The following is a 57,671-nucleotide window of genomic DNA, read 5'->3' on the forward strand; positions in this document are numbered from 1 at the left end:
AACTACATTGCAGCGTGCGTGCTTGTAGTCTCATCGGTTGTTCCTCATCGTGGACTGACACATACCTTGTATGGAGTTGCGGGCTGGAGCGCCTTATTGTATTTTGCCTCAGCGGGTATAAATGACGGTGGCAGTCTATGGATAGCTGGGGGCATGTCGTATGCGCTTCACCTACTAGCTGACTCTCTTACCCAACGGGGAATTACACCCCTGCCGCCAATACCCTTTAAGCTGCGTCTAAAGCTAATGAGTACAGGCACGAAAAAAGGTGGAGCCGTAGAGAACATCTGCATCATGCTGACTCTAGCGTTCGTTGTCTATGTATTTATACTTTCTACTTGAACTAAAATGAATATGAAAAAGGGGCTTGTCTATTCTTTACGCAAATTTGCGCATAGGATAAGCAGGCCCCTTTATTTTTGTGTAACTATTCTTCTAGGAAAACCAGTCCGATAAAGTCCTCCGGCTCAATACGTCCAAAATAATGCTTCAAATCCAGATCAGCTAATGCTTCTCTAACCTCTGCCTCATTATAACGTTTGCCACGAAGTGCATTTTCAACATCTACTACGTCACCAACCCCAAAGAAGTCACCATAGATTTTGATGTCCTTAATGAGGGAATCCTCAATATCCATACGAATATCAATAATTCCAGCAGGAAATTTACGTGTGTGTTTGACGTTGCTTTTTGGTGACAGACCGTAGTTCCAGTCCCAGTTCTGGTAGTGCTCTTTGGAAATTTCGTGGATTTTGTCCCAGTCTGCTTCCTGAAGCTTATACTGAGGGACCTCGGATGGCTCCATGCCAAAGATCGAACGTAGGAGACCGGAGCGGAACTCTTCAATGGTCATGTCTGTACCTAGCAGCTCTTTGATGTTGGCTACGCGACTACGTACGGATTTGGTGCTCTTCGATTTGAACTTCTCTGGATTTACTTTTAGAGAGGCTTGTACATTGTCCAAATTGAGGTCAAACATCAGTGTGCCATGGCTGAACATGCGTCCACGTGTGGAGAATTGAGCGTTGCCGGAAATTTTTTGTTCGCCGACTTGAAGATCATTCCGTCCGCTAAGCTCAGCGTTAACACCCATGCTTTGCAAGTAGTCGATCACCGGCTGGGTGAATTTCAGGAAGTTATGGAAGGATTGGCCGTCGTCCTTAGTAATGAAGCTGAAGTTAAGATTTCCTAGATCGTGATAGACAGCTCCACCGCCGGACAAACGCCGCACAACCTTAATATCATTCTCTTTAACATATTCCTGATTGATTTCTTCAATCGTATTTTGATGTTTACCGATGATGATAGATGGGCTGTTAATATAAAAAAGCAGGTAACTCTCGTCCATCGGCAAGTGTTTCAGCGCATATTCCTCAATCGCCAAATTGATGGAAGCGTCAGTAATCCCTGTGTTATCAATAAAAATCATAGTGAGTTCCTCCGTTGCAGCAAAATTGATTACAGTTCTCATTTTAAACCAAAAGCAGTTTTTTAACAAAAGAGATCGCTTCGTGATTCGGTGGAAATAAAGTATTAGGCTGGATTCGTTGAATTAATGCGATTTTTAAATTGAAGAATTTCCAGCGCCCAGTCTTATTGTTCAGTACTTCATTTTATCGAAAATCAACAAATCTTTTGCATTTCTTCAGCCCATGGGTTACTATTTTTATATCGACAAATTTGCAGGTCTAAATAAGGAGGTTACACGTTATGTGCCCCCGTACCAAAGAACAAAATGAGCTCATACGCATACAGCGCAAAGAACAGATCCTGGACGTCGCCGCGCGCTCCTACTTTCGCACGGGCGGCAGCTTTGATATTCGCGACGTCGCCCGCGAGGCAGGTCTTGGTTACGGCACAGTATACCATTATTATCCCAACCGGCATTTATTAATAGAAGATGTGTTAGAAAGCGGCTTTGAGCGATGTGAGCAAGTTATCGCAAAATGGGCGGACATCAGCGGCAGCCCACCGGATGACAGGCAGTTGTTGATGTATTGTAAAGCACTGCTCCAGCTGTGGCAGTCGGACGCCCGCGCATATCTCGTCTACAAAATGGCGGCGGAACATTATGTAGGCTTGTCTGAAAGGGATCGACACCACGCCAAGAGACGGTTTATGGAACGCCTGTACGTTCCACTCCAATCGATCGCCCAGTGCGAAGACGACAGCGTCGACCATATGCTTGCTGTGCTGGTCGGTTGCTGTGGGCTGCACTACTATGCGGGCAATTCCGATCTGAACGTCGATCGAATCGCCCGACTCGCTATCCAAGCTATTACGAAGGGGTCCTGATACGAACATGGTCATTTTAAAAAGCAAGCATGAAATTGAGGCTATCCGCAAGGCATGCCAAGTGGTGGCTGAATGTCATCGTACAATCGCCCCGCTTATCAAACCGGGTATTACCACCAACGAGATTGAGCGCATATTCGAGGACATTATGTTGAAGCACGGCGCAAAGCCATACCAGAAAGGCTATAGGGGCTATCAATATGCGACCTGTGCCTCCGCCAACGATGTAATCGCGCATGGCTTCCCTAGCAATAAGCCACTTGAGGAAGGGGATATCGTGACGATTGACACGGTCGCTGAGCTCGATGGCTGGCTCGGCGATTCGGCCTGGAGTTATGCGGTAGGGCAGATCTCGCCGATGGCCGAGAAGTTGATGCGTGTCACGAAGGAATGTCTTGATCTGGGCATCGAGCAGGCTCAGCCTGGCAATCGACTCGGCGATGTGACGAGCGCGATTCAGCGGCATGCGGAATCACACGGTTTCGGCGTCGTGCGCGACCTTCTCGCTCATGGCATCGGCCGCGACCTGCACGAGGAGCCGACTTATATGCATGTTGGCAAGCCTGGAAAAGGCCCACGTATCAAGGAAGGTATGGTGTTCACGATTGAGCCCATGATCACCGAAGGTACCTACTTGATGACAATCGATCCGGACGGCTGGACCGCACGGACGATGGACAACAAGCTCGCCGCCCAATACGAGCATACGATTGCCATTACGGCTGAAGGTCCACAAATTTTGACCGCGCAATAGAAAAAAAAGAAGTCGACCAACGAAATGGTCGACTTCTTTTTTTCGTATTCGGGGACAGCGTGTCCATAGATCTGATGAGGCTGCCAGTCTAGAACTTTATTATCTTTTGACATCTCGTAGATTTTAATGTCGATTTGAGGCAAGCGGTTATTCAGGTGATTCCTTTAGTGAGCATTGACGTAATCCCGGTAAAGACGCAATAATGGTGGCAATGAGATACATATCGAACAAACGAAAGTGGATAGAGGGAGTGTAAATATGCTTGAAAAATACGGCCACGGCGGTGATTTGCTAACAGCTGCGGAACTTTATGAGGAGGCTGGTGGCACATTTCTTGATTTCAGTGCAAACATCAATCCTATTGGGCCTCCGCCAGCCGTCTTAGAGCTACTTAGAACAGCATTGTCTACGGTGGTTGCCTACCCTGACCCTGGACATCGACGCTTCAAAAGTCTGCTAGCAGAGGACCTTGGTGTACATAGTAGTTGGTTGACGGTAGGCAACGGAGCCGCAGAAGCTATGGCATTGTTGCTGCTTGCGATTGCTCCGCAAAAGGTAGGTATCGTAGAACCTTGTTTCTCTGAGTACCGGCAGCTATCTGTGCAATTCGGCGCAGAAGTATTATCTGTTCAGGGGACATGGGAACAGCACTTCCGAGCTGGAGTGAACGAGATTGCCGGGCTGCTGGAGAAGGTTGATCTGCTGTTCCTTGGCCAGCCGAACAACCCTAATGGCGTTCAGTATAGTGTGGATGAGCTGCGCTGGTTAGCGCAGAAAGCTGAAAGCTACGGGACGTATTTGGCTGTGGATGAAGCCTTTATTGATTTTATTCCAGAAGCAGAACGAAATACGCTTTTGCCGGATCTGGATCAGTTTCCGCATACGATTTTGGTACGGTCGATGACGAAATTTTATGCGATTCCCGGACTGCGTCTCGGGTTTGCCATTTCGCATCCGGAGCTGGCAAAGGCGATGACCGGAAAGCAGGTTACCTGGAGCGTGAATGGTTTGGCGCTGCTGGCAGGCGAAGCCTGCCTTGAGTGTGGGCACGAGTATGGACGTCGCACACGCGAACTGATCGCCACGGAACGGGAGCTGCTGCGGCAAGGCCTTATGCAGCTAGGCTGCGAAGTGCCGCCAGGCGAAGCCAACTTTCTGCTCTGTGGCCTGCCTTCGCCGTGGAGTGCGGCTGAGATGCAGACCCGTCTTGGGCGTGTCGGTATACTGGTGCGCAGCTGTGCCATGTACCCCGGTCTAGGAGGCGAGCATATCCGGGTAGCCGTTAAGGGACATGAGGATAATGTCCGGCTGCTAAAACAGATGAAGGAAATTCTGGCGGATAAGTGAACTGTGTAGCTTAGAGGGCAGCGGGTTTGCTGTTAAAGTGTCTGGTGTAGCTCAGGGGATGGGAGTCTACTGTAAGTGACACTCGCGGCGTAGAGAAGGCAGGGATTCTAATGAATAAGTGACTCAAGTACCGCAGAAGTTGCGATTTGATACCGGATGGCGGGCTTCAGCTCGCATGCTTAGGGTTGTAACAAAGTTTGGTGAGATAGCTTCTGATGGACATCCTCCAAAGTGCATTCGTTGTATTTCGTACAACAGAACTCGCTTTGCTGGCGTAGCAATTCGATTCTATAGCACTGTGTACAATAGAAATTTGGAAAATGATGCGAATTAGGTTTTTACGTGACATTCTATTGCAAGAAATACAGCAGAATGGCTTTTGCCAGTGAATAAAGCTGAATCTATTGTATAAAGTGCAATAGATGGGTGAGGGACGGATTTTTAGGTGGATATTGGAGTATGTTGTAGTAGAAATCGAGTATCTGTGGAGTGGATATTGAATATGTGTTCAGAGCTGAAATTAGGGGCATGTGTTGGAGTAGATTTTAGAGCAGATAGTCATTTACTGTAGTTTCTAAGTGAGACGGTTGGGGAAGTACAGGCGCGACCGCGAAGCTGGTTGGATGAATGGATAAAAGTAATGTGCTGTGGAAGGAGCAAGATCGATATATGGTGCAAGTAAAGATTCCATTTAACCTCGCAGGAGGCGTAAAAGAGTACCATTCGGCCATCTGGCCAGGGCTTGCTTTACAGTGGAAGGGAAACCATCTGCTACTAGAGCTACCTGCTGAAGCAGATGGTTTATCGAGTGCGTTCTATGGTGGAGGAATGAATCGGCTAGAGAGGGCCGTCAATTTATATGTTGACCGCAATTATGAATGTAGTGATCCTGTTCAGGATATGGAGAATAAGCTCCGCGAGTGGGGTTATTCAATGTCTGGCTGTACCGGTCTGATGACGGCTGTACCACTTGAGCATGCAGCGGTAGCTGAGGAAGACACCGGCTCAGCGGGTATTTTTGTTTGCGTTACTGCCGCCGCAGGAAATGCTGCGCGCGCGGGTGTGGAACGCAATGTGCTGGCTGTTTATCGCCCGGGTACGATTAACATAATGCTAGGTATTGATGGCTGCCTGACACCGGCGGCCATGGTCAATGCTGTGCAGACAGCTGTCGAAGCCAAAGCTGCTGCTCTGGCCGATCTCGGGATTACCGATCCCGAGAATGGGCTGATCGCTACCGGAACAACTACGGATGCGATAGTGCTCGCTGTGAGCCAAAGTGGGCGGTACAAGGCAGAGCATGTTTACGCCGGAACCGCTACCGATCTTGGGGGCGCAATCGGGCGTCTTGTATATAGCGCTGTGACAGGGAGTTTGCTATCGGTTCAGGCAAGGAAGGACAGCTAATGAGAATAGGTAGCTGGAATTGCTGGAGAATGTACAGAGGTGATCGCCTGTGACAATCGCTTTAGTACTGCTTGCGGCTTATGTAATTGATCGGATCGTAGGTGATCCGCGTAGCTTGCCCCATCCCGTAATCGGTATGGGCAAAGCAATCACGGCTCTGGAGCGGGCGATCCGTCGTTTATGGTCCCACCCGCAAAGCCTGCGCAGAGCAGGGGTGTTACTTCCGCTATGTGTGGTGGGTGGTGCTTGGGCACTGACAGCCATTCTGCTATGGCTGCTGTCATATATCTCACCGTGGCTCGTCTGGATAGCCGAGGCTTGGTTGATTTCAACCACGATTGCCTCCAAGGGACTAAAGGATGCAGGGATGGCGGTGTATGTGGAATTGCAGAAGGGCGATATCCCTGCTGCCCGCAAGGCGTTGGGGATGATCGTGGGGCGTGATACGACTTCGCTAGATTCCCCGGAAATTGTGCGCGGCACGGTAGAGACTGTAGCAGAGAATATCGTCGATGCGATTATTTCTCCATTGTTCTATGCGCTCATCGGTGGCGCGCCGCTTGCTATGGCTTATCGAGCAGTAAACACACTCGATTCCATGGTGGGATATAAGAATGATAAATACCGAGATCTCGGCTGGGCATCCGCTCGGCTTGATGATGTTGCCAACTTCATTCCAGCACGGATTACGGCATTGCTCTTAGCACTGTGTGCATGGCTGCTTCGTCTGGATTGGCGCAATTGTCTGCAAATGGTGAAGAGGGATGCGCGTCTCCATCCAAGCCCAAATAGCGGCTATCCAGAATCCGCTGTTGCGGGCGCACTTGGTATCCGTCTCGGAGGAGAGAACGTCTATCATGGTGTCGCTTCTTTCCGAGCCTATATGGGTGATCCGGTACGAGCGATGGAGCCGGACGATATTATTCAGACCTCGCGGATGATGATGCTCTCCTCTTCAATTTTTGTAGGCTTATGCGCGGTTGTGGCATGGATATGGATCGGGGGCTAATGCTAGACATGGCGTTTCCTTCTATAGAGCTAGAATTAGTACTTGTTCGCCACGGGCAAACTCAGTGGAATGCTGAGCATCGTTACTTAGGACATTCGGATCTCCCGTTGCTATCTAGTGCAGTAGAGCAGCTATCTCAGCTTAAGCAGCAGTCTGAAGTATCGAATGATTTTTGGTGTGTATTTTGCAGCGATTTGCTTAGATGTCGGGAGACTCTAGCTTACATTTCTCCTTCTTTAGAGAAGGTGGCTGTCTACGATCCGCGTCTGCGCGAAATGAATTTTGGAGCTTTCGAAGGCTGCACTTATGAGGAATTGAAGGATAACTCACTGTATAGAAGCTGGATTGATAATCCTTCCACAGTTACACCACCGGATGGTGAAACATGGGCGCAGTTTGACGAACGGTTGCGTAGCTTCCTGTCAGATCTGGGGCGAGGGGCTGAGGATACATTTGTGCAGGCTGCAATTAGTGAAAAAAAGGCTGAGGTAATAACAAACAGGGTGTTGGTAGTCACACATGGTGGTGTTATTCGGAATTTCCTTGCACAGTTAATTCCTGGTGTCACATTCTACAGCGCAGTTGCACCTTCTCCGGGAACAGCAATGGTACTCAGGCTATTTTGGCAGAACGGGCAATGGTCGGCAGATATTTCGGGAGATTGATGAGAAAATCAAATGAAAAAAAGGGTTCCACATATTAGCCATACCTAATATGTGGAACCCTTTATGTTTAAACTATCGTTCGCCCTCAGCAGAATAAAGTGGATAATTAGATGTTAGGTAACCATTCCTTATAGGTATCTGCACGTGATTGCAATTCATTATACAGCATGCTGGCATGGTAACCGTCGCACACGGCATGGTGGAATTGCCCCGATATTGGTAATAGTATTTTTTTGTCTTGATGAAAATATTTTCCTATAGTAAAGATGGGAAGCAGGAAGGTTCCCTCGTTATACACGTTCAGGTTAAAGCTCGTGAAGCTGACCCACGGAATACTAGAAATAGGGAAGGTGTTCGGTGGTTCGTTTGCTTTAGCGATAAATTGTTTCACGCTTCCGTACATTTTCATATCATCCAGATAACGGTTATAGAAATCATTAAACTTTTCACCGTACGAAGTCCAGATGCTTGAAAAAGTCTTATCATCATCATGGAAAATTGTAAAACTAGGTGACATGCTATCCCAATAACCTAATCTACCTTCAGAATCAAAGCAAGTGCGGAATTCACTGTGACGGTTTACCACCGTAGTTATCATGTGGATTAGCGCTGGGTACAGCTTAATTCCCTTATGCTTAAGCTCTGATAGTAGAAGGGTGATATCAATATTTGCGGTCATGCTATAGGTGCATCTGACATTGTTTAAATAATGTTCAAAATAGGGTTTTCTACTCCAGTTATCAATGACAATCGGGTTAAAAATCATTTATTATGACCTCCTAAAATTATTTCATTTTTCATTTTAGGAGGTCTGCTGGACTGATTTCACCATATCCTTATCACAATCCTTTGAGAAAGTATTTTGTAACGATGAGTATACCATCATCATCGCCGTAATTAAACTAGATCAAGTGGAAGGAAGATGCATTTATAATGCTGAGTGAAAAGTTGGTTATTGAAAAATTGCTTCAGCAAAAGCGTACGAGTGTTGCTTCCATCGTAGTGATGATGTGCGGTGTAGCGGGGTCGGGTAAAACAACCTTTGCTAAAAAGCTGGAGAAAGAGGGATTCGCCAGGCTTTCGATAGATGAAGATATTTGGGCCACGCACGGACGTTTCGGGGTGGATTATCCAGAGCAGAATTATGAGTCCTATAAAGAAGAGTCGGAGATAAAGCTGCGGGGGGAGCTGGTGAATCTGCTTCAGGCAAAACATCATGTTGTCATCGATTTCAGCTTCTGGCAACGTCAGAGACGGAACGATTACAAGCAACTTATTGAGAGTTATGGTGGCGTGTGGGAACTGATTCACTTAAAAATTCAGCCAGATGAATTGCGTCAGCGACTGCTTATCCGGAGTGAACGTTTTGACGCCAATGCCGCATTTCCGATTACTGAGGACATACTAACCCGGTTTTTAAATGGTTTTGAGATCCCTGCTGGAGAAGGGGAGCTTGTGATCGAAGCATAGATCTATAACTTGATTTTTTGGGCATTTGTCCTCTTATAGAACCACAGCCGGATTAAAATCCCATGGCTGTGGTTCTTTTTTTAAGCGAGTGATTGTGCCATGATAGTCATGGGGGCGATTGAGAGATGTTTAAGGATTTTAAGCTCATAGCCGGACGGCCGGTGTATATACAAATTAAAGACTATATGAAGCACTTAATCATAAAAGGCGGTCTGCAAGGCAATCAAAAGCTGCCCTCTACACGAGAACTCAGCACATTGCTTAAGGTTAGCCGCAACTCCGTAATCTCTGCTTATGCAGAGCTTGAGGATGATGGATTTGCGTATGCCGTGCAGGGTCAGGGAAGTTATGTGGCACCTACACCTCCCGGCAGTGAAACAATCTCTTCCTGGACGATGGACTGGAAGACGCGTATCAATGATCATGCGCGGCTGGCGGAGGATCTGGATATCATGAAGCGCGGCATACGAGCGGAGAAGGGGACGATCTCCTTCACGAGCATCGCGCCTGATGAGAGTCTTTTTGATCTAGATAATGTGAAACGCTCCTTTATGGATCGTATGTCGGTGGAAGGCAACGTCTTACTAAATTATGGATATGCCAAAGGGTATAAGCCTTTAATAGACTATTTGAAGCAGTACATGGAGCACAAAGGCGTTGAAATGAAAGGCAAGGATATATTGATCACCAATGGCTTTACAGAGGGATTCGATATTGTATTGTCAGCACTTAGCAAAAAGAATGGTTCGGTCATCTGTGAGAATCCAACGCATCATACGGCGATCAAAAATCTGAAGCTGAATGGCTTTGAGATCACCGGGATTCCTATGGAGCGTGATGGGATTGATCTGGTTGAGCTGGAGAAGGCATTGCAGGAGCAAGCTTTTGACTGTGCCTACTTTGTCCCCTCTTATCATAATCCGACCGGCATTGTAATGTCTCCCGAGAAAAGACAGAGGCTAATGAAGCTGATGAACCGGTACCAAATACCAGTGATCGAGGATGGTTTTAACGAGGAGTTACGCTATTCGGGCTCACATGTGGCTCCACTTATCGCAGCAGCAGGGAGCGGCAACAGCGTGATCTATCTAGGTAGCTTCTCAAAGGTATTATTTCCGGGACTACGCGTAGGCTGGGTGCTGGCAGATCAGGAGCTGATCTATTCTCTCGAAAGCGTCAAGCGCGCACGCACCATTCATACCTCGACGCTGGATCAATCCATTTTGTATCAGTACTTATTAGGTGGCCATTTAGAGAAGTATTTGAAAAAAGCCAGAGCGGAATATAAACGAAAATATGAATTAACCCTGCAATGCTGTAAGGAGTTTATTCCTTATACGGCGTTATCAGGGGATGGCGGATTGCATCTTTTTGTAACATTTGCGGAGGGCTTTAATACAAGGACGCTGCTAGCGGCCTGTCATGAACAAGGGGTTATTTTTACAGCAGGAGATATATTCTTCACTGACGGTAAAGGTCAAAATACGATACGGATCGGTTTCTCCAGAGTGACGGATGAGGATATCCGCAAGGGGATCGAGATTATTGGCAGAACAGCACGACAACTAATGGGATAAAGAGGTGCTTGAGATGAAGATGAAGGTAGGCGTAATTATGGGCGGGGTGTCCTCAGAGTATGAGGTATCCATGAATAGCGGTAGAGAGATTTTGAAGAATCTAGATCCCAATAAATATGAGGTTGCTCCAATAGTGATTACCAAGCGTGAAGAGCTTATTGAGCAGGCAAAAGGAATCGATATCGCGCTGCTTGCGCTCCACGGAGCTTACGGAGAGGACGGTACGGTTCAGGGGACGCTGGAGACAATGGGGATTCCTTATACGGGTAGTGGCGTTTTGTCTAGCAGCATTTGTATGGATAAAGATCTTTCCAAAAAGCTTATGCGCTGCTCAGGCGTCAATACGGCGGATTGGCTGTGCTGGGATAGTATGAAGGATTATTCTCAAGAAGCCGTAGAGCGGATTGGATATCCTGTTATGGTGAAGCCATGTGCAGGCGGTTCGAGTATCGGTATGGAAAAGGTGAGCAGTAGCGAGGAGCTGTTGAGCGCAGTACAGAAGGCTTTTGCTTGTGATCAGTCGATTCTGATCGAGAGCTACATTCAAGGCCAGGAAATTACTTGCTCTATTCTAAATGGAGAGATGCTGCCCGTTTTGGGAATCACCTCGGCGCATGCGGAGTGGTTCGATTACAGTGCGAAATACGAAGATGGCGGGGCAGACGAACGGGTCATTGATCTACCAGCTGAGGTGTATGAGCGAGTACGTGATGCAGCCTTAACTTGCTACAAAGCACTAAAATGCAGCGTGTACGCAAGGGTGGATATGCTCATTAAGGATGGTATTCCATATGTGCTGGAGGTGAACACATTACCGGGCATGACGAAGGCGAGTCTTTTACCAAAAAGCGCGCAAGCGGCAGGTTACACCTTCAGCGGACTGCTGGACGAGATCATTTCCCTTTCCCTAACAGAAAAGAGTCCGAAAGAAGAGGTGCTCAGTCATGCATAATGAATGGATTACTCCGCGTGTACGGGAGATTGCTCCCTCGGGGATTCGGGCTTTTTTTGACCTAAGTACAGGGAATCAGGATATTATATCGCTTGGTGTAGGCGAGCCTGATTTCGTTACACCGGAGCATGTAAGAGCTGCCTGTATTCGTGCTTTGAATAATGGGGAGACGATGTATACACCAAATTCCGGCTTGTTGGAGCTTAGAGAAGAGATCGCCTCTTATCTGCACACAAGCTTCAATCTCCGCTATGAGCCAACTAACGAGATTATGGTTACAGTGGGGAGCAGTGAAGCCGTGGATTTGGCTCTGCGGGCCTTTATTACACCCGGGGATGAGATTATCGTCCCTTCTCCGAGCTATATTGCGTATTCGCCGATTACTCATTTGAACGGTGGGATTACGGTAGAGGTTGAATCTTCAGCCGAGCAGGGTTTTAAACTTACTCCTGAAGCGTTGCGGCAGGTGATTACCCCGCGTTCCAAGATTCTTATGGTTAATTTTCCGACTAATCCTACAGGAGCAGTAATGACTTACGAGGATTGGCTACCCATTGCACAGATTGTAAAAGAGAGTAACTTACTTGTCATTTCAGATGAAATCTATGCCGAGCTAACCTATGATAGTCAGCATGTCAGTATTGCCTCCCTTCCTGGGATGTTGGAACGAACGATTGTCATTAGTGGCTTCTCCAAAGCCTTTGCGATGACTGGCTGGAGAGTAGGCTATGCTTGTGGTGATCAGGAATTAATTGCTGCGATGCTCAAAATCCATCAGTACACTGCGATGTGTGCTCCAATACTAGGTCAAATCGCTGCCATTGAATCACTGCGGAACGGTATGGAGCATAAGGACCACATGAAACGATGCTTTGATGAGCGAAGAAAGCTGCTGGTTAGTGGATTTCGATCTATTGGTTTACCGTGCCACGAGCCGGAGGGTGCATTTTATGTCTTTCCTTCCATCGCTAATACCGGAATGAAGTCAGAAGTTTTCGCTTTGCAGCTGCTCAAGGAGGTTGGTGTTGCTGCGGTTCCGGGGCATGTGTTTGGAGCGGGTGGAGAAGGGTATATTCGCTGCTCTTATGCAGCATCCCTACAAAAATTGACGGAAGCGCTGGAGAGAATCGAAGGATTTATGAAAGTGAAGTTGTAATTCTAGTGGTCCCCATCTATCATAGATGGGGGCTTTTATGTGTAGATAAGATAGAATAGGTTATACGGATATCTTTAATTGGAGGTTAAAATATGATTTCATCTATTCAAGAAGTAATTAAACGAATCACACCAGCGGATGAACAGTCTTTCCTAAAGGCGGAGCACCGCTTGAACATTCTAACTAAACCACCGGGCAGCCTGGGACAATTGGAGACGCTGGCCGTTAAGCTCGCCGGAATTTCGGGTACGGAGCAGCCTAGTTTCACCAAACGAACGGTAGTTGTGATGGCTGCCGATCACGGTGTATGCTGCGAGGGAGTTAGCGCGTTTCCACAGGAAGTCACAATGCAGATGGCCTATAATTTTCTCAGCGGAGGAGCGGCTGTGAATGTACTGGCACGTCAAGCTGGGGCTGAGGTAAAGTTCGTAGATATCGGTGTTAACGGCGACCTTAGTCATGAGGATCTGATTGATTGTAAAGTGCGCCGAGGAACGGATAATATAGCCGTGGGACCTGCGATGAGTCGTGAAGAAGCGATGAATGCTGTGCTTGTAGGTATAAGAATCGCACAAGAAGCGATTGAGAACGGGACAGAGATTTTTATTACAGGTGAAATGGGCATAGGGAATACAACGGCTAGCGCAGCTATTCTGTGTGCTCTAAAAGGAATACCACCTGAAGTAGCCGTTGGAAGAGGAACGGGAATTGATGATGAACGTTTACTACATAAGATTGCAGTTGTGGAACGCGCTTTAAAGGTGAATCAGCCGAATCCGGCAGATCCGCTGGATGTATTGTCCAAAGTAGGGGGACTGGAAATCGCCGGTTTGACGGGTCTGATTCTTGGCGCAGCTGCTGCCAGGGTACCTGTCATTTTGGATGGTTTTATTTCGGGTGCGGCAGCTCTTGTGGCGAAGGCGCTTGCGCCAGAATCCATTGCTTATATGATAGGCTCCCATCTATCAGGAGAACAAGGACATAAGCTGATGCTGGAGCGGCTTGGGCTTGAACCGTTGTTTAACCTGGGTCTTCGTTTGGGTGAAGGAACTGGAGGCGTATTGTCCCTTCATTTAATTGAGGCGATATGCCGCATTTTGAGCGAAATGGCCACCTTTGAAAGTGCAGGCATCTCTGGAGCTGGGAAACAATGAGTATTCTTGTAACGGGAGGGGCGCGTAGCGGGAAAAGTGGTTTTGCAGAAAAACTGATGTCGTCACTGGCAGATCAGGCCTTCTATGTTGCAACCGGACAAGCGTTTGATGATGAAATGAATGAACGGATTGCACTACATCAGCAACAGCGCTCGCAAAGCGGATATGCTTGGGAGACGTTAGAGGAGCCTTATGATTTGCCAGATCTTCTTAAGCGTTTATCTGGTGAAAAGGCGGTTCTCGTAGATTGTCTAACGTTGTGGTTATCGAATGTACTGCTAGCCATGGAAGGATTTACGGATAGGCAAGAGTTGATTGAGAGCGAAATTACAAGACTTGAAGACAGTGTGCGCACATTTCAAGGAAACCTCATTTTGGTCACTAATGAGGTTGGAGACGGTATTGTTCCGGAGTATGCGCTTGGCCGATTGTACCGTGATCTGGCAGGACGTATGAACGCGCTGCTTGCTCGGCAATGCGAGCAGGTTTTTTTAGTGACTGCGGGCATTCCAATTGAACTCAAGAGCAGGGAGTATCGTTTATGAGGGAGCGCAGGGATGCTGCCGCGGCTGCCTTTCAGTTTTTGTCCCGGTTTCCTGTAAAGAGTGACCCTGGATTTTCTCCTGAGCTGCTGCGCCGAAGTGTGCTGTTCTATCCTGTGGTGGGTGCAGCTATCGGACTGTGCGTAGCTGCTGGGGCAGCTTTGACGGGTTGGATTTTACCGGCTTGGCCAGCAGCTGTTATTACCCTCATCTTATGGGTAGGACTTACTGGCGGCATGCATCTCGATGGTTGGATGGACAGCGCCGATGGTCTGCTAAGCTACCGACCAAGGGAACGGATCCTGGAGATTATGAAGGACAGCCGTGTGGGTGCGATGGGTGTGCTCGCCTGCGTGCTGCTCTTGCTGTTAAAGGCCTCTTTAGTGGCAGCATTAATCGAAGGCTACGCCTATTACGAGCTGCCACTGCTCTTGCTGCCAGCGATCTGGAGCCGCTGGTATATGGTGCGGGCAATGGTGCGTTATCCCATTGCCCGCGGGAACGAGGGGCTGGCCGCGAGCTTCGCCGGCCTCGCTCCCTCGCATGAGCGGCGCGCGCTGGCGATAGCCGCGCTGCTCTCGCTAGCCGCAGCCGGTGCGCCTCTGGCGCTCGGCGCTGGCTTAGCCGCGTGGCCGCTGCATCTGGCGGCAGCGTTACTGCTGCCAGCTGCGGCCTTGGCCAGCGGCACCGTTGCTGCGCGGCGGATTAGCAGCCGGCTCGGCGGGCTCACCGGCGATGTGTATGGCGCGCTGAATGAGCTGCTAGAGGCTATGCTCCTACTAGTATTAGTGCTGCTCCAGCACAATTTCATGTGAGTGGCTCCTGCGGGTGACGCATAGTAGCCAGCTGGCTCAATCTGGTTTTATCCTCTTTTGATGCCTGTGGTTCCAGTTGTTTGGTGGCCCGGATGCTTGCAGGTCCACATAGTGATATTTTTAGAGTTTAATAGGAAAGAGGGATGACATGGTTGCTGCCATTCTACTATTTGTAATTGCCGGCCTTGCTGAGATCGGAGGCGGATACTTAGTATGGTTATGGCTAAGAGAATCAAGACCTCTCTGGTACGGTTTGGTAGGTTCTTTGATTCTGATAAGCTATGGCATCATCCCTACGTTGCAGAAGTTTCCGTCCTTCGGAAGAGTGTACGCAGCCTACGGCGGGGTGTTTATCGTGCTCGCTGTGTTATGGGGCTGGCTAGTAGACAAGAAAACACCCGATGTATATGACTGGGTTGGTGCTGTTATTTGTGTGATCGGCGTTTCGGTCATTCTTTGGGCGCCGAGACACTAACAAAACAACCCGTTCAACACTTTCGTGTGAACGGGTTGTTTTTATTTAAGCCTAAGCTTTAGATCTTAAATTGTTGCACAGCTTCCTGAAGCTTCTTAGCCTGCTCATATAGATGCTGCACGGTTACTGCATGTCCTTCAAGCTCTATACGTTGGCGCTCGGAGTTCTCGGATAGTGTGTCCGCACTTTCTTGGGATCTTGAAGTGATTTGTGCGGTTTCCTCAACGGAAGCACTAACTTCTTCTGTACTTGCTGAGATTTGCTGCGTCGCCGCAGATACGGATTGAATATTCTGATTGATGCTTTGGATCAGAATCAGAAGGTGATTGAAGGCATCGCCCGCTTCTGCCACCTTGCCTACCCCGGAGGCTACCTCAGAATTCACATGGTTCATCTCAGTAACGGAGCGATTCATATCTTCCTGAAGTCCGAGTAGGAAATCACGAATCTGCTCATTCGCATTACGGGATTGTTCGGAAAGCTTGCGTACTTCTCCGGCAACCACGGCAAAGCCGCGTCCATGTTCTCCTGCACGTGCTGCTTCGATCGAAGCATTGAGCGACAGCATTTGGATTTGCTTCGTAATTTCAGTAATACTATGAACGACTTCTCCGATCATTACTGAACGTTCATTCATAACTTGTAATTGCTCCAGCGACTGCAGGGAGGCACGTTCAACATGGCGCATTTGCAGAACGGCACTTTGGGCAATCTCATTACCGCCAATCGCTTCAGCGGAAGCTTCGCTGATCTGCTCAGTGACTTCGGTGGCTGCTGAAGCAATATGCTGAATGCCGAAATTGATTTCTTCCATAGCTTTTGAATTATCTAGAGCGCTGCTCGCGATGGTCGTACTACCTTTGCCAATTTCTACAACAGATGTACTAGAGTGGTCTGCCATTTCATTTAGGACCTCAACACGTTCCCTTAAAGAATTGGAATCGGTGACCACAGTATTTGAGGTGACGAGTACATGTCCAATCATTTCTTTTAGGCGCAGGGTCATTGCTTGGAAACTTCTGGACAGTTGAGCTACCTCATCACTGCCTTTAACCGTTAATTCCTCTGTGAAATCTCCCTCTGCAAGACGGGCACTGTAAGCTGCAAGCTTTGAGATAGGACGAGTAATCCGCATGCTCATAAACCAGGCACCAGTTGAGCCTATGATCAGCGTTAGCAGAGTGATCCCGGCACTAGTCCACAGAATACTGTCTGTTTTTTCTTGAATAAAGCTTACATCACTGCTTATTCCGATAACCATCGTACTTCCGGGAATTCCGATATAAGCTGACTTATGTACACCATGCGAGTCCTTGTATGTATCGCTTAGTCCACTCTTTCCTTTAAGAGCTTGCTGCATTGCAGAGGATACTTTAACAATTTCCTCCGGCTTTAATTTTGCATCATGATCTACAGACAGAACCTCAGCTTCCTTGCCTTTTAGATTGAGTAGAAAAATAGTCTCAACCCCATGCTGCTTTCTCTTATCCTGGAAATAGAATTCAAGATTGGTGGCTGCTTGTTCGTTCTTCTTTAGTGCTTGCTGAGCATGCATTGTATTTATATTCTTATATACGTCCTGAGCAGCTGCAGTTAGAATTTGATTGATTTGTGGCATGACATAGCTGTTGAAAATACTGGTGGATATAAAGTAGAAGCTGGTACTTAACAAAAGAGACGTGAGTAATAGAACTACAAATAATAAACGCGTAAATCTGCGACTGATCGACTGCTTGAAACGAAACATATTGTTCTCCCCCTTTTTATGGGCAGCGAAGCCCCATTTCTTTATATCCCTACCGACTGCTATTGACTGGCAACCTGCAATATATTCCATAGTTATGTAATATATCAACTAAATGGATCGGGAATGAAGTGTTTGATACTATTCTATAGAATTAACCTCTGGATGAATAGTGAAAGTTTTAGTTTATATAGCATATTTTTCTGAAAAAGATGAATTATTACTGACACTTTTATTTTTAGTTAATAAAAATGGGTATAAATACCCATTTCATAAATTGTTTATTTTTATGGATTGTTTGACGACAGTGTGATAGAGTATTAATGTTTTGTTCCAAAACTTAATGTAAGCCGCGGTTCGTAACCATCCCGCGTAAACAAAACTAGGAGGAGTTTAAGCAATATGTTTAATTTGATGTGGGGAGTTTTATTTGTTATTGTCAATTTTGCTTTTTTTCTACTCTGTTACCGCCTGTTCGGCAAAAGTGGAATGTATGCCTGGGTAGGTATCGCTACTGTAATTGCAAACATTCAGGTAGCTAAGACGATTGCTATGCCATTTGATATCGTGATGACACTCGGAAATACGATGTATGTCACTTTGTATATGACCAGCGATTTGCTTAATGAGAAGTATGGAAGAGCAGAAGCACGTAAAGCGGTTTGGTTTGGCTTCTTCACCTTGCTTATGACGACAGTCATTATGCAAATGGTACTAGTATTTAAGCCGCAAGAGACCGATATTGCTCAGTCTTCTTTGGAGACGATCTTTGGTCTGATGCCTCGACTAGCGTTGGGTAGTCTAACTGCTTACTTCATTAGTCAGTTCCTAGACGTTCGGTTGTACTCCTGGATTCGCAAATATTACAGCACCTCAAGTCAGTTGTGGATTCGTTCCAACGGCAGTACGATGGTTAGCTCCTTTGTGGATACACTAATCTTCTGTACCATTGCATTTGCTGGGTTGTATAACTGGAGTGTGTGGTTTGAAATTTTGCTTACAACGTATCTAGCGAAATTCTTACTAACCGCAGTAAGCACACCTATCTTATATATCGCCCGAACTTTTACTTTTGCTGAAGATGGAATACCATCATCCGCTCATAAGAAGGAATAAACAACAATACAGCCAGCGCGTACCGATCATAATCGATGCGCGCTGTTTGATTTTTTTAGTCGTAAGAGGGCTCAATCTCGTTCCATATAAATATGTACATAAAATTAATATAAAGCTAAAATAAGCTATCGTAGCCATTCTAATTGTATCCCGAGCGAAGAGAGTGTACATAATCGGTAGTCACAGAAATTACGAATAGGTGTGGTGAAGGATGAATCTAGTAGTTCCTATACTGCGTCATGCAGCAGACCAGCCCGACAGCATTGCCTTAACCCATGACCAAGCAACTCATACCTATGCAACATTAGTGCAAGCGCTGCGGAGAATTGCCAATGGTCTACAGAAAAAGGGCCTTAAGCATGACAAAATCGCTATTTTATCTACGAATCGCATTGAATTTGTCGAGGTTTTCTTGGGGGCTATTTATGCAGGTTGTGTTCCCATTCCTTTAGATCCCAAGTGGAGTGCAAATGAACTGCGGGTTATTATAGAGCAGTGCCAGCCGACAATGATTTTTGCCGAGCCGGAAGCTGCAAAGAATTTGGTCTTCAAGGACCAAGCCATCCCAACGCTGACTTTTTCAAATGAACGAACAGGTTCCTATGATCAGTGGTTGAAGGCTCTGAAGCCAGAAGCTGAATTGGATGAGACGAATGAGTTATTATTTATCGGCTTTACTTCAGGCACAACGGGGCTCCCCAAAGGATATATGCGTACCCATTTATCGTGGTTAAAGAGCTTTGAGGTATCGAGTGCTGCCTTTGAATTGAACTCTATGAGTGATGTTTTAGCACCGGGTCCGTTTGTGCATTCGCTGTCCTTGTTCGCTGTAATGCAGAGTCTGTATGGTGGAGCAAACTTTCATATTACGCAAAAATTTAGCTCCACACAGGTGTTAGAGCTGTGCAGGCAGATTCCGGGTGTGGTGTTGTTTGTTGTACCGACAATGCTTGAATCCATGATGCAGCAGGCTGTTCCTGGGCAGACGCAGATTGATGCGATTATTAGCTCAGGTGCAAAGTGGTCGGAGTTGTCCAAAAAAAGGGGCATAGAAGTGTTCGCTGGAGCGCGTCTCTATGAATCCTATGGTTCCTCAGAAGCGAGTTATATTAGTTATTTGGATGTTCTGGAAGAGCATAATCCGAACTCTGTAGGCAAGCCCTATCCCGGAGTGCAAATTTCCATTCGTGATGAAGAGTTCCGTGAAGTCCCTACGGGGGAGATTGGGCAGTTATATGTGCGAAGTGATATGATATTTCTAGGCTACCATCAATTGCCGAAGGAGACCGCAGCAGCTTTTCGAGAGGGATGGCTTGTGTTGGAGGATTATGTTTATCAGGATGAAGCTGGTTATTTATATCTGGCGGGTCGCTTGAAAAATAGAATCATCTCAGGTGGGCTGAACGTTTATCCAGAGGAAATAGAGCGAGTACTGGAGCATCTTCCGGAAATACAAGAAGTAATGGTGCTTGGCGTCCCTGACGATTATTGGGGAGAACAGCTGGCAGTCCTCGTGAAATGGAATGGTGAAAAGCATTTATCTATAGACGAAATAAAGAATTATTGTCGCCAGTATTTAGCAAGTTACAAAGCGCCGAAGCAGCTGCTGACAGTTGATGAGTTTATCTATACAAGCAGTGGCAAAATTGCCCGGCAAGCGATGAAAGACTATGTGAAAAGAGCGATGGTATGATAGAAGCAGTAATTGTTATGGCAAAACGTACACCAATTGGCAGGATGGGCGGCTTATTAAGTACATTTGAGCCGGAAGCATTACTGGCGCCGCTTATTCAGCATATTGTGGCAGAGACGAACCTGCCCGTCGATATGATCGATGATGTGATTATTGGAAATGTGGTCGGTCCGGGTGGAAATATTGCCCGGGTAGCTGCGCTTGAAGCGGGACTGCCTGTTTCGGTTCCGGGCGTTACTGTGGATCGGCAGTGCGGTTCTGGGCTAGAGGCCATTAACATAGCAGCACGGCTTATTCAAAGTGGCGCAGGTGAGATTTATTTAGCGGGCGGTGTTGAGAGCACGAGTCGTGCCCCTTGGAAAATGGCTAAGCCCCAAACCTTGATGGGGGTTCCGCAGCTATATACCCGTGCTCATTTTACACCTAGCGCTTACGGTGATCCGGATATGGGAATTGCTGCGGAAAATGTAGCGCGGAAGTATGGGATTTCGCGAGAAGAGCAGGATCAATATGCCTTTAAAAGCCATCAGAAGGCCGTTCATGCTCAGCAAACTGGTAGGTTTCAGCAGGAGATTGTACCTCTTCTGGTTGAGGGGGAGTGGGTGAACACCGACGAATGTCCAAGGGCTAATACGAGCCTGGACAAGCTGCGAAAGCTGCCTTCAATCTTTGAAGAAAAAGGTACCGTCACCGCTGGAAATGCCTGTCCTATTAATGATGGTGCGGCGCTTCTATTAATGATGTCCCGTGAGAAATGTCGGCAACTCAAGCTTAAGCCTATCCTGCGTGTAGTGGATGCGCAAGCGGCAGGTGTGGATCCAAATTATTTAGGTATGGGGCCAGTTCCAGCTGTACAAAAGGTGTTACAGCGTCAACAGCTGACCATAGCCGATTTAGATATCGTAGAGTTTAATGAAGCCTTTGCTTCACAAGTTCTAGCCTCACTGAATGAGCTTCAGATCCCACAAGAAAAGGTCAATCTTGGGGGAGGCGCATTAGCTATCGGTCATCCATATGGGGCGTCCGGAGCTATTTTAATGACGCGTTTATGTGCTGAAATGCAGCATACGCCTTATAAAAGGGGACTTGCCACTTTGGGCATTGGCGGCGGGTTAGGGCTGGCTACGCTTGTGGAGGTTACGGAATGAACAGCGTCCGACATCAGATTCTTATGACTGCTGAGTGGATAACGGATTACGCACAGAGTATTGAGGCACCCGTGCAGACGACTAATGGCAATCTGATTGCTCCTTCTACGATGCCTATTATTTTTTGGCAGGCCTTCGATATTCCTTGGCTTAGCAAGGGAGAGCCCTTGCTTCACGGCACTCAGAAATTCTCATATCAAGCTCCGATTACGGCAGGGATGACATTAGATTGTGAATTAGCATTAACGAGCAAGGTGCAAAAAGATGGCCGGCAGGGCAAGCTGACCTTTTACACACATACGCTGGTTTGTAAATGTGAAGGCGAGCTTATAGTCACTGCCGAAACGGTGTTAATTCGGGTAGGTGATGATCATGATGAGAAAATGCATAACTGCTGAGGCTATCCGGCAATATGCAGCAGCTTCCCAAGATCTGGCCGCTATTCATCTAGATGAGGATGCTGCAACTGAGGCTGGATTTAAGCGGCCCATTGCGCATGGGATGTATCTAATGGGATTAGCCCAATCCTTATATATCGAGGAGCATCAGGCACAGTGGATCACTCAATATGATATGAAATTTCATAAGCCTATAGAGGTCGATAATGTCGTGATTTTTGATTTTTCGGAGGATGACTGCCTGGTTAAAGTGACCCTTACAACAGAAGCAGGCGATGTTATTGCTTCGGGAGCTTTTTCAGTGAAAGAGGTGTAGTGATGAACAAAGTAGCCTTAATTACTGGAGCAACCAGAGGGATCGGGCGTAGTATTGCCGTGCAGCTCGGCAAGTCCGGTTATGTAGTGGTTGTAAATGGTACAAAACAAGTCTTAATCGATGAGGTTGTCCACGAGATTCGTCAGGCGGGTGGTGAGGCATCAGGATACTCTGCTAATGTAGCAGATCCAGTTGCGGTCACTGCAATGGTGGATGAGGTTATTACACGGTATGGCCGTATTGAGGTATTGATAGCTAACGCTGGGAATTTGCAGGATCAGAAATGTCTACGGATGACGGATGAAGAGTGGAAGGCTGTGTTGGATGTACATCTAAATGGCACCTACTATAGCATTCAACGCGTACTTCCATATATGCGCCAGACAGGTGGCGATATCCTGTTGATGACCTCTACGGCTGGACTAACAGGTTCTGTGGGTCAGGTGAATTATAGTGCAGCCAAAGCTGGAATACTTGGAATGACGTGGACACTAGCAGCGGAGCTTAAACGTGATCAAATTAGAGTCAATGCGATTTCGCCAGCCGCTTTAACAGATATGACCAGACCTGTCATTGATCATTTGAAAGCGAAACATGCCAGTCGTAATGAACCGTTCCCAGACTTTTGGCGAATAGGTGGCCCGGAGGATATTGCTTCCTTTGTGACTGCATTATTGAGTGAGTCTGACGCGGATTTAACCGGTGAAATCTTTGCTGTGAATGGATCAAAAGTGACGAAATGGGAGAAGCCTGCACCTGCATTTTCCGAGAACAGCATTGGGGCATTTTTCGCTACTTGGCATCGTCAAAAGGGGAGTGAATAAATGCTTACCTTCGATCAAGTTCATTTTTATTATAAAAAGGGTCAGCCTGTCCTAGAGGATATCAGCTTTACGATAGAAGCAGGAGAGTTTGTGGCGATTGTTGGCGCGAATGGCTCTGGCAAATCCACCATTGCAAAGCTCATGGACGGACTGCTGCTACCGCGAAAAGGGGCTGTACAGTTTAAGGGCCTAGACACCACAAAGCCAGCTGATCTTGCAGATATTCATCAGCAAATTGGCTTTGTTTTTCAGAATCCAGAGGATCAATTTATCACCACAACCGTTATGGATGAGGTGCTTTTTGGTTTGGAGAACGTTCGTGTGCCAAGGGAGGAAATGCGCAGTCGATTGGAGCATGCCTTGCAGGCTGTTCATATGGAGGATTACCTGGACGCTATGCCACATCAGCTCTCTGGAGGTCAGAAGCAACGTGTCGCTATTGCGGCTATATTGGCAATGCGCCCGCAAGTCATTATTTTTGACGAAGCCACCTCTATGCTTGATCCTCAGGGAAGGCAGCAGGTGCTTGCCATTATGCAAGAGCTGCATCGTCAAGGTCTGACCATTATTCAGATCACTCACCATATGGAGGAAGTGCTTTCAGCAGAACGATTATTACTCCTGCATCAAGGGCGACTTGAGTATGATGGTGCTCCACTGGCTTTTTTTGAAACGATGCCTGTTGCGGACTATCAATTACAACTGCCTTTTGCCGTGCGTGTACATGCATTGCTCCATTCAGAAGTGCCGCCAACAGCCGATTGGAAGGGGATAATTCGATCACAATGGTCTACCAATTAGATAATTTAAGTGTAAACTATGCTGATCATATGGCTTTGCACAATATAAACTGCACCATAACTGCGGGTAAATGGATTTCGATTATCGGTCCCACGGGTGCAGGAAAGTCTACCTTTGTCAAAGTGCTGAAGGGCTTGATTCCCACCGTAAAAGGAGAATATTGGATTGATCAGCAGCCTGCTCCCAGAGATGCCAAAGGACAATTAAAGGTGCTCCCGGAGCTGGGCTTTGTTTTTCAATATCCGGAGCATCAGCTATTCGAAACTACTGTGCAAAAGGAGCTTTCTTTTGCTCTGAATCTGCAGGGTGCTTCACGCCAGCAAATCACGGAGGCGATTGAAAGGATTTTACCGCAAGTGGGTCTGTCAGAGGGCATTCTCCCCTTAAATCCATTCCAATTAAGCGGTGGAGAAAAGCGCCGTGTGGCCATTGCCTCCGTGCTGATGACGAATCCGAAGCTGCTAATTTTGGATGAACCGACAGCGGGGCTAGATCCAGCTAGCCAAGTATCTTTGCTGAAGCTACTGAAGACTTGGCAGCAACAAAATCAGCGCACCATTCTCTTCGTTTCGCATCAGATGGAGGATGTTGCTGAGTACTCGGATGAGGTTTTGGTTTTCCATAAAGGTCAGCTAGAAGGACATTTTGACCCCAGAACACTATTTATGGAAAAGGAAGAATTATTGGTGGAGCTGGGCTTGTCCATGCCTGAACCCGTACAGCTTTTGAAGCTAGTAGAGGAACTATCTGGCCAAAAAATAGAGGTTGCTAGCTGTAAAGAGCAGGATATCTTCGATGCTGTTCAGCCAATTTGGCATTCGAGGGGGCGTCAACATGGCTGATTCCGTAATAGTGGGTCAATATGTGGAGACGCATTCGATTTTCCATCGTTTAGATCCTCGTATAAAGCTTGTTAGTATCGTGATTCTCATGCTTAGCTTTCTGATGCTTGGAACATGGCTTAGCTATGCAGTTGCAACTGTTTTTGTATTCGGAATTTTGCTGCTGTCGAAGGTTCCTATTCATTTCTTCTGGCGGGGGCTGCGGCCGTTATTATTTGTTTTGCTGTTTACCCTTCTGTATAATGCTGTGTTCACCAAAGGAACGATCCTCTGGTCGTGGTCCTTTATTGAGGTAACTGAAGAGGGACTGCGAACAGGATTACGTTTTGTTTGGCGTATTATATTGCTCATCTTATTAGCCTCAGTATTAACGTTAACGACTAAACCGCTAAACTTAGCATATGGTCTTGAAAAGCTACTTGCACCTCTATCCAAAATGGGGGTACCCGTAGAACAATTCTCCTTAATGATAGTGATTGCGATCCGGTTTATTCCTACCATCAAGGAGGAGCTGGATCGTATTCTGCTCGCACAAAAGGCTAGAGGTTATGACCTTACAGCATTATCACTGCCTAAACGGATATTTGCTTATGTCCCGATCATTATTCCTTTGCTCTTCACGACGATTCAACGTGCTGAACAGCTGAGCTATGCGATTGATGCGCGTGCTTATGGAAATGGTAAAGGAAGAACTTCTTATAGGGTATTGCAATTTCAGAAAATGGATTATCTGGCAGGGGGAATTGCTCTTTTATTTGCTGTGATTCTGCTGTGGTTAAAGATAGGAAAGGTGTAGATGAAGATGAAATGGAACACCCGTATTACGGAGTTATTACACATAGAGTATCCTATTATTCAAGGTGGGCTTGCTTATTTAGGTTATGCAGACCTCGCAGCTGCCGTTTCGAATGCTGGTGGATTGGGTCAGGTCACAGCGATGAGTCTTCCGAGCGCAGAGGCTTTACGTTCAGAAATAGAACGGGTACGTACTTTGACGGACAAGCCTTTTGGCGTTAATTTTGCCATCGGTGTGCATGGTATTGGTTATGAAGATCGGGTGCAGGTCGCCATCGACGAGAAGGTTCCCGTGGTGAGTCTCACCGGTGGGAATCCGGCCCCTATACTGGAGATGCTACAGCAGACTGATATTAAAACGCTCGTGCTCGTCTCTTCACGCAGACAAGCCCAAAAAGCTGAACAATTAGGCGCTTCTGCGGTTATTGTTGTTGGGCAGGAGGGAGGAGGCCACTTGGGACGTGATGATGTAGGGACTATGGTGCTCGTTCCTCAAGTAGTTGATGCGGTTGATATTCCTGTGATTGCTTCAGGCGGGATCGGGGATGGCCGCGGATGGATGGCGGCCCATGCACTGGGGGCTGAGGGAATTGAAATGGGCACACGATTCGTTGCTACGGTTGAATGTGTTCATGCGGCTGCTTCTTATAAAAAAGCCCTAGTAGAAAGCTCTGAGTCAGATACAGTCGTAATCAAACGCTCTATCGGAGCGCCCGCGCGAGTGCTACGTAGTGAGTACATAGATAAGATTCTCGAAATTGAGCGTGTGACTCCGACTTATGAAGCCTTAAAAGAATATATTAGCGGTGCAGCCAATAAGCGCTGGATTTATGATGATGTCAAAGAAGAGGGCATCGGCTGGGCAGGCCAAGTGACAGGGTTGATCCATGATACCCCTACGGTCTCGGAACTAGTCGGCAGGATAGTCAAAGAGGCAGAGTCGATTCGCGGGATGTGGGGAATGCAGGCGTGAAGATGTCAGCAGAGCAGTTGTATCCAAAAGATGAATTAATGAACTGAAAGCTAGGTATTAGATTGACGCTGCTTTATTAAGCTAACGGGCAGGTTTGCTCAATCATCGGGCATTATCGGACTATATTATTGGGAGCGATGGTGCGGCTAATCCGAGGCGTTATGCAAAAGAAGATAATAGTTGGTTGAATCTATCACGCTCCTCCAAAAAAGGGCAATGGCCGCTGTATTGGAATGGAACTAATTGCGAATTTTTAATCAGTTTATTTGTTTCCTGAGCTTGGGTAAACGGAACGACCTTATCATGAATTCCATGAATAATTAATGTGGGCACATCGATTTGTCCAAGATCGTTGTAAACATTCTCGTCTCTTAGCGTGACCATAATGGCAGAGGTCGACCAATTCGCAGCTTGTAAACCCATTAGAAAGAACCATTCGGATTTCGCTTCAGAAATGTACTGAAAGAAAAAGCTCTCCGTTTGGTTTTGCAGCATTTTCGGACGGTCATTGTTTGTCTCTTCGATGATTTTATTCGTAAATTCTTTTGGAACGCTTGATGGAGACGCAGCGTCGATCAGGACGAGTTTAGATACCCCGTACCCTTTATAACGAGCCATATAACGAATTGAGATCGCTCCTCCGGTAGAGTGTCCTGCCAGTGTTATGTTTTTTAGCTGTAACGCTTCGATGACCATACGAAGATCATCTGCTAATCTATCGAAACCGTAACCATCGAATGGTTTATCCGAATTGCCATATCCTCTCCAGTCCATTCCGATACAACGATATCCGAGCTTAGGAAGGAAATTGAACTGATATTCGAACTGGTTATGGTTTAGCGGCCAGCCATGAATAAAAAGTATCGTTTTATTTCCCTTCGGATTGATGTCCTCTATAAATACTTTTACGCCCGGTTCCACAGTAACGAAGTATCCCAAGTGTATCGCCTCATTTTTTTTAATGTATTTCCCCGTTAAGATATTCGCCCTAGGCAAGGTTAATGCCTAATTTCAGCGTCAAATTGGGTTAAGATAGTACGTAGAGATTTCTGAGGAATAGCTTGAGTGAAACAATTTCTTCAGATCATTGAGCTCACGGGGTACGTTAGTGGAATAGCGGTTGCTTAGGCAGCCGTTTTTTTTATTTGTTCAACTAACTGGCAGTTTAGTTGAAAAGAACATGCTATAGTTTTCTTGTGAACAACAAACTCGCGAAATTCCAAGTCGGTATTTCTATATAATAGACATCAAGATGTCTTTATCGTCTGTTTCTCCTATATTAACTGTGGTAAATTATGGAGAGTACTTATTTAAATGTCTTAGAAGAAAATGACTAGGGGAGAAATACTTCGTGGAAACTCACTCATCCAAATATCAAATGAAAAAGAGCTATATAATATTATTGCTAGTTTTCATATTAGTTATTTTAACCGGTTTTCGCATTTTATGGATGGAAGCGTTTCAATATCCCAAACAGGCGTCAATTCATAATGGGCAATTCGATTTACGCAATTGGAATGCAGAAGATGGCAGCATTCACTTACTTGATGGGGAATGGGAGTTCTATCCCTCGCAATGGTTGATAGATGGTAGTCGGCAACAAATGTTAGGCGATAATGCGCCAAGACACATTCAGGTACCGGGAGGATGGAGTGAAGTTTTGCATGCTGACAAGCCATCTCCATACGGGTATGGCTCTTATCGTTTGCTTCTTTATGTAGACCCGGCGAAGCATCTTAATTATAGTATTCGTGTACCCAGTGTACGCACTGCATCAGAATTATATGTAAACGGTCGATTACTTACTAAATCCGGACAGGTGGCGACAACAAAGGATGAATATATTTCGAAGGACCTACCTTATTCTACAACCTTTACAGCAGATGACAACGGTGTAATCGAACTCGTGATTCAGGCGGCAAATTATGTGGATAGTCGAAGCGGGGGCATTGTCCGATCCATAAAATTCGGTTCAGAAGAAGCAATTGCCAAAGAGATGAAGGCTTCCATTTTTATGCAGTTTTTAGCAGCAATTATTTTTATTATGCACGCTGTCTATGCACTTATTTTGTATTTAATAGGAAATAAGGAAAAGAAGCTGCTTTATTTTAGTTTGCTTGCATTATGTGTAACGATCACGAGTGTCTTTAGTACGGATGAGAAGTTGTTCCATCAGTTATTTTACATTGGAATTGATTGGGATTTTAGGCTGACTAATATTGCTTTCGTTATTGCAGCCTATGCTTTGCTCCAGTGTACGAATCATCGCGAGCTTCCATATTGGCGTAGGATGTACCCTGTCTATAAAATAATGAATCTAGGGACTGCCGGCATCACGTTGTTTTTAAATCCAACTCAGGTGATCATGCTCTTCCCTATTTATTATGTATTAGGTGGTACTGCTGCAGTTATAACGCTGATTACGATGTTTAAAAAAGTAATTAAAGATTTAAAGAGCAATCTTTTACTCCTTTTCTCTTTTCTTGCGTTGATGAACTATGCTCTTTGGTCGTTAATCTTGCTGGATAGCGGTTTGAGTCTTGTCTATTATCCGTTCGATTTGATTATTGCGATAGCTTGTTTAGCCTCTGTATGGTTTAAAGATTATTTTATCATGCATGCGAACACGAAAGAGCTTGCGACAACATTGCAAAGGATGAATGACCATAAAGATCAATTCCTAGCAAATACTTCTCATGAATTTAAAAATCCGCTTCATAGTATTCTTAATATGTCACAATCCGTTTTAAAACGGGAGCGGCATTTGTTGCAGGAAAGGAGTATCAAAGAGCTTGAAACGGGTTTATCTGTAGGACGTCGAATGACATTGATACTAGACGATTTGATTGATGTGATGAGTTTACGGGAAGGCAATCCGCGTATAAACAAAAGAGTCATATTTATTCAGCCAATTGTGACCGGAGTACTTGATATGCTGCAATTAAATGCAGATGTGAAGTCTGTAAAAATTGCAAATCAAATTCCTGAAGATTTTCCTCCGGTAAATGCGGATGAGAACCGGGTTGTTCAAATCGTTTTCAATTTACTTCATAATGCTTTGAAATATACGAATGATGGGGTCATTTCGATTCAAGCTTTTGTAAAGGATGGACGAGCCTATATCGTTATTGCTGATACCGGGATCGGAATGGATGAGAACATGCTTAAGCGCCTATTCCGTCCGTACGAGCAAGCCAGCACGAGTGAGACTATGATTGATGGTGGCTTTGGGTTGGGTTTAAGTATAAGCAAGCAACTGGTTGAGCTTCATGGAGGTACGTTAGGAGTGTCCTCTGTTTTAGGAGAGGGCTCAAAATTCACATTTTCGTTAAGGCTAGCAGGTTTGGAAGAGGAGGAAGAGAATGATTTGACCAACTCATTTGAACCATTACAATCCATGCCGATTCAAGAAATAGCCTCCTCAGTGTATATGGAAAAAGTGAAGATTCCGCCAGCTACGAATCAAACAACTTTAATAGAAATGAATCGTGAACGTCCGATTCTATTAGTTGTTGATGATGATCCTGTCAACCTTCAAGTACTTGAAGCCATACTACCACCAGACGAATATGATTTAACGATGGTAACGAGCGGTAAAGAGGCATTAGCTGTACTGGACACTAAGGAATGGGATCTGGTCATCTCCGATATCATGATGCCACAGATGTCCGGTTATGAGCTGACACGAATGATTCGTGAGCGGTTTACACTCACGGAGCTCCCTGTATTGCTCCTTACCGCAAGAAGCCAACCGAAAGATATTCAGAGCGGTTTTATAGCGGGGGCAAACGATTATGTGACGAAGCCAGTGGAAGCAATAGAAATAAAATCGCGGATTGAGGCGTTAGCTACGATTAAACAATCCGTTCGAGAACAACTGCGATTAGAAGCTGCATGGCTGCAAGCGCAAATCCAGCCTCATTTTATATTTAATGCGTTGAATGCTGTAACAGCTTTAAGTGATATTAATTTGGATAAGATGCGTAATTTGCTTGATGAATTCAGCAATTTTCTGAGGAATAAATTTGAATTTCAAAACATGGATAGGCTTGTTCCGATCGAAGAGGAGTTAAGTCTAGTACGTTCTTATCTATATATTGAAAAGGTTCGGTTTGAAGAAAGGTTACAGGTTATTTGGGAGACAGATGACTGTGGGGACATAAAAGTCCCATTTCTTACGATCCAGCCTCTCGTTGAAAATGCGATAAGACATGGCATAATGAAGCGCAATCGTGGAGGGACGATTCTTATTCGGATTTCTGTCTATGAGACGCATGCAGAGATAACCGTTGAAGACGATGGGGACGGAATAGACGAGGTCCAATTGCAACGAATATTAGAAAGGAAAGTAGATAGTCGTTCAGGCGTCGGATTGATTAATACTGATCTGCGATTAAAACGGCACTTTGGAACAGGACTCCATATCACAAGTACGTTAGGTACAGGGACAAAGGTAACTTTTCATGTACATAACAGGTTGAATAGCGGGGATAAAGCTAGGTGACATATAAGTGATTTAATGAGGAGCAACCTTGGCCGCTCTATGCTACATGGAAATACGACTCTATGTACTTTGCAGGAGTGATCCCGGATCCTAAAGTAATGTCTGAGGCGGATTTTGAACGGTGGATTGAGGCAGCTATGCTATCGGATTTTGTGGTAGCAGTAACTTTGGCAGTAACGGATATTGCGCAAGAACTAGCCGATAAATGGATTGCAAGTGGTGTAGAGCTGAAAATGTCGGCGGGTTGGAATTGTTACTGCTGGCTGCTCGGAAATCGCAAGGATAATGAATTTTCCGAAGGAAAAAAACACGATATTTTGGATGCGATCAGCGAAGAAACATGTGGAAAAGGCGGGAGACCATGAACGCACTACAGGAAGAAGCGCTGGAAGAGATGAAAGCGGCAATTTATGAGTGGTTTGAGGAACAAGAGAAACGAAAGGACGTGGAGGGCGCTATCAAGCGTACCACGCTGCAAGTGGGCATTTTTAACGACATTGTGCTGGATTATCGACCGGGTAGGACTAGCGTTGGCAGTTCGGATTTTAGAAGGAATGCTTCAGGGCACAAGTCGATGAAGGCGTCTCCTTTTACGCAGGAGGAGGTCTTGCATGAGGTGCAGCCCCGGTTGACGAGCATCGTAAGGGAGAAGCTGGACAAGTTGCATACGTCGGCCCTTATCGATTACCGATTTACCTTGAAGGGAAGATTCGCAACGGCAGACGGGCCCGTGAGATTAACGGTGTTTGACATCATATATGAAGAGAAAAAGCGGCAGCTTCTGGAGCGGGTTGAGTCCTATATCGAGCAAAAACTGGAGAAGGGCGCTTACCCGACAAAGCCGTTAGAAACTTTCTTTTTGACACGCCATCTGTTGGACCCGTATTTGTTCAACGAACCGGACGTCGGACGGACGATTGCTATATTTGACCGGATTCAGGCGTTGAATAAAGAACGGGCGCAAGCGCTGAGGGAGCATCGAAGCGATATCATTCGAGCTTTAACCCACTGGACCGAGGAAGTATTCCTGCCACGTCACTATGATGTTACGCTTTCCGAATACAGAACCAATGAAAATGGAATCAAGCCGGATAAGGCTCTCAAGCATATGGATGAGCCGAACCAGCCTATCGATCTGCTGTTGTACGGCGCTGTGATGATTCTTCGTTACGAGCCAAGTTACAGTAAAGCCAAGGGCATGACTTTTCTGGAGCTTGCGAGGCAGCTGGGCAGCGGCAAAGCCGAACGTATGTTGAAGGAAGGTAGCGACACCTTCGCGCGAGAAGACGTTCATCTGCGTGACGAGTTGACTGAATGCAAGGCTAACGATGTGTTTTCCATCATTACGGTCGTTATTCGTAAAGAAGAGGCTGGTGCGTACGAACGGGCGATTTCGTTCATTCTCTCCCTACTCCGGAAGGGTTTCCCAAAAAGCTACAAAATCAAGCTAAAATCCAGCGTGAGAGAGGCATTACCCATTAAAGGACTTGCCAAATCGGATACGCATCGTTTTTTCGCAAATGCACTGGCCTATTCCGAGCTGTATCCGTTATTGGAGGAATACGCTCGTGAGGCGATGGAAGAGTTTGTGTGGTACGAGGATACGGAAGGTGAGAAAAGCGTCATGCCGGGCAGTTATGCCGTATTCGGGCTGGGACTCGCGGACGAGCGCTATTTTCCGTTGGTAGAGACCTACATGGCCCTTGTAGACGAGGAGCATCAGCTGGTGCAGGACAAGTTCACAGCTGTTTTCGCCGAGACCCATGGCATAACCGAACGCTCGATGCCCGCCTTGATCGCTTGCCTGCGTTGCTCTCATGATTCGCTGAAGCTGAGGATTCAGCCTGAACTGGAAAGTGAAGACAAGCTATCGCTATTGGTGCAGCATGTCGAGGCTTTGGCGGATTACGAGGCCGAACGAGTGCTGTATCCGATTTTGGGCAAGGCGGAGAAGCTGGCTGTATTGGCTCGAAAGGCGCAGGAACCGCGTAAGGGGCTGTTGCTTCGATTGCTAAAGGCAGCGGAACAAGCTTGACGATAGGGAGGCTATCCTGTGTGAAGATCATTTGCAAATTTGCATACCACGTCAAAAAACCTTGAGAAGACGATCGAAGTATTAAGAGCGTTAAGCGAAGGAGCATGCCGCGGCAGCTCCTTTTACTTTTTTCACCGCTAGCCCCGTTACGGTGAACCTTACCATAAGTGACATGTGATAGATCTTTTGAAACAAGAAGCCGAAAACTTCTGAATTTTTGTAGAGATTTCAAACACTTTTATCATAATAAAAAATACACCTACAGCGATTGGGGATTAGAAAACTTATAACTGAGAGAGAATTCTGGAAAATACAACTGCAGTTGTTAGGAACGTATTTTAACACAAGGGAAACGTTAGTTTAATGACAATAGCAGCAGTCTATAACTTATTTTTCAAAAGCTGGCGATTCTTCAATTCAAAAACTACGCTAAATCAACAGCTCCAGTCTGATACTTTATTTTCACTGAACAGCTCGTTTCTATTCAAGCGCTAATATAGTATAAATTAATGGAGAAATCAAAAAATGTGCCTATTAATAACCAAAAAACGGAGGCGAAGTCATGAGTGAGATTGCTAAAACATCAAAACCACCTTATATGCAGTGATTTTTACATCTGAACGAACTGATGGAGATAACCAATATGCGGAAATAGCAGATGAAATGTTGAAACTCACTTATAAAACAAGAGTTTGTAAGGTTGAAAGGGATTATAGATTTGAAAGGGTCTGAACAAGTCGAGTATGGTGCGGGAAAAGAGAAAGCCCATCACAGTAAGTTGAAAGTGATTCTTTTCCAACTTATTAGGGATGGGCTATCTTTGATTCTAATATTTTTCGGATACTCTTGATATTTTCTTTTCTACAAATGAAGAATAGTCAGTTCCTTAGGGAAGCTTGTTAAGGTTTCCGCACCTTCAGCTGTAATAATCAGATCATCTTCGATACGTACACCCGCTAGTCCCGGTACATAAATCCCTGGCTCGACGGTGAACACATTGCCGATCTCTATAATGTCATCGTTCTGTCCATGGAGTGATGGATATTCATGAACATCCATACCCAGTCCGTGTCCGACACGGTGCAAGAAATATTCTCCGAATCCGGCTTCCTCAATCACATCACGCGCAGCTTTGTCGACAGAACCGAAAGGAGCTCCAGGATTGGAAGCAGCGATCCCAGCTTCGTTGGCAGCCAGCACGGTGTTATAGATCGTGATTAGCTTGTCGTCCACGGATTCAATAGCAAAGGTACGTGTAATATCAGAAGCATAACCATCAGCATACACCCCAATATCAAACATCAGGAAGTCGCCTGGCTGAATGACCCGGTTGCCTGGAACACCGTGAGGCAGGGCTGTTTTTGGACCAGAAAGCACCATAGTGTCGAAGGAAGGGCCGGAAGCGCCAACCTTTTTCATTAGATATTCCAGTTCCGCTACTAAATCGTTTTCTGTAACGCCTGTTTTCACATGGGTAAGCACGCGGCGCAAAGCTTCCTCAACTAGCTCAGCGGCATGTTTCATGCGTTTAACTTCATCTGGGGTCTTTTTGGAGCGCATGCTGCGCAGCAATGGACCTATATCACTAAAACGTTCTGCTGGAACGGCTGCGGTTAGATGCTCAAAACGGGCTACTGAGAAATGTTCCTTCTCTATACCAAGAGTACCTAGCTTACTGCTGCCGAAACAATCTTTAAGCAGGTTATAGGGATTATCGGTATCATTATGAGTTATGATTTTGGTGACCGAAGAAGCTGCTTGAGCCGCTTCTGCATCTAGTGCGGGTAGAATGAGCATTGGCTCTTCTCCGCGTATCAACAGCAGACCGAGAAAACGTTCATGCGGATCGCTGGCGAATCCGGTTAAATAGTAGACATGTTTGGGATCTGTTACGAGCAGGGCATCAAGGCCTTCGCCCGTCATTTGCTGCTCTAGGCTTGTCAGAGCATTATTCATAGTTGGTGTTCCCCTTTCAACTTCACGATTAGAACTGCAATATTCCTATTATAGATCAAAAATAGACTAGACGCACGAGACGGACTACATCTATCGTTGGCTAATCATAACATGCCTATTCGCAAGCTTTCCGTAAAGAAGGATGCATATTTGATCACCTATACTTTTAAAACCTGACAAGAAGCTTTTCTTGAGCCTACTAGTTGGTGTAACATAATCTTAAATATACTTCTCGTAAGGTTAGGCGGAAGCTTATTGAGGTACGGTTGTTGAGAGAGGAGTGATTCTTGGGATGAGAGGTAAAATTGCACTTGTAACTGGAGCAAATTCTGGTATGGGGCTAGCGACGACAGTTGAACTGGCTCGCAAGGGAGCCAAAGTAATTATGGTATGCCGTAATCGCCAGCGTGGAGTGGAAGCACTGGCTGCCGCCAAGCAAAAGAGCCACTCCGTGGATATCGAGCTGATGTTGTGTGATCTGGCCTCGCTGGAGAGCATTCGCAGTTTTGCGGAGGAATTCACCCGGAAATATCCGATTCTAGATATACTCATCAATAACGCTGGGGTAGTCACGATTAAGCGTCAGCTTACGAAGGACGGCTTTGAGATGGATCTTGGTGTGAACCATTTGGGTCATTTTTTGCTCACGAATCTGTTACTGGAGCCTTTAAAAGCAGCAGAGCAAGGCCGTATCGTTGTGGTTGCTTCCGGTGCTTACAAAATAGGTGCACTTCACTATGAAGATCCAACTCTCGCACGCCGTTTCAATCCCGCAAAAGCCTATGCTCGATCCAAGTTAGCCAATATACTATTCACGAAAGAGTTGGCAGCACGCCTGCAAGGGACAAGAGTAACGGTGAATTGCGTGCATCCAGGAGCAGTGGGCACAAATATAGGTGTTAACCGGGAGACAGGCTTTGGCAAGTCGATCCTTAAGCTGCTGTCATACTTCTTTTTAACTCCTGAACAAGGAGCCGATACAGCGATCTATTTGGCTACAGAATCGGATTTGCAAGAGGTAACCGGTCAATATTATTATCGACGAAAGAATCAGGAACTGACTCCCAGAGCACAGAATAAACAAGAGGCACAGCGGCTGTGGCAATGGAGCCAGGAGCAGGTCGGCCTGAGTGAATTAACACATTTGGAGGAATCAAGGGATGAATTGGGAGAATAGCAGGATTGAAGATGCAAAACCTACAGACTTAGCAGCTATTGTGGAGATTTATAACTCAACGATTGCTGGACGGATGGTAACTGCGGATCTGGAACCTATTACTGTTGCTGACAGAGAAAAATGGTTCAATGAGCATAACAGCCACCATCGTCCTTTATGGGTACTCAGGCAGGGAGATGAGATTGCGGCATGGTTCAGCTTTCAATCCTTCTATGGTCGTCCAGCGTATAATGCAACAGCAGAAATTAGTGTATACGTGAGTGAAAAGTTCCGTGGTGGTGGAGCCGGTAGAATTCTTTTGAAAGAGGCCATTGAGAAAGCACCTAGTCTCGGCATTAAGAATCTAGTTGGTTTTGTGTTCGGACATAATGATCCAAGCCTTGGTTTGCTAGAAAAATTCGGTTTTAAGCAGTGGGGATTACTACCCGGTGTAGCTGAATTGGATGGTATAGAACGTGATTTAGTGATTGTTGGACTTAAAATCTAATTGCCACAATTGAAACGCTTACATTTTGAGTGTTGAGCTTACACTATTTGTGTCACAATCAATCCATATTTTTGACCAACGCTGCAAATCCCGGATAACTGTCTCCAGGGCAAGTCCTTTATCCGTTAAGGAATATTGGATTCGCACAGGTGTCTCAGGGAATACTTCTCGAAGGACAATCCCTTCCAGTTCCAGCTCTTTAAGTCGTTCGGAGAGCAATCTTCCGCTGATGGGCAAGGCTGCTTCAATCACATTGAAACGTTGCGGTCCTTGGAGGAGCTGGTAGATAATTAAACCTGTCCAACGCCTGCCGATAATATCCATACTTTTTTGTAGCTGGGGACATAAATCAGTGGACTTCATATGGCTCACCTCTTAGTGAACATTATAAACGAAAAGACCAATAATTTAAACAAATTCCAATTTAATTCATAACTAGAAGGGATGATTGACAGTGGCTAAAAAAAAGAAAATGCCTACCACTCCGCGTCCTGCTGCGACCGATGGACCAGCTACGCTAAAAGACCTATTGAGCAGTGATGTTCTTGGAAAGCTGAAGGCACAATCTGATGCGTTGAAAGCGGAAGAGAATGACCGCAAGGAAGCTGCTCGTAAAGCGGTTGAAGATCAGCGAAAAGCTGAGCAAAAGCGGCTTGAGAATGATTTTGCACATCTGTTGGAGAACAGTAATCAGGATTGGCACAAGTATAAATAACTGCTATAGCTAGCGGAAATAGATCATGTGATAAAGAGATGCCTATTAGGGTGTCTCTTTTTTAATGTTATTTATAAAATTCAATTGTTTTAAATTTTACTATACGAAAGGGTTGACCCTCAAAGTGGGCTTAGGTATAATCGAACATAGTGCAAATGAAAATCATTATCAATACCGATAATATCATCTATTTGTCAAACTATTTAACTATTAAACAGATAAGGAACAACTCATGAAACTAAAATATTTGTCCCTACTTCTAATAGTATTCTCATTTATATCTTTGTTTATAGGCGTAAAAGACATTTCACCTTTGGATCTTTTTTCGCTTACGGAATCTCAGATACAGACTCTGCTAGTCAGCCGGATTCCACGCTTAGCTGCACTGATTATAGCTGGTGTAAGCATGAGTATTGCCGGATTAATTATGCAGCAATTATCACGAAATAAATTCGTTTCTCCCACTACGGCGGGCACGATGGATTCCGCGAAATTCGGTATTCTCGTGTCCCTGATGCTGTTCACAGGGGCGACACCGATGCAGAAGCTGCTCGTTGCTTTTGTTTTTGCCCTACTAGGAACATTTATATTTATGAGAATCTTAGATCGGATCAAGTTCAAGGATAGTATTTTTATCCCGCTGGTCGGACTCATGTTCGGGAACATTGTAGGCTCGATTACTACATTTTTTGCTTACAAAAATGATTTGGTTCAGAATATCTCGTCTTGGATGCTTGGCGATTTCTCAACGATTATTAAGGGTCAATACGAATTAATCTATATCAGTATTCCACTTGTCATTCTCGCGTATGTTTTCGCCAATAAGTTCACCGTTGCCGGTATGGGGGAGGATTTCTCCGTCAATCTCGGTATGAACTACAAATCGGTAGTGAACGTAGGATTGGTGATTGTAGCGTTAATCTCTTCAGTTGTTATTTTAACCGTAGGTACGATTCCATTCCTGGGTCTTGTTGTACCTAACATAGTAACGCTATACATAGGCGATAACTTGAAAAAAAATCTGGCGCATACTGCCATTCTAGGTGCGGTGTTCCTCCTGTTCTGTGATATTCTGGGCAGGCTCATTATATATCCATACGAAATATCCATCAGTCTCACGGTAGGCGTCATCGGAAGTGGTCTATTTATCTACTTGCTGATGAGAAGAAAGGCGAATTAGTGATGAAGACGAAACTAACTATATTATCCTTAAGCGCTGTTGCTCTCATCGTCTTGTTTATGACCTATCATGTTATGGGAAATTGGGATTATGTTCTACCCAGTCGGGGGAGAAAGCTGGCGGCCATCTTAATTACCGGAGCGGTGATAGCTGTCTCTACCGTAGTTTTTCAGAGCATTACGAACAATCGGATTTTGACACCTAGTATTCTGGGGCTAGACTCTTTGTACATGTTGATCCAGACGTTCGGTGTATACGCCCTAGGCTCATCAAATATGACGTTTATGAATAAAAATGTGAATTTTTTGTTCTCAGCTTGCATCATGGTTCTGTTCTCAGGTGTGCTGTATAAGCTAATGTTCCGCAGAGAGGGTCAAAACATATACTTCCTGCTGCTCGTAGGACTTATTATGGGGACGATGTTCCAGAGTGCATCTTCTTTTATGGAAGTGCTCATTGATCCGAATGAATTCCTGATTCTACAAGGAAAAATGTTCGCCAGCTTCAACAACGTCAGCAGTGATCTACTGATATTGTCTACAGTTGTTCTAGCGCTAACTACGCTGTATTTCATGCGATTTGTGAAGTATTTAGATGTTATTTCTTTAGGAAAAGATGAAGCCATTAACTTAGGGATCAATTATGACTATGTAGTCAAAAGGCTGTTAGTTATTGTATCCATCTACGTTTCGATATCAACGGCTTTAGTAGGGCCGATCACTTTCTTGGGTTTATTAGTAGCCAATGTGGGGCATCAGTTGTTCCGTACGTATAAGCATTCCTATCTGATTCCCGGCACGATTTTGCTAAGTATTATAGCGCTTGTCGGGGGACAGTTTCTAGTTGAACGTGTGTTTGGATTCACTACTACGGTTAGTGTAATCATTAATTTTGCAGGTGGCGTCTACTTTGTCTATCTGCTGTTAAAGGAGAATAAGTCGTGGTAGAAGTTAAGCATGTAACCAAGCGTTATGGCGGAATTACCGTCGTTGACGATGTGTCTTTATCCATTAAAAAGGGTACTATTACCTCGTTTATCGGCCCTAACGGAGCTGGTAAAAGCACGTTGCTTTCCATGATCAGTAGACTTATCTCCAAAGACGCGGGAGAGGTACTGATCGAAGGAAAGGAAATTGGCAGCTGTAAGAGTAATGAACTTGCTCGTAAAATATCGGTACTAAAGCAGTCCAATCATATCAGCGTACGCCTTACCGTGAAGGAGCTTGTTTCTTTCGGAAGGTTCCCTTATTCACAGGGAAAGCTCACACCTGAGGATCGAGCGTTCGTTGACGAAGCGATTGCTTACATGGACCTTCAAGAGATGCAGGATAAATATATTGATCAGCTTAGCGGTGGACAACGTCAGAGAGCGTATATTGCAATGGTTATGGCTCAGGACACTGAGTATATTTTGCTCGATGAACCGCTCAACAACCTGGATATGAAGCATTCTGTACAAATTATGAAGGTGTTACGCCGATTGGTAGAAGAGAAGGGCAAGACGATTGTGCTCGTCATTCATGATATTAATTTTGCTTCTTGTTACTCTGATTACATTGTAGCGCTCAAGAATGGGCGGGTAGCTTCATCGGGTACGGTGGATGAAATTATTGATACGGCAGTGCTTAGGGATGTATATGACATGGATATCCCTATAGAAACAATAGGTGGTCGTAAAATTGGTGTCTATTTTTAAACAAGACGCCGTTTATGTTCGGAAATTATTATGACGTAACGCTAGAAGTGATAGGCGCCAGCTTCTTGACGTATACGCGAATAATTCAAATAGCTTGACTATAAATTATAGGGGTGAATATTTTGAAGAAGAACGTATCTTTACTAATCATGACAGTGTTTCTTGCCGTAATCTTGGCGGCCTGTGGCTCCAATAATGCAGCAACTTCAGATAATAATACAGCAGCGGCAGGCAATACAGAGGCTACTACTGCACCGAATACAGAATCCAAAGAGCTTACTATTAAGCATGAACTTGGAGAAATTACGATTAAGAGTAACCCGCAGAAAGTCGTTGTATTTGACTTCGGTACACTCGATACTTTGGATAAACTGGGCGTAGAGGTGACTGGAGTGCCTCAAAGCAATGTACCCTCTTATCTCTCTAAATATAACGATGCCAAATATGAGAATGTCGGTGGTTTGAAAGAGCCTGACTTCGAAAAAATAAATAGTCTTTCTCCTGATCTGATCATCATTTCCGGCAGACAGCAAGATTCTTATGATGAATTCAGCAAAATTGCACCTACACTGTACGTTGCTGTAGATAATGCAAATTACATGGAATCCTTCACGAAGAATGTGAAGACGCTGGGCCAAATTTTTGGCAAGGAAGCTGAAGTAGAAGCTGAGCTTGCGACTATTACTGACTCTGTTAAAGCTCTGAATGAGAAAGCTAAAGCTGATGGTAAAAAATCTCTTATTATTCTTGCCAATGAAGGAAAAATCAGTGCTTATGGTTCAGGTTCACGTTTTGGTATTATCCATGATGTATTCGGATTTGCACAAGCGGATGATAAAATCGAAGTATCCACTCATGGTCAAAGCGTATCTTACGAATATGTAGCCGACAAGAATCCGGATTATCTGTTCGTAGTAGATAGAGATGCGGCTGTGAAGAGTGATGGCAGCAAATCCGGTTCAGCGAAGGATGCAGTTGAGAACGATCTCGTGAAGAACACGAATGCTTTTAAAAATGGTAAAATCATTTACCTAGATCCTAACTACTGGTACTTGTCCGGTGGCGGTTTAATCTCTGTTAGCGAAATGCTCAAGGAAGTTGAAGTTGTTCTGTAAGCAGAGTAACCCATAGAATTGAATGATTAAATGATTTTCAGATGGTTATTAAAAGGCCTGTTGGCAGGAGTGATGCTCCTAGCTAGCGGGCTTTTTTTCGCATTCCTCCATAGAATTACTGGTATATTCATACTAGTTGTTGAATTTAACTGTAACTTTTTATGTTGGCATACGTGGTTAGGTTAAGGGGGGAGTGCATGAAGCGAAATTCACTGGATGAAATATATCAAATGTATGTGATGGATATTTACCGCTATTTGCGCTCCCTTTGTGGTGATCATCACGCGGCCGAAGATTTAATGCAGGAGACCTTTTACCGTGCTTATTTATATTTGGAGGATTGTAAAGACGAGAAGATTAAGCCGTGGTTGTTCCGTGTCGCGTACAATGCCTTCGTAGATTATAAGCGGAAGGAAGGGCGCAGTACTGTTCAGAGTGAGGATTTTTTTAAACAGCTCGCCCATCCAGATACCACGGAAAGCACACTGCTTCGGCAGGAACGTTGGGAAGAGATGAGGATTGCGATAGGTGAGCTACCGGACAATCAGAGGCATGCACTGCTGCTACATGATTTTCATGGTCTTAGTTATCTGGAGGCATCGGACATTATGAATGTGGGTCTGTCCCAATATAAGATCTTAATCTTTCGAGCTAGACAGAAGCTGCGTGAAGCAGAACGGAGGAGGAATGAACATGAGTGAGGAGTTCAAGGAGAAGTTAAGAAGGTACGGCGAAGGTACCCTTGCTGACGAGGATAGGGATGTAGTGGAGCGCGAACTGGAGAAGATGGAAGCTTATCAGGCTTATCTGGATGAACTCATGGGGGAAGAAAAGCCCGCTTCAAGTGAGGATAAGAGCATAAAATACGGAAAGAGTAAAAGAGACAGACCTGGCAAGGAAAAAAAGATCATCCGCCGCGGTAAATGGAGAGCCCGTATATCGAATACTTTAACGGTAATTTCTGCGTTCTTAATTTTCATGATTATTTGCAGTATTATCAGTGCGATATTTTATGGTACTGGGGAGAGAGTAGAGAAATACCGTGATGTTGTTTCTTCCGCTATTGCTGTCTCACAGCCGAATACGATTGTACATTTGAGCAGTGGTACCGGTCCATTTTTTAGTATGAATCTGACAAGTAAGATAGAGAAACAAGTGGGAGATGAACAAATTACTGTTGGAGATTATTCCATGAAGCTTTTATTTGGATGGGCTAGACTCTACAACTATTCCTGGACAAATGAGAGTAGAAGTGTTGGTTATTACTTTGTATATCCACAGGGGAAGAAGGATGCGGCAAATAGTATGGATGATAGCAGTGAGTGGGAGAGATTAGAGAAGCTCCCTGAGGGGACGGTAGCGGAAGCATACTTGTCTTTTGACCAATTATTTACGACAGATGAGCTGTTGAAGAAGTTTGAGCCTAAGAATCTTCAGCCTTTGTGGTTTGCGGCAGATACCGGTCCACGGACACGACAGCCAGTAGTTAATGATCCATTAGGTTTTCCATATATGCCAATTTGGCATGCGGATGATATGAAAGTGACGCAGGAATCGAGGGAGAAGCGAGGATGGTTCGGAGGGGTGACTAGCCGTTCGAGTATTTCTCCATCTGTTGAGTCATATGGGGATGGTGAACTGCGTAATGCGAACTTCCTCAAGACGCTGCACTTGATGCAGGAGTATAAATCCATCTCCAAAAGGGTGATTCCATTCATTGATCTGGATGATTCCATTAGTTATATAGAGAAGAATGGAGTTAAGCTCTATGGAGCTGTTGTAACCGGTCCGGTGAAAGAACTGCTCAAACTGAAGGAAGAAACATGGGTCAGCAGAATGCATGTTGGGGAAGTAAGGCTGTGGAATTGGCAGGATAGAGAGAATTAGCTGCGGAGTGGAAGAAGTTACAGAACTTGCTTCTCGCTTAAGCAAATCGTACAATTATTTGAATATTAGATTTATGAATAAGTATGATAACCAAAGTTGAGGATGATAGATTAGGAGCTGAGATTTATGAAAGTAGGAGTCGTATCTGATACACATATGTCAAGAATGGCTAAGTCTCTGCCAAAGGCGTTGATTGCAGAGTTTCAAAATGTGGATTTAATCTTGCATCTCGGTGATTGGGTGAGTATGGGAATCTATGATTTACTGTCAGAACTAGCACCGGTGGAGGGGATTGCCGGAAATAATGATGGCGATGAGATCATCGCGCGTTTCGGAGAGCGCAAGATCATTACCCTTGAAGGAATCCGGATTGGCATGGTACATGGACATACGCCACATTCCCGTAAAGGAACGGATGGGAACGCACTGCTTGCTTTTGCGAATGATGAGGTGGATTGTATTCTCTTTGGTCATTCACATCAGCCCTTGCTAAGAGAGGAGAATGGTATCCTGCTATTTAATCCAGGTTCTCCTACAGATAAGCGGCGTGAGAAATTGTATTCTTTCGGAATTTTAGATATCGAAGCGGGTAAAGTTAGTGCCCGGCATGTGTTCTACGATTCAAAGGAATAAGGCTCAATTGTCCAAATCATTCGGCGTTCTCTCCATGGTGAACGGCTCGGTAACCATTTACAATGAGGTTAAAACGGGCGAAGCCGGAAAGTGAGCGCTGATGATGAACAATTATCGAATAGAACGAGTGGTTCTGGATGATTTAGAACGGCTCATCCCATTATTTGATGAGTATCGAGTATTTTATGGAGCAGCCTCAGATCGGGAAGGTGCACGCGCCTTCTTAGCCGACAGACTAAAGCTGAATGAATCTGTGATCCTTATGGTGGTTGAGGGGAAAGGCGATGAGAAACGCGCGCGGGGCTTCACACAGCTCTATCCTTCTTTTTCATCGGTTACGATGGAGCGCCTCTGGATCCTGAATGATTTGTTCGTTACTGCAGAAATCCGAGGGCAAGGGCTAGGTGCTATGCTACTGGAAAGTGCTAGAGATTATGCGGTCTCTACGAATACGAAGGGCTTATCCCTGACAACGATGACAGAGAATGTGGGGGCGCAGCGGTTATATGAAACGCATGGCTACATTCGGGATGATGAATTTTTTACCTATAACCTTTTTTTCTAAAGCACCTAGAGAGAAAGACGAGTAAGGGGCGCTAAAGTGGAAACAAGTCATAAGTTGGCAATCTTTTTTGACCTCGATGATACGTTGTATGATCATCTGGTACCATTTAAAGAAGCGGTACGGGAAGTGCTCAGCCCAGATGAGAGTAGTCTGGACTTTGCTGAATTATTTTATAAAGTGAGACATCATAGCGATGTGTTGTGGCCGATGTATTTGCGCGGTGAGATTCCGCTTGAAGAGACGAGGGTGCGCCGTTTGGAGCTTGCTTTTGCCGAGTATGGTTTGCAGATTGATCGTGATCAAGCCACAGCGGTTCAAGCAGCATATATTGGACGTCAATATACGATTCAGATGATTGATGGCGTGCGTGAGCATCTTGAACGATTTATTGCGGATGGTCATAAGGTAGGCATTATTACGAATGGACCGAAGGATCATCAGATGAGTAAGATTCGTGGACTAGGCTTAGATCAGATTATTCCCGAGGACATGATCTTTATTTCTGATGCTGTAGGTCTTGCTAAACCGGACCCGGAAATATTCATACACGTAAACCAAAAGACGGGTACTTTGGCGGACAATTCGCTTTATATAGGGGATACTTGGGCTAACGATGTAGTTGGAGCACTTGCGGCTGGATGGAAGGTTTGCTGGTACAATCCGAGAGGAAGACAACCGGCTACGGATCATAAGCCTAGTTATATTTTTACTAATTATAAGGAATTTGGCGAGCTTCCTTTGGTGTGAGAGAACAAGTCCTCCAAAGATATTAGAAAGCCATGCGAGAGAAACCTTCGCATGGCTTTCATTACTTTTATAACTAATTTTCGGGTAGTTGAATGCCGCGCCACCCGCTTACATCGCATTGTCCATGTTCGTTATTACCCACAGCAACCACCGTACCGTCCGATTTAAGACCGATGGTATGAGTGCAACCTGCCGTTACCGCCACCATATCGCGCCAGTCACTTATATTGCATTCGCCGTGCTTATTCCAACCCACAGCAACCGCTGTACCGTCTGATTTAAGACCGATGGTATGATGACTACCTGCCGCTATAGCCACAATACCGTGCCAGCTGGTTACATTACACTGGTCTTCATGATTTCGACCCGCAGCAACTACCGTGCCGTTCGATTTAAGACCGACGGTATGAAGGTAACCCGCCGCTATAGCCACTATGTCATGCCAATCATTTACATTGCGTTGGCCATACCGATTATTCCCCACAATTGTCACCGTGCTGTCCGTTTTAAGCCCGACGGTATGCCAATCACCCGCAGCAACTGCTACTATATCACGCCAGTCACTTACATTGCATTGGCCTTCATTATTTCGACCCACAGCAACTACCGTGCCATCCGATTTAAGTCCGACACTACGACGCCAACCCGCAGCTACCGCCACAATATCAGCCCAGCCGCTTACATCGCATTGGTCATACTTATTCCAACCCACAGCCGCCACCGTACCATCTGATTTAAGCCCGATGGTATGAGCATTACCGGTATGAGCATTACCCGCCGCAACCGCTATCATATCGCACCAGTCACTTACATCACATTGGCCATATTTATTATCACCTACAGCCGTCACCGTGCCGTCTGATTTAAGGAGGGCGGTATGACGATAGCCCGCCGCTATGGAAGTTAGGGGTCTCACAAGGTTCATAAATCTCGCTCCTTAGTTGATGATGGATGTTTCGATTTTCTCATGTTTCGCAGAGGGAGAAGCGTTCTTCTTGCTGCTCCTTCTATCCAAAAAAAAGCTTGCTCCCTAGAAAGCCAGCTTCGGCTCAATGGGACAAGCTTTTTTCGTTTACTCTGCGAAGCTGTACGTTGGATCTGTCAGGTTCATTCTTTCTTTTATGCCTTTAGTTGCATAGATTTTGTTGTCGTCGGTAATAAAGAAAGCTTCAACATCATCAGGTAAAGATTCAAGATATTTCATGCCCTCCTCGATTCCCATCAGGAATACCCCAGTGGATAAGGCATCCGCATCTGTTGCATTCGGGCTCATAATGGTAAGGCTTTTGAGACCGTTCTGTGAAGGATATCCTGTGCGTGGATCAAGGATATGATGGTAACGAATATTGTCCTGCATAAAATACCGTTCGTAAACACCAGAAGCATCGATGACCTCATCTGAGATTTTAATGGTTCCTAGCTGTGTGCCACGGCTTTGATCTGGATCCTGCAATCCGATATTCCATTCCGTTCCGTTTGGCTTCTTACCGAGAGCAATAATACTGCTGCCTCCGAGGTTAATCATAGCGCTATTTAGACCTTGCTCTTTCAAATAATCAGCGATACGGTCAGCAGCATAACCTTTACCAATGCCGCCCAGATCTAGCACCATATTTTCCTTCATCAGCTTTACAGTTTTCGCAGCTTCATCAATTTCAACGTCCTTGTAATTGGTTAGGCTCTTCGCTTTATCAATTTCAGCTTGGGGAGGGACCTTATCTCCACCGCTACCGATATTCCAAAGATCGATTAACGGACCGATTGTAGGATCAAATAGCCCGTCCATTTCCTTTGCGTATTGTATGGATTGTTTAATTACATCCAGGGTCTCGTCAGAAACAACAACCGCTTCTTTTCCTGCTGCCTGATTGACTGCGTAAGTCTCTCCACCTTCTTTGGTGCGGCTAAGCTCCATATCCATTCGCTCCAGCATCTGCTGGATATCATCCATATTTTTCTGTTCTACTGTAGCACCGAACACTTTGATATTCACAACAGTGTCATAAATATAAAAGGTTTGAGAGAGAGACTTTTCCTCTCCTTTTCCGGATGTTGTTGCGCTACCCGTAGTTCCCGCTGTTTTATCGTCCTTATCCTTAGTAATTAGCCAAGCGCCGACAGCTATGAGGGCGATGACGATTACAACGAGGATCAGCGTCGTTTTTTTGTTCTTGAACATATTCCACCATCCATAAAGTTAGTTTCTAAAACAAAACACATTATTTATATCATACCCCAGATAACAAGTTGATGGAAATTAATTTCATGACACATTTAGGGATATAATCGGGCGACATAGAAAAAAGCCCCGAATCCTGATTCGGAGCGGTGCTACAGATTTAGAAGTAAACGATGCTACTTAATCGAGCATATATTCACTATATTTATTCTTGCGAGGATTTAATACGAAGAGGATACCCTTGGCATATCCGCTAACAGCTTTGAAATTCCATTTTAGAGTTGCTTTAGCCGTCAGACAAGTCAGTGTCCAGATCAAGGCAGCATAATTCATAAAAGGAGCTTTACGCAAGTTGAGCAGATAGTAGTGGTTGATGGCGGTAGCATTTGCTACAACGCCTGCCTTATCGCGAGAGCCTGGCGACTCATGATGGATGATTTTCATGGCGGGATTAATCACAAGCTTGCCATAGCGGCTGGCCAAATGAGACAAATAAATATCTTCGGCTATGGAATAGCTTGTCATCCATGGATAGGGTTTAATATCACGTAGTGCCGAGCGCCGGAAGGACATATTGCAGCCGTGAAAAAAATCAGTTTCAAATACATGCTTCTTGTCTCCCCAAAGGAATTGCGAGCCTGCAAACATACTTGCCGACAATCTGCCTGGTGATCCGGACATTTGTCCGGTTAGCATACCGAATAGCCTGCTTGGCATGCTACTATGTATGCCTTTGGCTACACCACCTATACCAACTATGGAATCATCGGCTGCATAAGTATCTAGCAGTCGTCGAATATATAAGGAGTCATCTAACTCTGCATCGTCATCTAAGTTAAGCATAATTTCTGCATGGATCAGTCCTAGCGCTTCGTAACGGGAAAGCCAGAGACCAGGCTTAGTTTTGCGATGATAATGCAGTTTAGCTTGCGGTAATCCAGTTAGTATTTCACGATAATAGGCTAATCTGTCCTCAGGGATCTCACCGTCGTCCACAATCCATAGCTCGATGGAGATGTCCTCAAGCTGTGTCTGCTTGCCAATGGACTCTATGCACACCGTAAGGTCGTCAATTCGGTTACGGGTAGGAATCACTATAGATAGATCATACATTTCTTGAATCTCCCTTCAGGACTTCTTTCGTCCGCTAATCTGAATGTAGTCTTCCGGCGAAATGGTTACCTTGATTCTATCGTTCCTGAAGAAGAGCGTATATACCACTTTCGTATACTTTTAGTTGGGGTTCAGGTCTAAAGAGATTTTTTTGAAAATAAAAGTTAAGTTTGTATTTTTCGGTTTTTAACTATATAATAGTAAGCGACGAATATTTAGTTATCAATCTTATTCAGCAGTTACAAATGAACAATAATATTAGGAGGTTTTTTTCATGAGAATAGATATTTGGTCCGATTATGCGTGTCCATTTTGTTACATCGGTAAAAGACGTTTGGAGAATGCACTGAGTCAATTTCCGAACCGTGATCAAGTAGAGGTGGTATTCCGTAGCTTTCAACTAGATCCACACGCAGAGGTGAGTACAGATAAGAATATTCATGAGCTGTTGGCTACCAAATACGGAATGTCTATCGAAAAAGCAAAAGCAATGAATGCTCAGTTAGCTGAGCAAGCACAAGATGTGGGATTGGAATTCAATTTTGATACAGTGAAGCATACGAATACTTTCGACAGCCACCGCCTGAGTCACTTTGCAAGCTCAAAAGGAAAAGGTGCAGAAATGTCCGAACGTTTGCTACGTGCCTACTTTACGGATTCATTGAATCTTGGAGACCGCAGTGTACTTGCTACACTTGCTGCCGAGGTAGGGCTGGATCAGGCAGAAGTTGCGGCAATGCTGGAGACAGATGCTTACACAGCTGAAGTGAACGGCGATATCGAGGAAGGAAGCCGTCTTAATATTACCGGTGTACCATTCTTCGTGTTCAACAATAAATATGCGTTATCTGGTGCACAGCCAGGACCTGTATTTACAGAGGTGTTGGATACCGTGTGGGCGGAGGAGCAAGCAGGACCAACGCTACAGGTGGTTGGCAATGGAAAATCCGAAGTATCCACGGATGATGGCTGCGCGGACGGATCTTGCAATATATAAAGTTCGTATAGTGTGAAGAAGAAGAGATGGAGAAGTTTCCATTTCTTCTTTTTTTAATTCCGAAACTCTGCTCTGTTTTACACACTACAAAGACAAGCGCCCCCGAATCTATACGGGAGCGCTTGTCTTTTTATGATGTGTTTATCTAAAAGAAGTGATAAAGCTTGTGAACAAGGTGCGGACATCGTACTGATGTTGATTGATTGGCTCGATAGGCCGGTTAATACCGAGCAATGTGTATACTGCAGTTCTTGCTGCTCGGATAGAGTATTCTTCCGTGAATACAACATCATCTGGAATTTCGCAATATTGGCCAACGAAGGCAAGGTTAGTGGAGCCTTCAGGAACTACTTTAGGTCTGTCACTATTTAATCTAGGCATGAATTGTGAAGTGATATAAGGCATCATACATGGAATACAATTAGCAGTTGCCATGATCTCGTCCTTATGTTCTTCGAAATGAAGATGACCGATTAATTCTTCCATAATTTCTTCACCGGTACATTCGCTCATTTTCTTCTTCACGAAGTCTCCTACGTTGTCAGGGTACAAACCGTAACCCCAGAATACTTTTACATGCTCTGGTTGATTGCGGAAATGCGGTTGGAAGGCTAAGACAACGGACATTAACCAGCTTGAATCTTTAAAGGTAACCAATGCGCCAGTACCCGCACGATTGCGAGTGAATTTCTCCATAAGATCGAAGAATTTGGAATCTTGGAAGGTCACGGTAAAGGACTCCCATTTCGAACCATCGATATGATCATCGAAGGAGGATGGATTGCCGAGACCTGGTTTTTTGGCAGCGATGTTCTCCCATAACTTCCATGAGCTACCTTTCCCATTGAGACGTGGGACAGAGGTCATGGATCCAAGGCTTGATCCTTCAGTCATGGAGCCGTTCGTGACGATTACGATATCGTCTTCGCTTATGTTAATAACGTCTGGGACACCTTGGCGCAGGACGTTCATTTGGGTTACGGTAATGCCATCTCCGTCTTTGAACTGCAGGTCAGTTACTGTACATTTCAATGTAAAGTCTACACCAAAGCCTTCGAGATATTTGTGCATAGGTAAGATGATGGAATCATACTGGTTATATGGAGTGCGGGTTACGCCTTCCAGGGTTTGAATTCTTGGGAACTCATGAACGAAGCGAATCATATATCGTTTAAGCTCTACCGCGCTATGCCAAGGTTGGAAGGCGAAAGTAGTAGCCCACATATACCAGAAGTTCGTGGTGAAAAAGTGTGGACCAAACCAGTCGTTAATCCGAGCTTTTCCCATTTTTTCTTCCGGTGTAATAATCAATTTACCCATCGCAAGCCGGTCAGCCATATCGAAGCCCATGGATAATACATCTTCCACCTCACCGTTGCGGTTAACGAGTCTAGCGTTAGCATGTGTTGGATTGGCGGTATCGAATTCTATAATCTCTTCTCTAACGGATTTCTCAGGATGGTCGAGGGAGGGAATCGACATGAGTAGATCCCATGTATTCTCATAGGTCTCATCGTTGAGCATCCGGCCACCGCGAATGACATAACCGTGCTCAGCGTCACCTGCGCCGTCGTTGCTGCCACCGAGAATCTTCATCTCTTCAATAATGTGAATGTTCTGTCCCGGAAAGTCACAGTCTCTGACCAGGTAAGCCGCGCCCGCTAAGGATGCAATTCCGCCACCGACAAAATAAACCTGTTTATTACCGTACTCTTTTTTCACAATGGTCGCCTCCAAGTTGTTGTTGAAATAATCACACTCTTAATGTAAACCAACTCCAATTTTGAAGGTATAATCAATCCTTTTAGAGTGTATGGATTTTTGTCATTACGGTCTATGTGTCTAGTTTTTAGACAAAAAAACCGCTGAACCCAAAGGTTACAACGGTTTGTTCTCATATTTGTGCAAAGCTTTTAGAAAATTCCCCTCAATGAGTACACTTAGCTTCTCGATAATGTGATCCGGATGCTCCTTCATCCCGTCTCTCATCCACTGAATGACAAGGCCTGTGAAGGCCAGAGTATAGAAGTTAGCAATGAAATGTTTATCTTCGTAGCTAACCTCCATCCCGGCGGACAGTTCGTTTATGACACCCATAATGAGATCATTCGTCACTTCGTATAGATACGCATCCAGATGATTTCTGCCCAGTGAGTTCAAGGTGTTGCAGCAAAAGGTTTTATTTCGTTCGATATAGCAGAAGATTCTATAAAAACCGTCCGTCCACGTACTGTAGCTACGATACTGGGCGATGCTCTCTACAGCCTCAGTCTTATAGATCCAACCGAGTAAATCAAATATATCTTGAAAATGATAATAGAAAGTTTGTCGATTTAGTCCGCAATGGTCCACGAGCTGTTTGACTGTAATTTTATTGAGCGACGTATGTTCCATTAGTTCTTTTAAGGAATGGGACAATGCATTTTTGGTTAGAAAAGAATTGGACAACGATCGATCATCTCCTCCGTTCAAGCTTTCGGCCACTGCTTAACCAGCAGACGAATTGCTTCCGCCAATAAACCGAGTGCAAATCCTCCACATGTAAAAAAGAAAAAAGCTAGGAATCCCGCGAGATCCTCCCAACCGGACATCTCTCTATAGGTGTAGCTTAGCATAATTACTGAACCGATGATTATTCCTGTTGTAGTGATTAACCAGAGTAGACGAGCTCCGAACCACGCTAAGGCGTTAACGATACCAGATACGACAATAGAAAAGAGTGCGAAGCGCAGCAAGAGTGTGACATCCAATGTATGAGCCATCATAACGAATCTGTGCAGAATGAAAAGCAGCCACAGAAAAACACCATAAACAGCCATCCAGATAAACCAACGGTTACTTTTGGCAGCAGGCAGGAATTTCATTTCTGGCTCACCTCTTTTTCCAAAGTACGAACGGTGTGCAGTAGGGATTATACGGAGAAAGATTCCAGTTCTTCTACACTTTGCAGAAGATGATTCAGCAGGTTCGGAATGTCCTCCATCTGCTCCTCCGTGATTTGCCTTTTGAATCGCAGCTCGATGCAGTTGTTGTAGGTTTCACCTTCTTGACCATAAATGAAGCTTAAAGATTGCACGGGCTGGAATTCAGGCCCCCAGATCGCTTTGAGAATACTCTCGATCGCCTGACATTCAGCAGGGATATCTTCGATCTCCATATAAAAACGTAACGAAAGATTGCAACCGGGATCCGTGTTAGGCACTTCCAATATTTCATCGCTAAGATCTTTCACAGATGAAGTAAGAAAGACTTCGGCGGTTACGCTCCTGCCAGCCGTCAATTGGAAGGAAAGGCTGAATTCTCTGGACATCGATGCCATATTCAGAAGGTCGGAACGATCCGTAACTACTAGAATTCCGTCCAAATTATCGTAATCGTAGATTTGGTTCTCAAAAGCAATTTTAATATTATCGAAGACAGTAGGATGGAACAATAATGGCACCTTCTTTTGTTTATTAGTATTGTAACATGATCTAAATAGAAGTGAAAAAGATGCCCAGGGACCATATGGACCGGGCATCTTTCGCTTGTTACTCCATGACCTTGAACATGCCCGTCATACCCGGGGCATGATTCTGAAAGCCGTATCGTTCGTAAAAGGTATCATTCCCATGTGATGCGAAAAGTCCGACGAACGCGCCAGAAAAACAATGAGATCGAATATAGTGTATTAGCTGCTCAATAATGACATTACCAATGCCTTGGCCCTGAAATTCGGGAAGCACGGCTACGTCCTGAATATAGAAATACATATGACCATCGCCGACGATCCGCCCCATACCGATAACCTTGTCTTCCTGTACAACGACTATACCATACACCGAATGAGCCAGAGAGGCTGCGGTCATTTCCGTATTCACGTTCCCCCAACCGACAGCTTCCCATAAGGAGGCATGCTCCTCAGTCGTGGGTAAACGTTCAATACATTCATAATGATGTGCTGTTGTCATAGCTAATCACCCATTCTTTGTTAAGTTATTGTAGCGATTGTAGTGTAGTAAGCTCCACTGTAATCAGCCCCCTTAGGATGAATGGGTATTCACTGTGATCTTGTTAGTTCGTAGGTGCAGGTGCGGTATATTTCAGGAATGTCTTCGGAATCGGGCTTTCGAAGGTCATTAACTCTCCTTTAGTAGGATGAATAAAAGAAAGTACACGAGCATGCAGACCGAGACGGCCTACCGTTTTGGTCTCTGCACCATACTTCTTGTCTCCTGCAATCGGATGGCCGATATCTGCCATATGAACACGAATCTGATTTTTGCGTCCAGTTTCAAGCTTTACCTCAAGTAACGAGAAGTGGCGGTTCGCCTGAATGAGCTTATAATGTGTGATCGCATGTAGACCATCGCCTTCATGAGGACTGGAGTACATTTTCAGGGTAGAGGTTTCTTTTAGCCAAGAGCTCACTGTACCTTCAGGTCTTTTGACGGCGCCTTCGACTAGAGCTACGTAAGAACGTTCTTTCACGGTATCCTTCCACGTAGTTTGCAGTGCTTGCTGGATCCGTTCGCTTTTGGCAAACATCATTACCCCAGACGTATCGCGGTCCAAGCGGTGCACGACAAAAATTCGATTCTTAGGATTGCTGATGCGGACATGCTCCATAAGCTGGCGGTAAGCTGTTAATTCATTTTCTTCCGCAGTGGCAATCGACAGCAGTCCAGCATCCTTCTGAATAATGATTAGATCATCATCTTCATGGACGATGGTGAGTCCGATCATTTCCGCTACTTGTACAGGCTTCTCTTGATCAATCGTCACAGTTTGACCCGGATGCAATTGAAAATTATGCTGTGTGACTACTTTGCCATTCACTGCTACTTGTCCACGCGAGAGGATAGATTTAATAGCATTTCGTCCACGGCCTGTGATATGGATGAGTAAGAAGGGTAACAGCTCAGAAGGTTCATTTACTGTAAAAGACTTGGGCGCTGCGGGTGCTTTAGCTTTATGATTAAGCTTGCCATTTGGCTTGCTGTGGGAATTGCTGTGGGAACGAGTACCTCTTTTGGCTGTTTCTTTAGGATTTCTTCTTGTGTTCATGACTGCATTCTCCGTCCTTTAATATTGTACTCCTCAATATACCATGGGCGGTTAAGAAATACTATGTGAAGGGCAGCAAGAAACGAATTCGATTTATAGATAGAATAGCTGAGCTAGTCCTATCACCAGGAATAAGCTGAAATATATCCAACCGATCACATTAGCGTATTTCTTTTCCCGGTGCATAGCATTGACTGCATATATTTTAGTATCCACAGTAAGCAACAGAACACTGGAGATCAGCAGCGCAACAATTACGTAGGTTAGCTGGTGATAGAGCATAGTAGAGCCTCCTATAAACGTCATTTAATTTTGTTTAAGACCTACTCTGTCGATGTGAGTTTTCAACTTAACTTCAATACTGAGATTGGAATACTGCTGCTCCCAGTCATGTTTGTCACGAACATGGGCTTTCCAGTAGGAGGGAGCATATGCACGAATATATTCACCCATGCCAAAGACATCGGAATGCGCTTCCTGAGTTTCTTTGATAAGGTGGTTAAAAATACCGATCACTCTCTTTTGAAAGATATCTTCAATCTTTTCTAAAGAACGACTGGAAGCAATACTGATATCATTGCGTAAATGCTCGTCCAGATCCGCTTCTAAAGAAAGATTATAGGTGATATGAGGTTTGCCCTCTTTGAATTGAACTTTCACCCTCGTGAACCGGTCGTTGACCTTGAGCATCACCGGACCGAATTCATCAGCATAAAAAAGATCGGAGTATCCCCCCGGATTAATGCCCTTCATGGACATATATGCGCCAATCTCAATCGGAATCGTCGAACCGACCATCACTCCACCACTAAAGTAAGCTAGGCCTTTAATCATGATATTGTCTTCCTGATGTAATGAGACGTAAGGCAGATAACCACTTTCGCCCCATTTGGAATTTGCTGACCAGAATACACCTATATAATCAGCGGGAAATTTCCCCGATGTCACTGCTTTTTCCATGGTGGAGAGGATGTAAAGAGTCGGCACTCGCTGCAGCGGAGGATTAATATTCATGAATTTGGCAGCTTCCCCTTCGGATACTAGCAGCCAGGTCCGGCGACGAACTTCTGGATTGCGACGCAAATAATCATTTAAGTCATCCATGTTTTTTCTTGCAATATCCTCACTAATAATAATCACTCGTAAATGAATTAGATAACGTGGATCAGAAATTTGCTGCTGCAAATTGTTCATGGCGTCATCTAATGTGTACCCGTATACTTCTACGACCCATACTGGATTTTGATTCCCGCCTCCGCCTTCACCCCCACTGCCTGGTCCGAGTGGAACTCTTCCCGGAACCGCAATTTGGGCGGTTACACGAATTTGGGGTAGGTTAATATTTGCGCTTTTAAGATGAGTGGTTTGGTCATCATTTGTTTTGCTGTCTGGAGGGACGGAATCAATGGATAACCCTAGCACCAATGCACGATCTTCAATTTCGAGCTGGTCCCAGCAACCTGCGAGCAATCCAGACAGGAGTGAGAGAATAAAAATAAGAACTACACGCTTATAAATTTTTTCATTCATGAGAAATGGCCCCTTTATTTCGGATTAAAGAGACTAACCATAATAAAAGAGGATAGAAGGTCAAAAAAATCAAACCGATTATCGCTGTAATGCTAGCAAATGAATAGACCTGAAATATGTTTCTCGGCAAAAGTGAAAAAGTGAAGATAAGTGGAAGTAAGAAACTGGATATTAGGCGGTGATCCTTGTGCCGCAGCACTTGTTGCAGAGAGTATGCGGCTAAGTAGTAGTTCGTAAAAATGGTAGTGAATATAGAAATCACCCAAATTATTATAAAAAGAGCATCAAACCGTTCTAATAGTCCTGCGCCGATGGATATGGAGCGAGCTGCTTCTAGGGTTGGATAGGACAGTAATTTGGTTTCCTGAGCTCCAAACATGCCTAGAGTGACCCACACGATCATTACATAAATGAATCCAATGATACCAAGCGCAACAGTGCCTGCTTTAAGGATCTGTTGAGGTTTTTTCATTAGAGGAACCAGCAGGATGATGACAAATGTGCCTTGATAAAGGCCAGCGGACGTAATCGTTCCTTTGGAAAAGCTTGAAAAGGTGGTGTGATTTCCGGTGAGGGGTAGCAAGTTCAGAACATCAACATTTCTCATAGCTACCAATATAATTGCGATAGCGGATAATAGAATAAAGGGTAAATAAAAAACATGTACATAAGTGAATTTTACAATATTTCTACGGATTGATAAGGCAACCAGTAGGAGCATTAAGAGAATTACTGCTTCGATTGGTGTCTTTTTAAAGACAACCGCAACACATACTTCTCCGAATTGGCGCATGGTGATCCCGGCAGAGAAAGCAAAAAACAAAAAAATAAGCATGGAGAAAATGTCCGCGAGCCAAGTTCCGAGAAGGCGGCGGCTGAATACGAACAACGTTTCGTTAGGGAATTTTCGGCAGACAACCGCTGTAAACCAGCAACCCAAAAAAGCAACAGGTACGCCAGAAGCAGTTACGAGCGGTGCACCACTGTCTCCGGCTTCAGCCATATAACGAGGAATACTTAAGATTCCTATTCCTATAATCGTACTGATGATTACAGCCATGACTTGGATCGTTGTTATGGGGCGGTTACTATTCATCAGCTTCACTTTTCTCCTTAAAAATCAGATCGGTATGCATTTTGGGGATATCCTTCGCAAGAAGGTCAGGATCAGGTGTATTGAGAAAGCTTGGGCGACTTCGCATCCACCATAAAGGTACCCGAACGATACTATCCTTGAGGTCCTTCCAAATCGTAGGCACAAAGGGTGTCATGTAGGGAACGCCAAAGGATTCCAGGAATAATAAGTGGTTAACAATAACAATAGTGCCAAGCATTACTCCGTACAGGCCAAAGCAGCCTGCCAATATGATCAATGGAAATCTAAGCATTCTTGAAGAGATAGCAGCATTGTAAGCGGGTGTGGCAAAAGACCCTATGGTCGTTATAGCAACAACAACTACGGTAGTGGGACTCGCCAGACCTGCTGCTACGGCTGCCTGACCAATGACAAGCACACCTACAATAGAAAGAGCCCCGCCAATCATTTGCGGTAGGCGAATGGTTGCTTCGCGCAGCACCTCCATGAAGACTTCCATAATCAGAACTTCCAATACGGCTGGAAAGGGTACGCCAGCTCTTGCACCAGTTATTGCTACGGCGAACTCTGTCGGCAATAGCTCAGGATTGAAAGAGATAATGGATACATATAAGGCTGGGAAGAAAAGGGAAAATAATAATGCGATCAGGCGGATCATTCTTAGGAGGCTTCCTACAACAAAACGTTCTGTATAGTCATCCATCGTCTGAAAGAACTGATTGAAAAGCGCCGGGACGATGAGGCA

At 45.1% G+C, this 57,671-nt stretch carries 59 protein-coding genes, 1 pseudogene and 1 riboswitch (2 of these 61 cut by a window edge); of the genes and pseudogenes, 41 read left to right on the top strand and 19 right to left on the bottom strand.

All coding sequences use genetic code 11. From position 1 onward, the window contains the following. Positions 1-342, top strand: the 3' portion of a protein-coding gene (locus tag MKX35_RS28275; protein ID WP_076298272.1) for a metal-dependent hydrolase. The gene continues 372 nt to the left of window position 1, outside the view; the window shows 342 of its 714 coding nt (coding positions 373-714); its start codon lies beyond the left edge, outside the window; its stop codon occupies positions 340-342. An 85-nt stretch (positions 343-427) separates the two neighbouring features. On the opposite strand, the gene MKX35_RS28280 is transcribed toward MKX35_RS28275, so the two are convergent. Continuing rightward, a complete protein-coding gene (locus tag MKX35_RS28280; RefSeq protein ID WP_042185606.1) occupies positions 428-1,429 on the bottom strand; it encodes a lipoate--protein ligase in 1,002 nt (333 codons plus the stop codon). 281 nt (positions 1,430-1,710) lie between these two features. Here MKX35_RS28280 and MKX35_RS28285 point away from each other — a divergent pair, with 281 nt between their 5' ends. From MKX35_RS28285 to MKX35_RS28310, 6 genes are all read left to right on the top strand, one after another. Continuing rightward, positions 1,711-2,295: a TetR/AcrR family transcriptional regulator gene (locus MKX35_RS28285; protein WP_076298271.1), complete on the top strand. Its 585-nt coding sequence runs from the start codon at positions 1,711-1,713 to the stop codon at positions 2,293-2,295. A 7-nt stretch (positions 2,296-2,302) separates the two neighbouring features. Beyond that, positions 2,303-3,049: a type I methionyl aminopeptidase gene (gene map / locus MKX35_RS28290; RefSeq protein WP_076284095.1), complete on the top strand. Its 747-nt coding sequence runs from the start codon at positions 2,303-2,305 to the stop codon at positions 3,047-3,049. A 258-nt stretch (positions 3,050-3,307) separates the two neighbouring features. Next, positions 3,308-4,396 carry a threonine-phosphate decarboxylase CobD gene (cobD, locus tag MKX35_RS28295; protein ID WP_076298270.1) on the top strand — a complete coding sequence of 363 codons (1,089 nt, stop codon included), beginning with the start codon at positions 3,308-3,310 and terminating at the stop codon, positions 4,394-4,396. A gap of 627 nt (positions 4,397-5,023) precedes the next feature. Next, positions 5,024-5,803: an adenosylcobinamide amidohydrolase gene (locus MKX35_RS28300; protein ID WP_256716203.1), complete on the top strand. Its 780-nt coding sequence runs from the start codon at positions 5,024-5,026 to the stop codon at positions 5,801-5,803. A gap of 49 nt (positions 5,804-5,852) precedes the next feature. Then, positions 5,853-6,812 carry an adenosylcobinamide-phosphate synthase CbiB gene (cbiB, locus tag MKX35_RS28305; protein ID WP_076298269.1) on the top strand — a complete coding sequence of 320 codons (960 nt, stop codon included), beginning with the start codon at positions 5,853-5,855 and terminating at the stop codon, positions 6,810-6,812. Continuing rightward, positions 6,791-7,477 (top strand): histidine phosphatase family protein, encoded by a 687-nt coding sequence (locus MKX35_RS28310; protein ID WP_256716202.1) that lies wholly within the window; start codon positions 6,791-6,793, stop codon positions 7,475-7,477. Before cbiB ends, MKX35_RS28310 begins: the two co-directional genes overlap by 22 nt. 106 nt (positions 7,478-7,583) lie before the next feature. Here MKX35_RS28310 and catA read toward each other — a convergent pair whose 3' ends face one another. Further along, on the bottom strand, positions 7,584-8,243 hold the full coding sequence (gene catA / locus MKX35_RS28315; protein WP_076298268.1) for a type A chloramphenicol O-acetyltransferase: 660 nt from the start codon (positions 8,241-8,243) through the stop codon (positions 7,584-7,586). A gap of 167 nt (positions 8,244-8,410) precedes the next feature. Here catA and MKX35_RS28320 point away from each other — a divergent pair, with 167 nt between their 5' ends. The 8 genes from MKX35_RS28320 to MKX35_RS28355 all read left to right on the top strand — a co-directional run bounded on the left by MKX35_RS28320 (position 8,411) and on the right by MKX35_RS28355 (position 15,618). After that, positions 8,411-8,947, top strand: a complete 537-nt coding sequence (locus MKX35_RS28320) for an AAA family ATPase (protein ID WP_042185621.1) — start codon at positions 8,411-8,413, stop codon at positions 8,945-8,947. Positions 8,948-9,072: 125 nt separating this feature from the next. Beyond that, positions 9,073-10,524, top strand: a complete 1,452-nt coding sequence (pdxR, locus tag MKX35_RS28325) for a MocR-like pyridoxine biosynthesis transcription factor PdxR (protein ID WP_042185623.1) — start codon at positions 9,073-9,075, stop codon at positions 10,522-10,524. Positions 10,525-10,543: 19 nt separating this feature from the next. Next, on the top strand, positions 10,544-11,476 hold the full coding sequence (locus MKX35_RS28330) for a D-alanine--D-alanine ligase (protein WP_076298408.1): 933 nt from the start codon (positions 10,544-10,546) through the stop codon (positions 11,474-11,476). Beyond that, positions 11,469-12,632 (top strand): aminotransferase class I/II-fold pyridoxal phosphate-dependent enzyme, encoded by a 1,164-nt coding sequence (locus MKX35_RS28335; RefSeq protein ID WP_076298267.1) that lies wholly within the window; start codon positions 11,469-11,471, stop codon positions 12,630-12,632. The genes MKX35_RS28330 and MKX35_RS28335 overlap by 8 nt, the downstream gene beginning before the upstream one ends. A 92-nt stretch (positions 12,633-12,724) precedes the next feature. Further along, positions 12,725-13,786: a nicotinate-nucleotide--dimethylbenzimidazole phosphoribosyltransferase gene (gene cobT, locus MKX35_RS28340; RefSeq protein WP_042185625.1), complete on the top strand. Its 1,062-nt coding sequence runs from the start codon at positions 12,725-12,727 to the stop codon at positions 13,784-13,786. After that, a complete protein-coding gene (cobU, locus tag MKX35_RS28345) occupies positions 13,783-14,331 on the top strand; it encodes a bifunctional adenosylcobinamide kinase/adenosylcobinamide-phosphate guanylyltransferase (RefSeq protein WP_076284100.1) in 549 nt (182 codons plus the stop codon). Before cobT ends, cobU begins: the two co-directional genes overlap by 4 nt. Then, positions 14,328-15,143, top strand: coding sequence for an adenosylcobinamide-GDP ribazoletransferase (cobS, locus tag MKX35_RS28350; protein ID WP_076298266.1), 816 nt, complete (start codon positions 14,328-14,330; stop codon positions 15,141-15,143). The genes cobU and cobS overlap by 4 nt, the downstream gene beginning before the upstream one ends. A 148-nt stretch (positions 15,144-15,291) precedes the next feature. Next, positions 15,292-15,618 (top strand): YnfA family protein, encoded by a 327-nt coding sequence (locus MKX35_RS28355; protein WP_042185628.1) that lies wholly within the window; start codon positions 15,292-15,294, stop codon positions 15,616-15,618. Positions 15,619-15,676: 58 nt separating this feature from the next. Here MKX35_RS28355 and MKX35_RS28360 read toward each other — a convergent pair whose 3' ends face one another. Beyond that, a complete protein-coding gene (locus MKX35_RS28360) occupies positions 15,677-17,365 on the bottom strand; it encodes a methyl-accepting chemotaxis protein (protein WP_042185629.1) in 1,689 nt (562 codons plus the stop codon). Between the two features lie 343 nt (positions 17,366-17,708). Further along, positions 17,709-17,754, top strand: a riboswitch (PreQ1 riboswitch). A gap of 10 nt (positions 17,755-17,764) precedes the next feature. Between MKX35_RS28360 and MKX35_RS28365 the strand changes: the two genes are divergently transcribed. The 10 genes from MKX35_RS28365 to MKX35_RS28410 all read left to right on the top strand — a co-directional run bounded on the left by MKX35_RS28365 (position 17,765) and on the right by MKX35_RS28410 (position 26,268). Continuing rightward, entirely contained in the window at positions 17,765-18,478 is a 714-nt protein-coding gene (locus MKX35_RS28365; protein WP_042185630.1) for a queuosine precursor transporter, read from the top strand. Between the two features lie 211 nt (positions 18,479-18,689). Further along, positions 18,690-20,171, top strand: a complete 1,482-nt coding sequence (locus MKX35_RS28370; protein WP_076298265.1) for an AMP-binding protein — start codon at positions 18,690-18,692, stop codon at positions 20,169-20,171. After that, positions 20,168-21,319 (top strand): thiolase family protein, encoded by a 1,152-nt coding sequence (locus MKX35_RS28375; RefSeq protein WP_076298264.1) that lies wholly within the window; start codon positions 20,168-20,170, stop codon positions 21,317-21,319. The genes MKX35_RS28370 and MKX35_RS28375 overlap by 4 nt, the downstream gene beginning before the upstream one ends. Continuing rightward, positions 21,316-21,717: an FAS1-like dehydratase domain-containing protein gene (locus MKX35_RS28380; RefSeq protein ID WP_076298263.1), complete on the top strand. Its 402-nt coding sequence runs from the start codon at positions 21,316-21,318 to the stop codon at positions 21,715-21,717. Before MKX35_RS28375 ends, MKX35_RS28380 begins: the two co-directional genes overlap by 4 nt. Beyond that, positions 21,692-22,033 (top strand): MaoC family dehydratase, encoded by a 342-nt coding sequence (locus tag MKX35_RS28385; protein WP_076284106.1) that lies wholly within the window; start codon positions 21,692-21,694, stop codon positions 22,031-22,033. The genes MKX35_RS28380 and MKX35_RS28385 overlap by 26 nt, the downstream gene beginning before the upstream one ends. A gap of 2 nt (positions 22,034-22,035) precedes the next feature. Next, entirely contained in the window at positions 22,036-22,857 is an 822-nt protein-coding gene (locus MKX35_RS28390; RefSeq protein WP_081382714.1) for an SDR family NAD(P)-dependent oxidoreductase, read from the top strand. Continuing rightward, positions 22,858-23,658: an energy-coupling factor transporter ATPase gene (locus MKX35_RS28395; protein ID WP_076298261.1), complete on the top strand. Its 801-nt coding sequence runs from the start codon at positions 22,858-22,860 to the stop codon at positions 23,656-23,658. Continuing rightward, entirely contained in the window at positions 23,643-24,500 is an 858-nt protein-coding gene (locus MKX35_RS28400; RefSeq protein ID WP_076298260.1) for an ATP-binding cassette domain-containing protein, read from the top strand. Before MKX35_RS28395 ends, MKX35_RS28400 begins: the two co-directional genes overlap by 16 nt. Then, positions 24,493-25,296: an energy-coupling factor transporter transmembrane component T family protein gene (locus tag MKX35_RS28405; protein ID WP_076298259.1), complete on the top strand. Its 804-nt coding sequence runs from the start codon at positions 24,493-24,495 to the stop codon at positions 25,294-25,296. The genes MKX35_RS28400 and MKX35_RS28405 overlap by 8 nt, the downstream gene beginning before the upstream one ends. A 6-nt stretch (positions 25,297-25,302) precedes the next feature. Then, positions 25,303-26,268, top strand: coding sequence for an NAD(P)H-dependent flavin oxidoreductase (locus MKX35_RS28410; RefSeq protein ID WP_076298407.1), 966 nt, complete (start codon positions 25,303-25,305; stop codon positions 26,266-26,268). A gap of 159 nt (positions 26,269-26,427) precedes the next feature. Here MKX35_RS28410 and MKX35_RS28415 read toward each other — a convergent pair whose 3' ends face one another. Beyond that, positions 26,428-27,207 carry an alpha/beta fold hydrolase gene (locus MKX35_RS28415; RefSeq protein WP_076298258.1) on the bottom strand — a complete coding sequence of 260 codons (780 nt, stop codon included), beginning with the start codon at positions 27,205-27,207 and terminating at the stop codon, positions 26,428-26,430. 412 nt (positions 27,208-27,619) lie between these two features. Between MKX35_RS28415 and MKX35_RS28420 the strand changes: the two genes are divergently transcribed. The 3 genes and pseudogenes from MKX35_RS28420 (at position 27,620) to MKX35_RS28430 (ending at position 32,807) form a co-directional block, all read left to right on the top strand. Next, entirely contained in the window at positions 27,620-30,772 is a 3,153-nt protein-coding gene (locus MKX35_RS28420; RefSeq protein WP_143759279.1) for a hybrid sensor histidine kinase/response regulator, read from the top strand. Between the two features lie 14 nt (positions 30,773-30,786). After that, positions 30,787-31,107, top strand: a pseudogene (locus MKX35_RS28425) (DNA alkylation repair protein); the annotation flags it as partial. A gap of 26 nt (positions 31,108-31,133) precedes the next feature. Continuing rightward, the gene (locus MKX35_RS28430) at positions 31,134-32,807 is read left to right on the top strand and encodes a DUF6138 family protein (protein ID WP_076298257.1); all 1,674 of its coding nucleotides are present in this window, start codon (positions 31,134-31,136) and stop codon (positions 32,805-32,807) included. An 861-nt stretch (positions 32,808-33,668) separates the two neighbouring features. On the opposite strand, the gene MKX35_RS28435 is transcribed toward MKX35_RS28430, so the two are convergent. Next, positions 33,669-34,763, bottom strand: a complete 1,095-nt coding sequence (locus tag MKX35_RS28435; RefSeq protein WP_076298256.1) for a M24 family metallopeptidase — start codon at positions 34,761-34,763, stop codon at positions 33,669-33,671. A 292-nt stretch (positions 34,764-35,055) separates the two neighbouring features. On the opposite strand from MKX35_RS28435, the gene MKX35_RS28440 reads away from it, so the two are divergent. Next, complete coding sequence (locus tag MKX35_RS28440; RefSeq protein WP_076298255.1) at positions 35,056-35,940, top strand: SDR family oxidoreductase; 885 nt, start codon at positions 35,056-35,058, stop codon at positions 35,938-35,940. Beyond that, positions 35,924-36,427, top strand: a complete 504-nt coding sequence (locus tag MKX35_RS28445) for a GNAT family N-acetyltransferase (protein ID WP_042185652.1) — start codon at positions 35,924-35,926, stop codon at positions 36,425-36,427. Before MKX35_RS28440 ends, MKX35_RS28445 begins: the two co-directional genes overlap by 17 nt. Positions 36,428-36,445: 18 nt before the next feature. Here the strand turns inward: MKX35_RS28445 and MKX35_RS28450 are convergent, their stop codons facing one another. Next, complete coding sequence (locus MKX35_RS28450; RefSeq protein ID WP_042185654.1) at positions 36,446-36,790, bottom strand: winged helix-turn-helix transcriptional regulator; 345 nt, start codon at positions 36,788-36,790, stop codon at positions 36,446-36,448. Positions 36,791-36,899: 109 nt separating this feature from the next. Between MKX35_RS28450 and MKX35_RS28455 the strand changes: the two genes are divergently transcribed. The 10 genes from MKX35_RS28455 (at position 36,900) to MKX35_RS28500 (ending at position 44,965) form a co-directional block, all read left to right on the top strand. After that, positions 36,900-37,142, top strand: coding sequence for a YqkE family protein (locus tag MKX35_RS28455; RefSeq protein WP_143759304.1), 243 nt, complete (start codon positions 36,900-36,902; stop codon positions 37,140-37,142). A 232-nt stretch (positions 37,143-37,374) separates the two neighbouring features. Then, positions 37,375-38,322 (top strand): ABC transporter permease, encoded by a 948-nt coding sequence (locus tag MKX35_RS28460; protein WP_076298254.1) that lies wholly within the window; start codon positions 37,375-37,377, stop codon positions 38,320-38,322. Between the two features lie 2 nt (positions 38,323-38,324). Then, positions 38,325-39,269 carry an iron chelate uptake ABC transporter family permease subunit gene (locus MKX35_RS28465; RefSeq protein WP_042125012.1) on the top strand — a complete coding sequence of 315 codons (945 nt, stop codon included), beginning with the start codon at positions 38,325-38,327 and terminating at the stop codon, positions 39,267-39,269. Then, the gene (locus MKX35_RS28470; RefSeq protein ID WP_076298253.1) at positions 39,263-40,018 is read left to right on the top strand and encodes an iron ABC transporter ATP-binding protein; all 756 of its coding nucleotides are present in this window, start codon (positions 39,263-39,265) and stop codon (positions 40,016-40,018) included. Before MKX35_RS28465 ends, MKX35_RS28470 begins: the two co-directional genes overlap by 7 nt. Before the next feature lie 122 nt (positions 40,019-40,140). Beyond that, the gene (locus tag MKX35_RS28475) at positions 40,141-41,133 is read left to right on the top strand and encodes a siderophore ABC transporter substrate-binding protein (RefSeq protein ID WP_305953468.1); all 993 of its coding nucleotides are present in this window, start codon (positions 40,141-40,143) and stop codon (positions 41,131-41,133) included. Positions 41,134-41,330: 197 nt separating this feature from the next. Then, complete coding sequence (locus tag MKX35_RS28480) at positions 41,331-41,834, top strand: sigma-70 family RNA polymerase sigma factor (RefSeq protein ID WP_042185661.1); 504 nt, start codon at positions 41,331-41,333, stop codon at positions 41,832-41,834. Continuing rightward, entirely contained in the window at positions 41,827-43,020 is a 1,194-nt protein-coding gene (locus MKX35_RS28485) for an anti-sigma factor (protein WP_076298252.1), read from the top strand. The genes MKX35_RS28480 and MKX35_RS28485 overlap by 8 nt, the downstream gene beginning before the upstream one ends. 126 nt (positions 43,021-43,146) lie before the next feature. Then, positions 43,147-43,653: a metallophosphoesterase family protein gene (locus MKX35_RS28490; protein WP_042185664.1), complete on the top strand. Its 507-nt coding sequence runs from the start codon at positions 43,147-43,149 to the stop codon at positions 43,651-43,653. Between the two features lie 100 nt (positions 43,654-43,753). Then, positions 43,754-44,218, top strand: a complete 465-nt coding sequence (locus tag MKX35_RS28495) for a GNAT family N-acetyltransferase (RefSeq protein WP_076298251.1) — start codon at positions 43,754-43,756, stop codon at positions 44,216-44,218. A gap of 36 nt (positions 44,219-44,254) precedes the next feature. Beyond that, positions 44,255-44,965, top strand: a complete 711-nt coding sequence (locus tag MKX35_RS28500) for an HAD family hydrolase (protein WP_076298250.1) — start codon at positions 44,255-44,257, stop codon at positions 44,963-44,965. Positions 44,966-45,038: 73 nt separating this feature from the next. Here the strand turns inward: MKX35_RS28500 and MKX35_RS28505 are convergent, their stop codons facing one another. The 3 genes from MKX35_RS28505 to MKX35_RS28515 all read right to left on the bottom strand — a co-directional run bounded on the left by MKX35_RS28505 (position 45,039) and on the right by MKX35_RS28515 (position 48,257). After that, a complete protein-coding gene (locus MKX35_RS28505; RefSeq protein WP_076298249.1) occupies positions 45,039-45,890 on the bottom strand; it encodes an RCC1 domain-containing protein in 852 nt (283 codons plus the stop codon). A gap of 147 nt (positions 45,891-46,037) precedes the next feature. Continuing rightward, positions 46,038-47,144 carry an FAD:protein FMN transferase gene (locus tag MKX35_RS28510; protein WP_076298248.1) on the bottom strand — a complete coding sequence of 369 codons (1,107 nt, stop codon included), beginning with the start codon at positions 47,142-47,144 and terminating at the stop codon, positions 46,038-46,040. A 180-nt stretch (positions 47,145-47,324) separates the two neighbouring features. After that, positions 47,325-48,257, bottom strand: coding sequence for a glycosyltransferase family 2 protein (locus MKX35_RS28515; RefSeq protein WP_076298247.1), 933 nt, complete (start codon positions 48,255-48,257; stop codon positions 47,325-47,327). Positions 48,258-48,531: 274 nt separating this feature from the next. On the opposite strand from MKX35_RS28515, the gene MKX35_RS28520 reads away from it, so the two are divergent. After that, a complete protein-coding gene (locus tag MKX35_RS28520; protein WP_076298246.1) occupies positions 48,532-49,254 on the top strand; it encodes a DsbA family oxidoreductase in 723 nt (240 codons plus the stop codon). Positions 49,255-49,395: 141 nt separating this feature from the next. Here MKX35_RS28520 and MKX35_RS28525 read toward each other — a convergent pair whose 3' ends face one another. From MKX35_RS28525 to MKX35_RS28570, 10 genes are all read right to left on the bottom strand, one after another. After that, on the bottom strand, positions 49,396-50,976 hold the full coding sequence (locus MKX35_RS28525) for an oleate hydratase (RefSeq protein WP_076298245.1): 1,581 nt from the start codon (positions 50,974-50,976) through the stop codon (positions 49,396-49,398). A gap of 156 nt (positions 50,977-51,132) precedes the next feature. Continuing rightward, on the bottom strand, positions 51,133-51,702 hold the full coding sequence (locus MKX35_RS28530; protein ID WP_076298244.1) for a TetR-like C-terminal domain-containing protein: 570 nt from the start codon (positions 51,700-51,702) through the stop codon (positions 51,133-51,135). Positions 51,703-51,722: 20 nt separating this feature from the next. Beyond that, positions 51,723-52,118 carry a hypothetical protein gene (locus MKX35_RS28535; protein WP_076298243.1) on the bottom strand — a complete coding sequence of 132 codons (396 nt, stop codon included), beginning with the start codon at positions 52,116-52,118 and terminating at the stop codon, positions 51,723-51,725. A 47-nt stretch (positions 52,119-52,165) separates the two neighbouring features. Further along, a complete protein-coding gene (locus MKX35_RS28540; protein WP_076284127.1) occupies positions 52,166-52,687 on the bottom strand; it encodes a hypothetical protein in 522 nt (173 codons plus the stop codon). 97 nt (positions 52,688-52,784) lie between these two features. Then, the gene (locus tag MKX35_RS28545) at positions 52,785-53,204 is read right to left on the bottom strand and encodes a GNAT family N-acetyltransferase (protein ID WP_076284128.1); all 420 of its coding nucleotides are present in this window, start codon (positions 53,202-53,204) and stop codon (positions 52,785-52,787) included. 103 nt (positions 53,205-53,307) lie between these two features. After that, complete coding sequence (locus tag MKX35_RS28550) at positions 53,308-54,300, bottom strand: RluA family pseudouridine synthase (RefSeq protein ID WP_076284129.1); 993 nt, start codon at positions 54,298-54,300, stop codon at positions 53,308-53,310. Positions 54,301-54,393: 93 nt separating this feature from the next. Continuing rightward, on the bottom strand, positions 54,394-54,582 hold the full coding sequence (locus tag MKX35_RS28555) for a CLC_0170 family protein (protein WP_076119977.1): 189 nt from the start codon (positions 54,580-54,582) through the stop codon (positions 54,394-54,396). Between the two features lie 24 nt (positions 54,583-54,606). Then, positions 54,607-55,830 carry a Ger(x)C family spore germination protein gene (locus tag MKX35_RS28560; protein ID WP_076298242.1) on the bottom strand — a complete coding sequence of 408 codons (1,224 nt, stop codon included), beginning with the start codon at positions 55,828-55,830 and terminating at the stop codon, positions 54,607-54,609. Further along, entirely contained in the window at positions 55,823-56,926 is a 1,104-nt protein-coding gene (locus MKX35_RS28565; RefSeq protein ID WP_076284132.1) for a GerAB/ArcD/ProY family transporter, read from the bottom strand. The genes MKX35_RS28560 and MKX35_RS28565 overlap by 8 nt, the downstream gene beginning before the upstream one ends. Continuing rightward, positions 56,919-57,671, bottom strand: partial view of a spore germination protein gene (locus tag MKX35_RS28570; RefSeq protein WP_081382713.1) — the end only. It continues 861 nt past the right edge of the window; only the last 753 of its 1,614 coding nucleotides appear in the window; its start codon lies off the right edge, out of view; its stop codon occupies positions 56,919-56,921. Before MKX35_RS28570 ends, MKX35_RS28565 begins: the two co-directional genes overlap by 8 nt.

It is taken from the genome of Paenibacillus sp. FSL R5-0923 (assembly GCF_038009145.1).
GTDB lineage: Bacteria > Bacillota > Bacilli > Paenibacillales > Paenibacillaceae > Paenibacillus_AQ.

Coding starts and splice junctions, on each gene's coding strand:
- MKX35_RS28440 (WP_076298255.1), top strand. CDS start 35,056: ATGAGAGGTAAAATTGCACTTGTAACTGGAGCAAATTCTGGTATGGGG.
- MKX35_RS28460 (WP_076298254.1), top strand. CDS start 37,375: ATGAAACTAAAATATTTGTCCCTACTTCTAATAGTATTCTCATTTATA.
- cobU (WP_076284100.1), top strand. CDS start 13,783: ATGAGTATTCTTGTAACGGGAGGGGCGCGTAGCGGGAAAAGTGGTTTT.
- MKX35_RS28480 (WP_042185661.1), top strand. CDS start 41,331: ATGAAGCGAAATTCACTGGATGAAATATATCAAATGTATGTGATGGAT.
- MKX35_RS28360 (WP_042185629.1), bottom strand. CDS start 17,365: ATGTTTCGTTTCAAGCAGTCGATCAGTCGCAGATTTACGCGTTTATTA.
- MKX35_RS28515 (WP_076298247.1), bottom strand. CDS start 48,257: ATGTATGATCTATCTATAGTGATTCCTACCCGTAACCGAATTGACGAC.
- MKX35_RS28465 (WP_042125012.1), top strand. CDS start 38,325: ATGAAGACGAAACTAACTATATTATCCTTAAGCGCTGTTGCTCTCATC.
- MKX35_RS28385 (WP_076284106.1), top strand. CDS start 21,692: ATGATGAGAAAATGCATAACTGCTGAGGCTATCCGGCAATATGCAGCA.
- MKX35_RS28280 (WP_042185606.1), bottom strand. CDS start 1,429: ATGATTTTTATTGATAACACAGGGATTACTGACGCTTCCATCAATTTG.
- MKX35_RS28335 (WP_076298267.1), top strand. CDS start 11,469: ATGCATAATGAATGGATTACTCCGCGTGTACGGGAGATTGCTCCCTCG.
- MKX35_RS28550 (WP_076284129.1), bottom strand. CDS start 54,300: ATGAACACAAGAAGAAATCCTAAAGAAACAGCCAAAAGAGGTACTCGT.
- cobS (WP_076298266.1), top strand. CDS start 14,328: ATGAGGGAGCGCAGGGATGCTGCCGCGGCTGCCTTTCAGTTTTTGTCC.
- MKX35_RS28560 (WP_076298242.1), bottom strand. CDS start 55,830: ATGAATGAAAAAATTTATAAGCGTGTAGTTCTTATTTTTATTCTCTCA.
- MKX35_RS28285 (WP_076298271.1), top strand. CDS start 1,711: ATGTGCCCCCGTACCAAAGAACAAAATGAGCTCATACGCATACAGCGC.
- MKX35_RS28310 (WP_256716202.1), top strand. CDS start 6,791: ATGGATATGGATCGGGGGCTAATGCTAGACATGGCGTTTCCTTCTATA.
- catA (WP_076298268.1), bottom strand. CDS start 8,243: ATGATTTTTAACCCGATTGTCATTGATAACTGGAGTAGAAAACCCTAT.
- MKX35_RS28375 (WP_076298264.1), top strand. CDS start 20,168: ATGATAGAAGCAGTAATTGTTATGGCAAAACGTACACCAATTGGCAGG.
- pdxR (WP_042185623.1), top strand. CDS start 9,073: ATGTTTAAGGATTTTAAGCTCATAGCCGGACGGCCGGTGTATATACAA.
- MKX35_RS28365 (WP_042185630.1), top strand. CDS start 17,765: ATGTTTAATTTGATGTGGGGAGTTTTATTTGTTATTGTCAATTTTGCT.
- MKX35_RS28565 (WP_076284132.1), bottom strand. CDS start 56,926: ATGAATAGTAACCGCCCCATAACAACGATCCAAGTCATGGCTGTAATC.
- MKX35_RS28510 (WP_076298248.1), bottom strand. CDS start 47,144: ATGTTCAAGAACAAAAAAACGACGCTGATCCTCGTTGTAATCGTCATC.
- MKX35_RS28410 (WP_076298407.1), top strand. CDS start 25,303: ATGAAATGGAACACCCGTATTACGGAGTTATTACACATAGAGTATCCT.
- map (WP_076284095.1), top strand. CDS start 2,303: ATGGTCATTTTAAAAAGCAAGCATGAAATTGAGGCTATCCGCAAGGCA.
- cobD (WP_076298270.1), top strand. CDS start 3,308: ATGCTTGAAAAATACGGCCACGGCGGTGATTTGCTAACAGCTGCGGAA.
- MKX35_RS28435 (WP_076298256.1), bottom strand. CDS start 34,763: ATGAATAATGCTCTGACAAGCCTAGAGCAGCAAATGACGGGCGAAGGC.
- MKX35_RS28320 (WP_042185621.1), top strand. CDS start 8,411: ATGCTGAGTGAAAAGTTGGTTATTGAAAAATTGCTTCAGCAAAAGCGT.
- MKX35_RS28535 (WP_076298243.1), bottom strand. CDS start 52,118: ATGAAATTCCTGCCTGCTGCCAAAAGTAACCGTTGGTTTATCTGGATG.
- MKX35_RS28370 (WP_076298265.1), top strand. CDS start 18,690: ATGAATCTAGTAGTTCCTATACTGCGTCATGCAGCAGACCAGCCCGAC.
- MKX35_RS28450 (WP_042185654.1), bottom strand. CDS start 36,790: ATGAAGTCCACTGATTTATGTCCCCAGCTACAAAAAAGTATGGATATT.
- MKX35_RS28485 (WP_076298252.1), top strand. CDS start 41,827: ATGAGTGAGGAGTTCAAGGAGAAGTTAAGAAGGTACGGCGAAGGTACC.
- MKX35_RS28555 (WP_076119977.1), bottom strand. CDS start 54,582: ATGCTCTATCACCAGCTAACCTACGTAATTGTTGCGCTGCTGATCTCC.
- MKX35_RS28445 (WP_042185652.1), top strand. CDS start 35,924: ATGAATTGGGAGAATAGCAGGATTGAAGATGCAAAACCTACAGACTTA.
- MKX35_RS28490 (WP_042185664.1), top strand. CDS start 43,147: ATGAAAGTAGGAGTCGTATCTGATACACATATGTCAAGAATGGCTAAG.
- MKX35_RS28390 (WP_081382714.1), top strand. CDS start 22,036: ATGAACAAAGTAGCCTTAATTACTGGAGCAACCAGAGGGATCGGGCGT.
- cobT (WP_042185625.1), top strand. CDS start 12,725: ATGATTTCATCTATTCAAGAAGTAATTAAACGAATCACACCAGCGGAT.
- MKX35_RS28395 (WP_076298261.1), top strand. CDS start 22,858: ATGCTTACCTTCGATCAAGTTCATTTTTATTATAAAAAGGGTCAGCCT.
- MKX35_RS28545 (WP_076284128.1), bottom strand. CDS start 53,204: ATGACAACAGCACATCATTATGAATGTATTGAACGTTTACCCACGACT.
- MKX35_RS28330 (WP_076298408.1), top strand. CDS start 10,544: ATGAAGGTAGGCGTAATTATGGGCGGGGTGTCCTCAGAGTATGAGGTA.
- MKX35_RS28400 (WP_076298260.1), top strand. CDS start 23,643: ATGGTCTACCAATTAGATAATTTAAGTGTAAACTATGCTGATCATATG.
- MKX35_RS28505 (WP_076298249.1), bottom strand. CDS start 45,890: ATGAACCTTGTGAGACCCCTAACTTCCATAGCGGCGGGCTATCGTCAT.
- MKX35_RS28380 (WP_076298263.1), top strand. CDS start 21,316: ATGAACAGCGTCCGACATCAGATTCTTATGACTGCTGAGTGGATAACG.
- MKX35_RS28300 (WP_256716203.1), top strand. CDS start 5,024: ATGGATAAAAGTAATGTGCTGTGGAAGGAGCAAGATCGATATATGGTG.
- MKX35_RS28495 (WP_076298251.1), top strand. CDS start 43,754: ATGATGAACAATTATCGAATAGAACGAGTGGTTCTGGATGATTTAGAA.
- MKX35_RS28355 (WP_042185628.1), top strand. CDS start 15,292: ATGGTTGCTGCCATTCTACTATTTGTAATTGCCGGCCTTGCTGAGATC.
- MKX35_RS28520 (WP_076298246.1), top strand. CDS start 48,532: ATGAGAATAGATATTTGGTCCGATTATGCGTGTCCATTTTGTTACATC.
- MKX35_RS28455 (WP_143759304.1), top strand. CDS start 36,900: ATGCCTACCACTCCGCGTCCTGCTGCGACCGATGGACCAGCTACGCTA.
- MKX35_RS28430 (WP_076298257.1), top strand. CDS start 31,134: ATGAACGCACTACAGGAAGAAGCGCTGGAAGAGATGAAAGCGGCAATT.
- MKX35_RS28405 (WP_076298259.1), top strand. CDS start 24,493: ATGGCTGATTCCGTAATAGTGGGTCAATATGTGGAGACGCATTCGATT.